At 63.5% G+C, this 56,773-nt stretch carries 53 protein-coding genes and 1 tRNA gene (2 of these 54 only partly in view); 23 read left to right on the top strand and 31 right to left on the bottom strand.

Annotation, left to right across the window (positions count from 1 at the left end; genetic code table 11):
* Positions 1–138, bottom strand: the beginning of a protein-coding gene (locus EI545_RS11385) for a 3-hydroxyacyl-CoA dehydrogenase (RefSeq protein WP_125325586.1). The gene continues 975 nt to the left of window position 1, outside the view; only the first 138 of its 1,113 coding nucleotides appear in the window; the start codon lies at positions 136–138; its stop codon lies beyond the left edge, outside the window.
* Positions 135–890 carry an enoyl-CoA hydratase-related protein gene (locus EI545_RS11380; protein ID WP_125325585.1) on the bottom strand — a complete coding sequence of 252 codons (756 nt, stop codon included), beginning with the start codon at positions 888–890 and terminating at the stop codon, positions 135–137. The genes EI545_RS11385 and EI545_RS11380 overlap by 4 nt, the downstream gene beginning before the upstream one ends.
* Before the next feature lie 119 nt (positions 891–1,009).
* Here EI545_RS11380 and EI545_RS11375 point away from each other — a divergent pair, with 119 nt between their 5' ends.
* Genes EI545_RS11375 through EI545_RS11345 form a run of 7 tightly spaced genes read left to right on the top strand, consistent with a single transcriptional unit; the run spans position 1,010 to position 7,280 of the window.
* Positions 1,010–3,295, top strand: coding sequence for a bifunctional salicylyl-CoA 5-hydroxylase/oxidoreductase (locus EI545_RS11375; RefSeq protein ID WP_125325584.1), 2,286 nt, complete (start codon positions 1,010–1,012; stop codon positions 3,293–3,295).
* Positions 3,292–4,035, top strand: a complete 744-nt coding sequence (locus EI545_RS11370) for an SDR family NAD(P)-dependent oxidoreductase (RefSeq protein ID WP_125325583.1) — start codon at positions 3,292–3,294, stop codon at positions 4,033–4,035. Before EI545_RS11375 ends, EI545_RS11370 begins: the two co-directional genes overlap by 4 nt.
* A complete protein-coding gene (locus EI545_RS11365; RefSeq protein WP_125325582.1) occupies positions 4,032–4,472 on the top strand; it encodes a MarR family winged helix-turn-helix transcriptional regulator in 441 nt (146 codons plus the stop codon). The genes EI545_RS11370 and EI545_RS11365 overlap by 4 nt, the downstream gene beginning before the upstream one ends.
* The gene (locus EI545_RS11360) at positions 4,472–5,284 is read left to right on the top strand and encodes an enoyl-CoA hydratase family protein (protein ID WP_125327415.1); all 813 of its coding nucleotides are present in this window, start codon (positions 4,472–4,474) and stop codon (positions 5,282–5,284) included. The genes EI545_RS11365 and EI545_RS11360 overlap by 1 nt, the downstream gene beginning before the upstream one ends.
* Before the next feature lie 51 nt (positions 5,285–5,335).
* Entirely contained in the window at positions 5,336–6,472 is a 1,137-nt protein-coding gene (locus EI545_RS11355; protein ID WP_125325581.1) for an acyl-CoA dehydrogenase family protein, read from the top strand.
* Positions 6,469–6,876, top strand: coding sequence for an acyl-CoA thioesterase (locus EI545_RS11350; RefSeq protein ID WP_125325580.1), 408 nt, complete (start codon positions 6,469–6,471; stop codon positions 6,874–6,876). The genes EI545_RS11355 and EI545_RS11350 overlap by 4 nt, the downstream gene beginning before the upstream one ends.
* A complete protein-coding gene (locus tag EI545_RS11345) occupies positions 6,873–7,280 on the top strand; it encodes a RidA family protein (RefSeq protein ID WP_125325579.1) in 408 nt (135 codons plus the stop codon). Before EI545_RS11350 ends, EI545_RS11345 begins: the two co-directional genes overlap by 4 nt.
* A 7-nt stretch (positions 7,281–7,287) precedes the next feature.
* Here EI545_RS11345 and EI545_RS11340 read toward each other — a convergent pair whose 3' ends face one another.
* The 10 genes from EI545_RS11340 to uxaC form a co-directional block, all read right to left on the bottom strand.
* Complete coding sequence (locus EI545_RS11340) at positions 7,288–8,919, bottom strand: AMP-binding protein (protein WP_125325578.1); 1,632 nt, start codon at positions 8,917–8,919, stop codon at positions 7,288–7,290.
* 96 nt (positions 8,920–9,015) lie between these two features.
* Positions 9,016–10,206 (bottom strand): mannonate dehydratase, encoded by a 1,191-nt coding sequence (uxuA, locus tag EI545_RS11335; RefSeq protein ID WP_125325577.1) that lies wholly within the window; start codon positions 10,204–10,206, stop codon positions 9,016–9,018.
* Positions 10,203–11,618, bottom strand: a complete 1,416-nt coding sequence (locus tag EI545_RS11330; protein ID WP_245989959.1) for a mannitol dehydrogenase family protein — start codon at positions 11,616–11,618, stop codon at positions 10,203–10,205. Before EI545_RS11330 ends, uxuA begins: the two co-directional genes overlap by 4 nt.
* Positions 11,619–11,625: 7 nt before the next feature.
* Complete coding sequence (kduD, locus tag EI545_RS11325) at positions 11,626–12,354, bottom strand: 2-dehydro-3-deoxy-D-gluconate 5-dehydrogenase KduD (RefSeq protein WP_125325576.1); 729 nt, start codon at positions 12,352–12,354, stop codon at positions 11,626–11,628.
* Positions 12,351–13,175: a 5-dehydro-4-deoxy-D-glucuronate isomerase gene (gene kduI, locus EI545_RS11320; protein ID WP_125325575.1), complete on the bottom strand. Its 825-nt coding sequence runs from the start codon at positions 13,173–13,175 to the stop codon at positions 12,351–12,353. Before kduI ends, kduD begins: the two co-directional genes overlap by 4 nt.
* A gap of 11 nt (positions 13,176–13,186) precedes the next feature.
* Complete coding sequence (locus EI545_RS11315) at positions 13,187–13,492, bottom strand: cupin domain-containing protein (RefSeq protein ID WP_125325574.1); 306 nt, start codon at positions 13,490–13,492, stop codon at positions 13,187–13,189.
* Between the two features lie 4 nt (positions 13,493–13,496).
* Positions 13,497–14,777, bottom strand: coding sequence for a TRAP transporter large permease (locus EI545_RS11310; RefSeq protein ID WP_125325573.1), 1,281 nt, complete (start codon positions 14,775–14,777; stop codon positions 13,497–13,499).
* Positions 14,778–14,780: 3 nt separating this feature from the next.
* Positions 14,781–15,302, bottom strand: coding sequence for a TRAP transporter small permease (locus EI545_RS11305; RefSeq protein WP_164517274.1), 522 nt, complete (start codon positions 15,300–15,302; stop codon positions 14,781–14,783).
* 54 nt (positions 15,303–15,356) lie between these two features.
* The gene (locus EI545_RS11300; protein WP_125325572.1) at positions 15,357–16,337 is read right to left on the bottom strand and encodes a TRAP transporter substrate-binding protein; all 981 of its coding nucleotides are present in this window, start codon (positions 16,335–16,337) and stop codon (positions 15,357–15,359) included.
* A 23-nt stretch (positions 16,338–16,360) separates the two neighbouring features.
* Complete coding sequence (uxaC, locus tag EI545_RS11295; RefSeq protein ID WP_125325571.1) at positions 16,361–17,767, bottom strand: glucuronate isomerase; 1,407 nt, start codon at positions 17,765–17,767, stop codon at positions 16,361–16,363.
* Positions 17,768–17,903: 136 nt separating this feature from the next.
* Between uxaC and EI545_RS11290 the strand changes: the two genes are divergently transcribed.
* A complete protein-coding gene (locus EI545_RS11290) occupies positions 17,904–18,602 on the top strand; it encodes a GntR family transcriptional regulator (RefSeq protein ID WP_125325570.1) in 699 nt (232 codons plus the stop codon).
* On the top strand, positions 18,592–19,515 hold the full coding sequence (locus EI545_RS11285) for a sugar kinase (RefSeq protein WP_125325569.1): 924 nt from the start codon (positions 18,592–18,594) through the stop codon (positions 19,513–19,515). The genes EI545_RS11290 and EI545_RS11285 overlap by 11 nt, the downstream gene beginning before the upstream one ends.
* A 14-nt stretch (positions 19,516–19,529) precedes the next feature.
* Here EI545_RS11285 and EI545_RS11280 read toward each other — a convergent pair whose 3' ends face one another.
* A complete protein-coding gene (locus EI545_RS11280; RefSeq protein WP_164517273.1) occupies positions 19,530–20,453 on the bottom strand; it encodes a LysR family transcriptional regulator in 924 nt (307 codons plus the stop codon).
* A gap of 273 nt (positions 20,454–20,726) precedes the next feature.
* Here EI545_RS11280 and EI545_RS11275 point away from each other — a divergent pair, with 273 nt between their 5' ends.
* The 4 genes from EI545_RS11275 (at position 20,727) to EI545_RS11260 (ending at position 24,728) form a co-directional block, all read left to right on the top strand.
* Positions 20,727–21,713: an ABC transporter substrate-binding protein gene (locus EI545_RS11275; RefSeq protein ID WP_125325567.1), complete on the top strand. Its 987-nt coding sequence runs from the start codon at positions 20,727–20,729 to the stop codon at positions 21,711–21,713.
* A gap of 62 nt (positions 21,714–21,775) precedes the next feature.
* The gene (locus EI545_RS11270; protein WP_216842439.1) at positions 21,776–22,747 is read left to right on the top strand and encodes a Bug family tripartite tricarboxylate transporter substrate binding protein; all 972 of its coding nucleotides are present in this window, start codon (positions 21,776–21,778) and stop codon (positions 22,745–22,747) included.
* Positions 22,748–22,774: 27 nt separating this feature from the next.
* Positions 22,775–23,227: a tripartite tricarboxylate transporter TctB family protein gene (locus tag EI545_RS11265; protein WP_216842438.1), complete on the top strand. Its 453-nt coding sequence runs from the start codon at positions 22,775–22,777 to the stop codon at positions 23,225–23,227.
* A 25-nt stretch (positions 23,228–23,252) separates the two neighbouring features.
* Positions 23,253–24,728 (top strand): tripartite tricarboxylate transporter permease, encoded by a 1,476-nt coding sequence (locus EI545_RS11260; protein ID WP_125325566.1) that lies wholly within the window; start codon positions 23,253–23,255, stop codon positions 24,726–24,728.
* Between the two features lie 40 nt (positions 24,729–24,768).
* On the opposite strand, the gene EI545_RS11255 is transcribed toward EI545_RS11260, so the two are convergent.
* Positions 24,769–26,991 carry an NADP-dependent isocitrate dehydrogenase gene (locus EI545_RS11255; protein ID WP_125325565.1) on the bottom strand — a complete coding sequence of 741 codons (2,223 nt, stop codon included), beginning with the start codon at positions 26,989–26,991 and terminating at the stop codon, positions 24,769–24,771.
* A 116-nt stretch (positions 26,992–27,107) separates the two neighbouring features.
* Positions 27,108–27,836, bottom strand: coding sequence for a FadR/GntR family transcriptional regulator (locus EI545_RS11250; protein ID WP_174258177.1), 729 nt, complete (start codon positions 27,834–27,836; stop codon positions 27,108–27,110).
* Between the two features lie 107 nt (positions 27,837–27,943).
* Here EI545_RS11250 and EI545_RS11245 point away from each other — a divergent pair, with 107 nt between their 5' ends.
* On the top strand, positions 27,944–28,630 hold the full coding sequence (locus EI545_RS11245) for a fumarylacetoacetate hydrolase family protein (RefSeq protein WP_125325564.1): 687 nt from the start codon (positions 27,944–27,946) through the stop codon (positions 28,628–28,630).
* A gap of 12 nt (positions 28,631–28,642) precedes the next feature.
* Here EI545_RS11245 and EI545_RS11240 read toward each other — a convergent pair whose 3' ends face one another.
* Positions 28,643–29,320, bottom strand: a complete 678-nt coding sequence (locus EI545_RS11240) for a FadR/GntR family transcriptional regulator (protein WP_125325563.1) — start codon at positions 29,318–29,320, stop codon at positions 28,643–28,645.
* Between the two features lie 191 nt (positions 29,321–29,511).
* Between EI545_RS11240 and EI545_RS11235 the strand changes: the two genes are divergently transcribed.
* The 7 genes from EI545_RS11235 to EI545_RS11205 all read left to right on the top strand — a co-directional run bounded on the left by EI545_RS11235 (position 29,512) and on the right by EI545_RS11205 (position 36,800).
* Positions 29,512–30,438 carry a fumarylacetoacetate hydrolase family protein gene (locus EI545_RS11235; RefSeq protein WP_125325562.1) on the top strand — a complete coding sequence of 309 codons (927 nt, stop codon included), beginning with the start codon at positions 29,512–29,514 and terminating at the stop codon, positions 30,436–30,438.
* 66 nt (positions 30,439–30,504) lie between these two features.
* On the top strand, positions 30,505–31,524 hold the full coding sequence (locus tag EI545_RS11230) for an ABC transporter substrate-binding protein (RefSeq protein WP_125325561.1): 1,020 nt from the start codon (positions 30,505–30,507) through the stop codon (positions 31,522–31,524).
* The gene (locus tag EI545_RS11225) at positions 31,524–32,333 is read left to right on the top strand and encodes an ABC transporter ATP-binding protein (RefSeq protein ID WP_125325560.1); all 810 of its coding nucleotides are present in this window, start codon (positions 31,524–31,526) and stop codon (positions 32,331–32,333) included. The genes EI545_RS11230 and EI545_RS11225 overlap by 1 nt, the downstream gene beginning before the upstream one ends.
* Positions 32,330–33,193, top strand: a complete 864-nt coding sequence (locus EI545_RS11220) for an ABC transporter permease (RefSeq protein WP_125325559.1) — start codon at positions 32,330–32,332, stop codon at positions 33,191–33,193. The genes EI545_RS11225 and EI545_RS11220 overlap by 4 nt, the downstream gene beginning before the upstream one ends.
* Positions 33,194–33,196: 3 nt before the next feature.
* A complete protein-coding gene (locus EI545_RS11215) occupies positions 33,197–34,264 on the top strand; it encodes an Ldh family oxidoreductase (protein WP_125325558.1) in 1,068 nt (355 codons plus the stop codon).
* Positions 34,265–34,299: 35 nt separating this feature from the next.
* The gene (locus EI545_RS11210; RefSeq protein ID WP_125325557.1) at positions 34,300–35,829 is read left to right on the top strand and encodes an acyl--CoA ligase; all 1,530 of its coding nucleotides are present in this window, start codon (positions 34,300–34,302) and stop codon (positions 35,827–35,829) included.
* Positions 35,826–36,800 carry a 2-dehydropantoate 2-reductase gene (locus EI545_RS11205; RefSeq protein WP_125325556.1) on the top strand — a complete coding sequence of 325 codons (975 nt, stop codon included), beginning with the start codon at positions 35,826–35,828 and terminating at the stop codon, positions 36,798–36,800. Before EI545_RS11210 ends, EI545_RS11205 begins: the two co-directional genes overlap by 4 nt.
* A 93-nt stretch (positions 36,801–36,893) precedes the next feature.
* Here the strand turns inward: EI545_RS11205 and mtgA are convergent, their stop codons facing one another.
* From mtgA to EI545_RS11170, 7 genes are all read right to left on the bottom strand, one after another.
* Entirely contained in the window at positions 36,894–37,661 is a 768-nt protein-coding gene (gene mtgA, locus EI545_RS11200) for a monofunctional biosynthetic peptidoglycan transglycosylase (RefSeq protein ID WP_125325555.1), read from the bottom strand.
* Positions 37,662–37,706: 45 nt separating this feature from the next.
* The gene (locus EI545_RS11195; RefSeq protein ID WP_125325554.1) at positions 37,707–38,243 is read right to left on the bottom strand and encodes a DUF1269 domain-containing protein; all 537 of its coding nucleotides are present in this window, start codon (positions 38,241–38,243) and stop codon (positions 37,707–37,709) included.
* Positions 38,244–38,322: 79 nt separating this feature from the next.
* A complete protein-coding gene (gene gltB / locus EI545_RS11190) occupies positions 38,323–42,861 on the bottom strand; it encodes a glutamate synthase large subunit (protein WP_125325553.1) in 4,539 nt (1,512 codons plus the stop codon).
* A gap of 3 nt (positions 42,862–42,864) precedes the next feature.
* A complete protein-coding gene (locus EI545_RS11185; protein WP_125325552.1) occupies positions 42,865–43,584 on the bottom strand; it encodes a hypothetical protein in 720 nt (239 codons plus the stop codon).
* Positions 43,585–43,657: 73 nt separating this feature from the next.
* Positions 43,658–45,094, bottom strand: a complete 1,437-nt coding sequence (locus EI545_RS11180) for an NAD(P)-dependent oxidoreductase (RefSeq protein WP_125325551.1) — start codon at positions 45,092–45,094, stop codon at positions 43,658–43,660.
* 160 nt (positions 45,095–45,254) lie between these two features.
* Positions 45,255–46,058 (bottom strand): undecaprenyl-diphosphate phosphatase, encoded by an 804-nt coding sequence (locus tag EI545_RS11175; RefSeq protein ID WP_125325550.1) that lies wholly within the window; start codon positions 46,056–46,058, stop codon positions 45,255–45,257.
* Between the two features lie 180 nt (positions 46,059–46,238).
* Positions 46,239–47,225 (bottom strand): complex I NDUFA9 subunit family protein, encoded by a 987-nt coding sequence (locus tag EI545_RS11170; RefSeq protein WP_125325549.1) that lies wholly within the window; start codon positions 47,223–47,225, stop codon positions 46,239–46,241.
* A 145-nt stretch (positions 47,226–47,370) separates the two neighbouring features.
* On the opposite strand from EI545_RS11170, the gene EI545_RS11165 reads away from it, so the two are divergent.
* Together EI545_RS11165 and EI545_RS11160 are read left to right on the top strand one after the other, a co-directional pair.
* Positions 47,371–47,455: transfer RNA gene (locus EI545_RS11165), tRNA-Leu, on the top strand.
* Between the two features lie 222 nt (positions 47,456–47,677).
* The gene (locus EI545_RS11160) at positions 47,678–48,463 is read left to right on the top strand and encodes an FkbM family methyltransferase (protein ID WP_125325548.1); all 786 of its coding nucleotides are present in this window, start codon (positions 47,678–47,680) and stop codon (positions 48,461–48,463) included.
* Between the two features lie 99 nt (positions 48,464–48,562).
* Here EI545_RS11160 and EI545_RS11155 read toward each other — a convergent pair whose 3' ends face one another.
* From EI545_RS11155 to EI545_RS11120, 8 genes are all read right to left on the bottom strand, one after another.
* Positions 48,563–49,867 carry a flavin monoamine oxidase family protein gene (locus EI545_RS11155; RefSeq protein WP_125325547.1) on the bottom strand — a complete coding sequence of 435 codons (1,305 nt, stop codon included), beginning with the start codon at positions 49,865–49,867 and terminating at the stop codon, positions 48,563–48,565.
* A 21-nt stretch (positions 49,868–49,888) separates the two neighbouring features.
* Positions 49,889–50,452, bottom strand: a complete 564-nt coding sequence (locus EI545_RS11150; protein WP_125325546.1) for an MOSC domain-containing protein — start codon at positions 50,450–50,452, stop codon at positions 49,889–49,891.
* A gap of 175 nt (positions 50,453–50,627) precedes the next feature.
* Positions 50,628–52,718, bottom strand: a complete 2,091-nt coding sequence (locus EI545_RS11145) for an oxidoreductase (protein ID WP_125325545.1) — start codon at positions 52,716–52,718, stop codon at positions 50,628–50,630.
* A 3-nt stretch (positions 52,719–52,721) separates the two neighbouring features.
* The gene (locus EI545_RS11140; protein ID WP_164517272.1) at positions 52,722–53,417 is read right to left on the bottom strand and encodes a TetR family transcriptional regulator C-terminal domain-containing protein; all 696 of its coding nucleotides are present in this window, start codon (positions 53,415–53,417) and stop codon (positions 52,722–52,724) included.
* Positions 53,418–53,463: 46 nt separating this feature from the next.
* On the bottom strand, positions 53,464–54,549 hold the full coding sequence (locus EI545_RS11135; protein WP_125325543.1) for an ABC transporter ATP-binding protein: 1,086 nt from the start codon (positions 54,547–54,549) through the stop codon (positions 53,464–53,466).
* Positions 54,546–55,367, bottom strand: coding sequence for an ABC transporter permease (locus EI545_RS11130; protein WP_245989957.1), 822 nt, complete (start codon positions 55,365–55,367; stop codon positions 54,546–54,548). Before EI545_RS11130 ends, EI545_RS11135 begins: the two co-directional genes overlap by 4 nt.
* The gene (locus EI545_RS11125) at positions 55,368–56,276 is read right to left on the bottom strand and encodes an ABC transporter permease (protein ID WP_245989955.1); all 909 of its coding nucleotides are present in this window, start codon (positions 56,274–56,276) and stop codon (positions 55,368–55,370) included.
* Positions 56,277–56,314: 38 nt separating this feature from the next.
* Positions 56,315–56,773: the 3' end of an ABC transporter substrate-binding protein gene (locus EI545_RS11120; RefSeq protein WP_125325542.1), read on the bottom strand. 663 nt of this gene lie beyond the right edge of the window; 459 of the gene's 1,122 nt are visible here — the last part of the coding sequence; the start codon falls outside the window, past its right edge; the stop codon is at positions 56,315–56,317.

The following is a 56,773-nucleotide window of genomic DNA, read 5'->3' as shown; positions in this document are numbered from 1 at the left end:
CGACTGCGCCAGACGCGCGCCGGCACTGTCGCGCGCGGCAGGATCGGCATCGGTGGCAAGCACCTCTTGCCCCGCCTGCGCATAGACCTGCGCGATGCCAAGACCCATCGCGCCAAGGCCAATGATCCCGATGGTCATTTGCCCTGAAACTCCGGTTTACGCCGCTCGCGGAAGGCGCGTATGCCTTCCGCCTTGTCCTCGGTATCCAGCAGCGCCTCGAACGCTTCGCGCTCGGCCCCCAGTGCCAGCGCGCTTTCCTCCCCCGCCAGCAGCGCCGCTTTGGCCGCCATCAGTGCCAAGGGGGCACGCCCGGCAAGGCGCTGGGCCAGCGGCTCGGCAAGATCCAGCGCCGGGCCTTCGGCCAGATAGGCCGCAATGCCCCAGTCGATGGCTGTCTCGGCGTCGATCACTTCACCCGTCAGCACCATCCGCATCGCCCGCGCTCGCCCGGCCAGCGCCATCAGCCGCTGCCCCCCGCCCGCGCCGGGGATCAGCCCAAGGTTGGTCTCCGGCAGACCCACCCGCGCTGTCGGTCCAAGGATCATGACGTCAGCCATCAGCGCCAGTTCAAACCCACCGCCCAGCGCAAAGCCATCCACTGCTGCGATCAGCGGTTTCGGAAAGGCGCGGATCGCGGCCCAATGGGCCTTGCGAGGGTCGACAGCGCCTTCGGCTGCCGTCTTGGTCTCGATCTCGGCAATGTCAGCCCCGGCGGCAAAGTTGCCATCGGCCCCGGTCAGCACCACAGCGCGCAGGGCCGGGTCAGAGGCACAGGTGGCGAGTGCCTCGGCCAGCGCGGCAAGCAGCGCCGTGTTCAACGCATTTTTCTGCGCCGGTCGGTTCAGGGTCAGCCTAGCCCATCCCTGCATGTGGTCGACAATCAATTCCATGCTGCCGATCTTCACACCCGGCCAAGAAATTTCAAGCCAGAAAATTTCAAGCTTGAAATTGTTTCCAACCGGTATAGCCTTCCTCAAGGGCGCATTCCGCGCCATCCGGGATCTGGGCCATGAAAATCCTCTGTCTGGGCGGCGGCCCCGCCGGCCTTTACTTCGCAATCTCGATGAAGCTGCGCGATCCGTCGCATCAGATCACCGTGCTGGAACGCAACCGCGCCAATGATACCTTCGGTTGGGGGGTGGTGCTGTCGGATGACGCGCTCATGCGGATGGAGCGGAACGATCCTGTCTCAACCCAGTCAATCAAGGACCATTTCGCCTATTGGGACGATATCGCCGTGGTACATGACGGCGTGCGAACGGTGTCGGGCGGGCATGGCTTTGCCGGGATCGGCAGGAAGCAGATGCTGATCCTGCTGCAGGCCCGCGCGCGGGAACTTGGCGTCGATCTGCAGTTTGAGACCGAGTTCGGGCCGGCCGAAAGCTACCGCAAGGATTACGACGTTGTCGTCGCCTCGGACGGAATCAATTCTGCCGTGCGGCGCGAATATGAATCGGTGTTCCAGCCCGATATCGACCTGCGCCTGTGCAAGTTCGTCTGGCTGGGAACGCATCAGAAGTTCGACGACGCCTTCACCTTCATCTTCGAGAAGACCGAACACGGCTGGCTTTGGGCGCATGCCTACCAGTTTGACGACAACACCGCGACCTTCATTGTCGAATGCACGCAAGAGACCTGGGACAATGTCGGCTTTGCCGACATGTCCAAGGAGGACACGGTTGAAACCTGCCGCAAGATCTTTGAACCCCACCTTGGCGGGCATGAGCTGATCTCGAACGCCGCACACCTGCGCGGCTCGGCGGTCTGGATGAACTTCCCCCGGGTGGTCTGCGGGAAGTGGTATCATGAGAATGTGGTGCTGATGGGCGATGCTGCGGCGACGGGGCATTTCTCCATCGGTTCGGGCACCCGGCTGGCCTTTGACAGCGCGATTGCGCTCGCCGAATACCTGCACAGCGAACCGACGCTGGAGGGCGCCTTTGCCCGCTATCAGGATGAACGCCGGGTCGAGGTGCTGCGCCTGCAATCGGCGGCCCGCAACAGCCTTGAATGGTTCGAGCAGGTGGAGCGTTACCTTGACCTGCCGCCCGAACAGTTCGCCTATTCGCTTTTGACCCGCAGCCAACGGATCGGCCACGAAAACCTGCGCCTGCGCGATCCGGACTGGCTGGGTCAGACCGAAGACTGGTTCCAGCGTCAGGCGGGCGGTCAGCCGGGCCGCAAGCCGATGTTCGCGCCGTTCCGGCTGCGGGACATGGCGCTGAAGAACCGCGTCGTCGTGTCACCGATGGCGCAGTACAAGGCGGTGGACGGCTGCCCGACCGATTGGCATCTGGTCCATTACGGCGAACGCGCCAAGGGGGGCGCGGGGCTGGTCTATACGGAAATGACCTGCACCTCGGCCCAAGGGCGTATCACCCCCGGCTGCCCGGGCCTTTACGCGCCTGAACATGAGGCCGCATGGAAACGGGTGGTCGATTTCGTTCATGCCGAAACGGACGCGAAGATCTGCTGCCAGATCGGCCACGCCGGGCGCAAGGCCAGCACTCAGGTCGGCTGGGGGGAGGGCGACGCCCCGCTGCCATCGGGCAACTGGGACATCATCGGCCCCTCCGACCTGCCATGGTCGCCGAAGAACGCCACGCCACACGCCATGACCCGGGCGGATATGGCGAGCGTGACAGCGGAATTCATCGCCTCAACCCGGATGGCCCGGCGGGCGGGCTTTGACATGGTCGAGCTTCATGCCGCCCATGGCTATCTGATCTCGTCCTTCATCAGCCCGGTCTCGAACATCCGCACGGATGAGTTTGGCGGCAGCCTGGAAAACCGGATGCGCTGGCCGCTGGAGGTCTTGCAGGCCATGCGGGCCGAGTGGGGCGAGGACAAGCCAATCTCGGTCCGGATCAGCGCGACCGACTGGGTCGGCGATGAAGGCGTGACCCCGGATGAAGCGGTGCTGATCGCAAAGATGTTTGCCGCCAATGGCGCGGACATCATCGACGTCTCGGCCGGGCAGACCTCGATCGACGCGAAGCCCGTCTATGGCCGGATGTTCCAGACCCCGTTCAGCGACCGCATCCGCAATGAGGCGGGCATTGCGACCATGGCTGTCGGCAACATCACCGAGCCGGACCATGTGAATTCGATCATCCTTGCCGGTCGGGCCGATCTGGTCTGCCTTGCGCGGCCACATCTGGCCAACCCCTACTGGACCCTTCACGCCGCCGTGGCGATGGGCGATGCTGCCACCGAATGGCCGCTGCCGTATCTGGCAGGGCGTGACCAGATGCGGCGGCTGGCGCAGAAAACGGTTGAGGTGATCCGGGCATGACCATCGCGGGGCGGCGGGTTCTGGTGACAGGCGGGGGGTCGGGCGTAGGCGCAGACCTTGCGCTGGGCTTTGCCCGGGCCGGTGCCGCCGAAGTGGTGATCTGCGGCCGCCGGATGCAGGCGTTGCAGGCGACCGCCGCACGGCACCCCGCGATCCGTGCGCTGACCTGTGATGTGACCGACGAAGCCTCGGTCCAGGACCTGTTCACTCAGGCAGGGCGGGTGGACATCGTGATCGCCAACGCGGGTCAGGCTGACAGCGCGCCATTCGCCAAGACCACGCTGGACCAGTGGAACGCGATGCTGGCCGTGAACCTGACCGGCGTCTTCCTGACCTTCCGCGAGGGCCTGCGGCAGTTTGACGGCTGGGGGCGGCTTGTGGCCATCTCCTCCACCGCCGGGCTGAAAGGCTATGCCAAGGTCGCGCCCTATGCTGCAGCCAAGCATGGCGTCATGGGGATCGTGCGGTCGCTGGCGCTCGAGGTGGCGCGCGGGCCGGTGACGGTGAACGCGATCTGCCCGGGGTTTCTGGACACCGAGATGACCGACCACTCCGTCAAGGTGATCGCGGAAAAGACCGGCCGCAGTCTGGACGAGGCCCGCGCGGCACTCATGGCGATCAGCCCGCAGAACCGGCTTTACCGCCCGGATGAAGTCACCGCCGCTGCGCTATGGCTGTGCTCTGCCGGGGCCGAGGGCGTTAACGGACAGGGGATCAATATCTCCGGCGGCGAGGCATGACGGACACTGACCCCCTTTCCAAGCGCCGGCTCAAGATGTGGGTCCGGTTGCTGGCTGTGACACGGCTGGCCGAAAGCCACCTGCGCGAAGTCCTGCGCGTGCAGCACGAAACCACGTTGCCGCGCTTTGACGTGATGGCGGCCCTGTACCGCCGCCGCGACGGCGTGACGATGAGCGAGTTGTCACGGATGCTGCTGGTCTCAAACGGCAATGCGACGACAGTGGTGGACCGGCTGGAGCAGGACGGTCTGGTGCGCCGCACCCCGTCGGAAACCGACCGCCGCACGGTCTTTGTCGCCCTGACCGCAGCTGGGCTGGCCCGCTTTGAAACCCTTGCCGCCGGGCATGAGGCCGAAGTGTCGCAACTGTTCGCCACCCTGTCCGAAGCGGACCTGGAGGCGCTGACCGGCATCCTCAAACGCATGGGAGGCAGATGATGACCGAACTTGCCAGCCTGACGCCGCAGCACTTTCTGTGGGAGGTGACCGACCGCATCGCCACGATCCGCCTCAACCGGCCGGACCGCAAGAACCCCCTGACCTTCGACAGCTACGCCGAGCTGCGCGACACCTTCCGCGCGCTGGTCTATGCGTCGGATGTGGATGTGGTCATCCTGGGCTCCAACGGCGGTAATTTCTGCTCGGGCGGCGATGTGCATGACATCATCGGCCCGCTGGTGGGGATGGAGATGAAGGAGCTTCTCGCCTTCACCCGGATGACCGGCGATCTGGTCAAGGCGATGATCGGCTGCGGCAAGCCGATCATCGCGGCGGTGGATGGCGTCTGTGTGGGTGCGGGGGCGATCATGGCCATGGCCTCAGACCTGCGGCTGGCGACTCCGTCGGCGAAATGCGCCTTCCTGTTTACCCGAGTCGGCCTTGCTGGCTGTGACATGGGGGCCTGTGCCATGCTGCCCCGGATCATCGGGCAGGGCCGCGCGGCGGAACTCCTGTATACCGGGCGGGTGATGCGCGCCGAGGAGGGCGAGCGCTGGGGCTTCTGGAACAGCCTGCACGCGGCGGACGCACTGGAGGCGGCGGCGCTGACCCTTGCGAAGGCTTTGGCGGCGGGGCCGACCTTCGCGCATGGGATCACCAAGACCCAGATCAATCAGGAATGGAACATGGGGCTGGAACAGGCGATCGAGGCCGAGGCGCAGGCGCAGGCGATCTGCATGCAAACCCGCGATTTCGAACGCGCCTATCGCGCCTTTGTGGCGAAAGAAACGCCGGTGTTTCAGGGTGACTGAGGGCGGACCGGGGGCCAGCCCCCGGACCCCCGGGATATTTGAGGACAGAAAATGAGCGATACCAGTTTCCTGGACTGGCCCTTCTTCGAGCCCCGCCACCGTGATCTGGCGGCGGCGTTGGATAGCTGGTGCGCGGCGCATCTGCCGGTGGATCACGCGGACGTGGATGCCGCCTGCCGCAAGTTGGTGGCGATGCTGGGGCAGGGCGGTTGGCTGCATCATTCAGGCGCGGGTGGGGGGGAGCGGCTGGATGTCCGCACCCTGTGCCTGATCCGCGAGACCTTGGCCCGGCATGATGGCTTGGCTGATTTTGCCTTTGCGATGCAAGGGTTGGGGATGGGGCCGGTCAGCCTGTTCGGTACACCCGAACAGCGCGACTGGCTGACCCGGACCCGCGCGGGCACGGCGATTTCCGCCTTTGCGCTGACCGAACCGGGGTCGGGTTCAGACGTGGCCGCGACCGCTACCACAGCCAGCCGGGTTCAGGGTGGCTGGCTGATCGAGGGCGAGAAGACCTGGATCTCCAACGGCGGGATTGCCGATGTCTATGTGATCTTCGCCCGGACCGGTGAGGCACCGGGGGCGAGGGGTCTGTCGGCCTTCCTGATGCCCGCCGATGCACCTGGGCTGGAGATCGCCGAACGGCTGGAAGTGATCGCCCCGCACCCCCTTGCCCGGCTTCGTCTGAAAGGCGTGGTCCTGCCCGAAAGCGCCCTGATCGGCAAAGCTGGGGATGGCTTCAAGCTGGCGATGTCGGTGCTGGATGTGTTCCGGTCCACCGTGGGTGCGGCGGCGCTGGGGTTTGCCCGTCGGGCGCTGGATGAGGCGTTAGCGCGGGTGAAGGCGCGGCGGATTCAGGGGCAGGCGTTGGCCGAGTTGCAGCTGGTGCAGGGCCATCTGGCCGACATGGCGCTGAAGATCGACGCCGCCGCACTGCTGGTCTACCGCGCGGCCTGGGTGAAGGACAGTGGTGCGGCCCGTGTCACCCGCGAAGCCGCAATGGCCAAGCTCTACGCCACCGAAGCCGCGCAAGAGGTGATCGATATGGCCGTGCAACTGCATGGCGGGGATGGCGTGCGTCATGGGTCGGTGGTCGAAAGCCTGTACCGCGAAATCCGTGCCTTGCGGATCTATGAAGGGGCAAGCGATGTGCAGCGTGTGGTCATCGCAAGGGGTCTTCTGGCATGACCTACAGCCGCCAGATCCGCATCGAGTTCAACCATTGCGACCCGGCGGGGATCGTCTTTTACCCGCGTTATTTCGAGATGACCAATTCAGTCCTTGAGAACTTCTTCCGCGAGGACGTGGGCTATTCCTACCATGCCATGATGGCTGACGGCATCGGCGTGCCGACCGTACGGATCGAGACTGAGTTTCACGCGCCATCGCGGTTGGGCGATGTGCTCGACTGGGCGCTGGTGGTCGAACGGGTTGGCGGCAGTTCCGCCACTTTCCGGCTGGCGGCGCAATGCGACGCGCAGCTTCGGATGACCGCTCGGCTGACGCTTGTCTGGCTGTCGGCTGGAGGGCGCCCTGCCCGCTGGCCCGACCCCATCCGCGCCGCATTGGCCGCGCATCTGGAGGACGCATGACCGATACCGCCCTGCAATTTCTGCACCCGTCACATTGGAAACCCGCCAAGGGCTATTCCAACGGCGTCGCGGCGTCAGGCCGGATGGTCTTTACCGGCGGGATCATCGGCTGGAACGCGGATCAGGTCTTTGAGTCCGACGATTTCGTGGCCCAAGTCGAACAGGCGCTGAAAAGCATCGTCGAGGTGCTGGCCTGTGCCGGGGCGGGGCCGGAACACCTTGTCCGGCTGACGTGGTATGTCACCGACAAGCGGGAGTATCTGGACAGCCTGAAGGACCTTGGCCAGATCTACAAGGCGGTGATCGGGCGGCATTATCCGGCGATGGCGCTGGTGCAGGTCGTGGCGCTGGTCGAAGACCGCGCCAAGGTGGAGATCGAGGCGACGGCGGTGATCCCTGCCTGACTGACGCCTAACCCTGCCGCAAACGGAACCGCTGGATCTTGCCCGTCTGCGTCTTGGGCAGGCTGTCGCAGAACACCACCCGGCGCGGGTACTTGTAGGGCGCGATGACCTTTTTCACATGGTCCTGCAGCAGCTTGACCATCAGCGCATCCCCCACCTGACCTGCGGCCAGAACCACATGCGCCTCAACGATCTGGCCGCGATCCTCATCGGCGGCTCCCACTACGGCGCATTCCAGCACGGCAGGATGGGACAGCAGTGCCGCCTCTACCTCGGGCCCGGCGATGTTGTAGCCGGCGCTGATGATCATGTCATCGGACCGGGCGGCAAAATGGAACCGCCCCTCGTCGTCCTGCCAGAAGCTGTCGCCCGTCAGGTTCCAGCCGTCCCGTACATAGGCGCGCTGCCGGTCATCGGCCATATAGCGGCAGCCGGTCGGGCCGCGCACAGCCAGGCGGCCCACCTCACCCCGTGGCAGGTCGGCCATGTCCGGGCCGACGATCCGCGCCTCGTACCCGGTGACGGGGCGGCCCGTGCAGCCGGGGCGGTGGTCGTCAAAGCGGTTGGTCAGGAAGATGTGCAGCATCTCGGTCGCGCCGATGCCGTCCAGCATCGGCTTGCCGGTGCGGGCGATCCAGTCCTCATAGACCGGGGCGGGCAGGGTTTCGCCCGCGCTGACGGCGGCGCGCAGGCTGGACAGATCGGCCCCCTCCTCCATCGCCTTCAGCATCACCCGATAGGCGGTGGGCGCGGTAAAGCAGACTGTGGCGCGGTGGTCCTGAATGATTTCTATCATGTTGGCGGGGCTTGCCTGTTCCAAAAGCGCCGCTGCCGCGCCGAAGCGCAAGGGAAAGACCGCCAGACCACCCAGCCCAAAGGTGAAGGCGAGCGGCGGCGAGCCGACAAACACATCCTCGGGCGTCACGGCCAGCACTTCGCGCGCATAGCCGTCTGCGATGATCAGAAGGTCGCGGTGAAAATGCATCGTGGCCTTGGGTTCGCCCGTCGTGCCCGAAGTAAAGCCCAGCAGCGCCACATCATCCCGCCCGGTTGGCGGCGGAGTGAACCTGACCGGCTTGCGCAAGGCGATCCGGTCCAGTTCGGCGTCATGGTTCGCCGTGCCGTCAAAGCCGACCACGGTCTGCAGAAAGCGGCTGGACTTCTGGCAAGTGACCAACTCCTCCATCAGCCTTGTGTCGCACAGGGCATGGGTGACCCTTGCCTTGTCGACGATCTTGGCCAGTTCCCCGGCCCGCAGCATCGGCATGGTGTTGACCACTACCGCCCCCGCCTTGGTCGCCGCCAGCCAGCAGGCCACCATCGCCGGGTTGTTGGCTGACCGGATCAGCACCCGGTTGCCCGGCCTGACGCCATAATCCTCGACCAGCGCATGGGCGATGCGGTTCGACCAGTCGGTCAGTTCTTTGTAGGTCCGGCTGCGACCATTGCCGATCAGCGCGGTATGGTCGCCAAAGCCCCGATCCACCATGCGGTCGGTCAGTTCCACCCCGACATTCAGCCAGTCCGGATAAGCAAAGCCATCCAGCATCAGGTCGGGCCAATCGCCCTGTGGCGGAAGATTGTCCCGGGTGAAGCTGTCGACATGGCCGCTGGGGCCAAGCTGATCTGGTAGCATCATGATCTCGCCTCTGTGGTCTTGCGTCACAGATACACGGCGGCACAAGCAGTGTCGCCCGAAAGAGCGACATATATGACTTTGAAATCTGCCGGCTGGTCAGCCCCCGACAGGGCCGGACACAGCCGACAGGGCAGCGGCCACCCCGCGCAATTCGGCAAGGCCCCGTAGGCGACCGATCAGGGGATAGCCCGGGTGGGTGCCACGCCCGATGTCCATCAAAAGCTCATGCCCGTGGTCGGGGCGGAACGGGAAGGTGGCGTCCTCTCGCCCCTCGGCCCGGCGGCGGCGTTCTTCGGACAGCAGCGCGTCGATCAGGTCGACCATGTCGGTGTCGCCCTCCAGATGCGCGGCCTCTTCAAAACTGCCATCCGGGTCTTTGCGGACGTTGCGCAGATGGGCGAAATGGATGCGGTCAGCAAAGCGCCGGGCAATGGCGGGGACGTCATTGCCGGGGTTCGCCCCAAGCGAACCGGCACATAGCGTCAGGCCATTCGAGCGGGCGGGCACGGCATCCAGCGCAAAGGCGATGCCGGTTGCGTCCGACACGATGCGCGGCAGGCCCAGCAGATCACGCGGAGGATCGTCGGGGTGGACGCACAGCCGCATGCCAAGCTCTTCTGCGGTGGGGATCACCTCTTGCAGGAAGCGGCGATAGTTGGCGCGGAGGTCATCGCGGTTGATGCCTTCGTAGCCTTTCAGTGCCCGCTTCAGACCAGCGATATCATAGCGGTCATAGGCGCCGGGCAGGCCGGACATGATCGAATGGAGAAGTGTCTCGCGCTCTGCCTCGGTTGACTGCTGGAACCAGACTGCGGCGTCTTTGCGGACCGGTTCCGGGTAGTCATCCTCAGCTGCCTGACGGCCAAGCATTTGCAGTTCAAACGCCGCCATCTTCGGTGCCGAAAAGCGCAGGCAGGTGCCACCACGGGCGACAGGGGCGGCAAGGTCGGTTCGGGTCCAGTCGATCAGGGGCATGAAGTTGTAACAGATCGTGTGGATGCCATTGGCCGCTAGATTGGCCATGCTTTGACGGTAATTGGCAAACAGCGGCGCAAGATCGCCGTCGCCACGCTTGATGCGTTCGTGGATCGGCAGGCTTTCCACCACGACCCATTGGAAACCCGCGGCCTTGATTTCGGCCTTGCGGGTGGCGATCAGATCGCTGGGCCAGACCTCGCCATAGGGGATTTCGTGCAGCGATGTCACGATGCCCGAAGCCCCGGTCTGAGCGATCTCGGCCAGGGTGATCTTGTCGTAGGGACCGTACCAGCGCCAGCTTTCGATCATGTCAGTTCCTCAATCGTGCGGCGCGCGCCCTTGCTGATCAGGGCCTTGTACGCGGTGGTGATCTTGGGTGCGAGGGCGTGGGACAGGGCTTCAGGGAAGATCTCGCGGAACCCGAGAAGGGCCGCCACCAGACCTTCGAGCGTGTCGTGGCTGGCGTGGGCCGCGCGCAGGCGGGCAGACATCGGGTCGCGCACGTCAATCGGCTGCCCGCGTTCATCAAGCCCGCCGACATAGCGCATCCACGCAGCGACCGCGAGAATGAGGCCAGGGCTTTCCCGACCGGCAACCAAGTTCTCAGCCAGCGTACCAAGGATGCGCTGGGGCAGTTTCTGGCTGCCATCCATGGCGATCTGCCAGGTCCGGTGGCGGATGCCGGGATTGCGGTAGCGTTCGAGCAGGCGGTCGGCATAGCTGTGCAGGTTCACACCGGTCGGCGCTGTAATGGCGGGAATGATTTCCCGTGTCCAAAGGTTGGACACGATGCGGGCAAAGACTGGGTCGGCCACGGTATCGGCAATGGTTTCGTGCCCGGCAAGATAGCCAAGATAGGCAAGCGCGGAATGGGTGCCGTTCAGCATCCGCAGTTTCATGTTTTCATGGGCGGTAACGTCAGCAACCAGTTCCACCCCGACAGCGGCCAGATCGGGGCGATGGCCATCAACGAAACTGTCTTCGACAACCCACTGACGGAACGGTTCGTGCTGCACCGGGGCGCGGTCTGCCAGCCCCGTCAGGGTGGCAACGCGGGCAATCACCTCCGGCGTGGTGGCAGGGACGATGCGGTCAACCATGGTTGCCGGGAAGCGGACCTCAGCCTCGATCCAGCGGGCAAGCACCGGATCGACCCGGCATGCAAAGTCAAGCGCAAGGCCACGCAGCAGGTGGCCATTGCCGGGAAGATTGTCACAGGTCAGGACGGTAAAGGGCGGAAGGCCAGCCAGGCGCCGCCGATCGAGCGCACGGACGAGGAAACCAATGGCCGACCGGGGCAGCGGGTTTGTCAGGTCATGGGTGATATCGGGATGGCTGGCATCCAACCGGCCCGTGGCGGGTTCGTGGCAATAGCCCTTTTCGGTGACCGTCAACGAAACGATCCTGACGCCCGGGTCGGCCATGGCATCCAGCACGGCTTGCGGATTTTCAGGTGCCACAAGAACGCCCGTGACGGATGTGACGATCCGGGCGGTTTCGCCCTGCGGCCCCAGTTCAAGCGCGGTATACAGGCCGTCCTGCGGCTGAAGCGCATCGCGGATGTCGGGGCGTTGCAGTGACACGCCAAGAATACCCCAATCACCGCCCGAGGCTGCCATCGCCTCTTCAATGTAGATCGCGCCATGGGCACGGAAGAACGCCCCAAGGCCAAGGTGGACGATGCCAATGGCTGGGGCGGGTTCGGTCCGTCGAAGGGTCATCTGCGGCTCAGCGGGCAAGCCAGCCTCCATCGACGTTGAGGATTGCGCCATGGATGTAGGCGGCGGCGGGCGAGGCAAGGAAGACGGCAGCACCCGCGATATCCTCAGGGCGACCCCAGCGCCCGGCGGGGATGCGGTCCAGGATCGCGCTGTTGCGGTCAGGATCGGCGCGAAGGGCCTCAGTGTTGTTCGTCTCGATATAGCCCGGGGCGATGGCGTTGACGTTGATGCCCTTTGCCGCCCATTCGTTGGCCAGCAATTTGGTAAGCCCCGCCACCCCGTGCTTTGCAGCCGTGTAGGACGGCACCCGGATGCCGCCCTGAAACGACAGAAGCGAGGCGATATTGATGATCTTGCCGGGCGCGTTGCGCTGAACAAGGGCCTTCGCGAAGGCCTGAGCGGTGAAGAACACTGCCTTGAGGTTGACATCCATCACTGCGTCCCAATCGGCTTCGGTGAAGTCCAGACTGTCGGCGCGGCGGATGGTGCCAGCGTTGTTGATCAGGATGTCGTAGTCCTGACCGTCAAAGAGAGAACTTGCCGCGAGCGGGTCGGTGAAATCCAGCCTGATGGCCGTCGCGCCGGGGATCAGGGAAAGCGTTTCCCCACAATCACGGCGGGCGGCGACCGTGACCCTTGCCCCGGACCCGGCCAATGCCACGGCGATGGCTTGACCGATCCCGGTGTTCGCGCCAGTCACGAGGGCATTGCGGCCTTTCAGGGAAAAGGCGGTCACCGAAGCGTCTCCATCCCGACCATATCGACATCGCGGTAGTCGACATTGTCGCCCGCCATGGCCCAGACGAAGGTATAGCTTCCGGTTCCCGCGCCACAGTGGATGGACCAAGGCGGCGAGACGACGGCCTGTTCATTGGCCACGACAAGGTGGCGGGTTTCCTGCGGTTCGCCCATCATGTGGAAAACGCGGGCGTCAGGGGCGAGGTCGAAGTAGAAGTATGCCTCCATCCGGCGGTCGTGCAGGTGGGCGGGCATGGTGTTCCAGACCGAGCCGCCATGGAACTGCGTATAGCCAAGGACAAGCTGACAGCTTTCCATCACTTCGGGGTGGATGAACTGATAGATGGTGCGGTGGTTGGCCGTTTCCGGCGCACCTGTCGTGAAGGATTTTGCATCCCCAATCCGCACCAGCCGCGCGGCAAGGCTGGCATGGGCGGGGGCAGAGGTGATGTAGAACCGCGCATCGCCGGCGAAGGTGACCGGGCCAAGCCCGCGACCAAGGTAAAGGACATCGCCTTTCTCCATCGCGTAGGTCTGGCCTGCCGCCGATACGGTGCCGGGTCCGCCGACATTGACGATCCCCATTTCCCGGCGATCAAGGATGCTGGGGGTGCCACATTCCTTGACCGCGTCAAGGACAAGGGCTTTGCCGCCGGGGACGACCCCGCCAACAATCATCCGGTCATAATGGGTGTAGATCAGTCGCAGTTCACCCGTGGCAAAAAGGCCCTCGCCAAGGAAGGCGGCGCGCAGAGCGGTAGTGTCCATGCCCTTCGCCTCGGACGGTGAGATGGCGGGCCGGGTTTCAACGGTAAGCATGGCAGGGCCTTTCAAAGAAAATCGTCACGGCGGGGGGTGAAGCTGTCGATCAGCTCTCCAGCCGCAAGGCAGCGGCAGCCGTGGACGGCACCGCTGGGGATCACGAAACTGTCGCCCGGGCCAACCTCGCGGTCCTGCCCGTCCACGGTGAAGGCAAAGCGGCCTGATGCGACGTAGGTGGCCTGCACATGAGGGTGGCTGTGCAAGGCCCCTTCGGCCCCTTTGGTGAAACGGAAGGCGACGACCATCAAGTCCGGGTGGTCGGACAAGACCTTGCGGGTGACGCCGGGGCCGGTGGTGACAATGGGATAGGGCATGGGACTACCGGAACAGTGAGGGCAGCCAAAGCGACAGCCCGGGGATGTAGGTGACAAGCATCAACGTGGCGAAGGCGGCACCGTAGAAGGGCCAGATCGTCTTGAGCACCTGCCCGACCCCGATCCTGCCAACTGCGCAGCCGACGAAGAGCACCGCGCCCACGGGCGGCGTGCACAGCCCGATGCCAAGGTTCAGCACCATGATTACCCCGAAATGCACCGGGTCGACGCCAAAGGCGGTGGCGACGGGCAGGAAGATCGGGGTGGTGATCACGATCAGGGGCGACATGTCCATGAAAGTGCCAAGGAACAGCAGCAGGAGGTTGATGAGAAGGAGGATCACGATGGGGTTGTCAGAGACGCCCTTCATGACCTCGATCATCGTGGTCGGGACCTTGAGGATCGCCAGAAGCCAGCCGAAGGCCGCAGCGCAGCCGATGACCATCAGCACCATCGCTGTGGTGCGGACAGCGGCGAAGGTGGCAGCGACGAAGTTCTTCCAATCCATCGTGCGGTAGGCGAGCACTGTCACCAGCAAGGCATAGACAGCGGCGACGCAGCTGGATTCAGAGGCGGTGAACACACCGGAGCGGACGCCGACAAAGATGATCGCGATCAGCAGGATGCCGGGGATGGCGTTCAGGAACAACCCGCCAACAGCGCCCCAGCCGGGGAAGCGATCTGTCGGATAGCCCCGCTTGGCCGCCACCAGCCATGCGGCCACCATAAGCGACAGGGCAAGCACCAACCCGGGCAGGATTCCGGCGGTGAACAGGTCAGCGATGGAGATCCGCCCACCCCCGGCGATGGAGTAGATGATCATGTTGTGGCTGGGCGGGATCATCAGCGCGATGATCGACGACACGACGGTCACGTTGACCGCATAGTCCACTCCATAACCGCGCTCCTTCATCTGCGGGATCATCAACCCGCCGATGGCCGAAGCGTCAGCGGCAGCAGACCCCGAAATGCCGCCAAACAGCACCGAGGCCGAGATGTTTACCTGACCAAGGCCACCGCGCATATGGCCGACGAGTCCCCCGGCGAGGGCGACCAGACGGCGGGCGATGTCCCCCCGGACCATCAACTCACCCGCGAAGATGAAGAACGGGATCGCCATCAGCGCAAAGACTGACACGCCGGAGTTCAGGCGCTGGAAGACGACGATGGGCGGAAGCTCCATGTAAAGGACGGTCGCGAAGGACGCGATGCCAAGGCAGAAGGCGACTGGTGTGCCGATCAGCAGAAGCGTGGCGAAGGTGCCGAAGAGGATCCAGAGTTCCATCCCTTACACCTCGGCCGGGGCATCGCCGAAGCGCTGGGTTGGCAAACCCGCCGCCCGTCGCGCCAACCGTTCCAGCGAGAACAGGACGATCAGGACACCTCCGCCCACGATGGGGGCAAAGTCGATGGCGCCGCTGATGCCAATCGACGGCAGCTTGATGTCCCAGGCTGACCCGGCCAACTGGCTGCCGAACCAGACCATGCCAACACCAAAGCCGGTGACCGCAATGTCCGAGATGGAAAACAGCCAAAGCTTTGCCCGTGGTGGCAAGAGGATGATCAGGATGTCAAAGGACAGGTGATATCCTTCCCGAATCCCCACGGCGGCGCCAAGAAAGATGAACCAGCCCATCAGGATGACGGCAAACGGCTCGCTCCAGATGAGCGAGGAGTTGAGGCCATAGCGAAAGACCACTTGCGCGGCGATCACACCGGTCATCAGGACCAGCGCCGTCCCGGCAACCCATAGGGCAGCGGTCGCCACATGGCCCAGAACGCGGGCCACCCGTTCCATCACGTCCTGCACGACTTCCCCCCTTCAGATCGCGGGCGGCCTGCGGCGGCCGCCCGAAATGTCAGATCACTCGACCGCTTGAATGCGGGTCACGAGGTCTTGCAGTTTCGGCGTGTTGGCGTGCTTTTCGTAGACCGGCACCATCGCCTCGATGAACGGGGTCTTGTCGATGTTGTCGATGACCTGAACACCGGCAGCACGAACCTTGTCTTCCGACTCTTTCTCGCGCGCGGCCCAAAGCTCGCGGTTGATCGGCATCGACTCCCGGGCGGCGGCGCGGACAAGTTCCTGATCTTCAGGCGAAAGCTTGTCCCAGCTGACTTTGGACATGACCAGCACTTCTGGCACGATCAGATGTTCGTTCAGCGTGTAGTACCCCGCAACCTCGTAATGACCCGAGGATTCGAACGATGGCCAGTTGTTTTCCGCCCCGTCGATGACCCCGGTCTGGATGCCGGAGTAAACCTCGCCATAAGGCATCGGGGTGGCGTTGGCACCAAGGGCAGTCATCATGTCGACGAAGACGTCGGATTGCATGACGCGCACCTTCATCCCCGCCAGATCCTCAATCGAGGTGATGGGCTTCTTGGAGTTGTAGAAGCTGCGGCTGCCGCCATCATAGAAGGCCAGCGCGACAAAGCCGTGCGGTTCGAAAGCGGCCGCGATCTCGGCCCCGATGTCGCCGTCCATCACCTTGTGCATGTGATCGACCGACCGGAAGATGAAGGGCAAGGAAACAACCTTGGTCTCTTCAATTTCGTTGTTGAACGGGCCCATGGACACACGGTTCAGGTCGATGACGCCGAACTTGGTCTGCTCGATGGTGTCCTTTTCCTCGCCCAGCTGCGCCGAGTGGAACACGTCGATGCAGATCCGCCCGCCCGAGCGTTCCTTGAGCATCTCGCCCATCTTTTGCACGGCGGCGACCGTCGGGTAGCCGTCTGGGTGGGTGTCGGACGATTTCAGCGTCAACTCGCATTCGGCAAAGGCCGCGCTGGACAGGGCGGCGGTGGCCAGCAGGGCGGCCAGAGTGGTTCTGAGTTTCATTGGTCTTCTCCTCCTCTTGTTGGTCAAAGTCTGTAGGCGGCCTTGGCAAGGCCATAGGCCAGGTCAGGGGCCAGCTCGAACGCCTCCTCGCGGTCAAGCCGGCCGGTCGTCACAAGATCTGCAAGCCAGGCGCAATCCACCCGCCGAGCCATGTCGTGCCGGGCGGGAATGGACAGGAAGGCGCGGGTGTCGTCGTTGAAGCCCACGGTGTTGTAAAATCCCGCCGTTTCAGTGGTCATCTCACGGAAGCGGCGCATGCCTTCAGGGCTGTCATGGAACCACCAGGGTGGCCCAAGCTTCAGCGCGGGGTAAGCACCCGCCAGCGGCGCCAGTTCGCGGGCATATGCGGTTTCATCCAAGGTGAAGAGGATGATGGTCAGCGACGGCTCCATCCCGACGGCGTTCAGGAGCGGGCGAAGCGCTGTGACATAGTCGGTGCGGCCAGGAATATCGAAACCCTTGTCGCGGCCGAACTGGGCCATGACGGTGGCGCTGTGGTTGCGTCGGCTGCCGGGGTGAAGCTGCAGGACCAGGCCGTCATCCAGGCTCATCCTTGCCGTCTCAGTCAGCATCTGGCCGCGGAAGGCATCGGCTTCATCGGCGGTGGCGTGGCCGGTCAGGATGCGGGCGAAAAGAGCAGCGGCATCTGCGGGGGGCAGGTCCTCGGTCCGGGCCGTGGCGTGGCCGTGGTCGGTGGCGGTGGCTCCCATGCTCTTGAAGAATGCGCGACGGCTGCGGTGGGCGTTCAGATAGCCGGTCCAGCTTTGCGTATCTTCGCCCGTCAGCGCGCCCAGTTGGGCGACGTTGGCGGCAAAGCCCGGGAAGTCGGGGTCAACCACGGAATCGGGTCGGTAAGTCGGGACCACCCGACCCTTCCAGCCCGAAGCGCGGATGGTCTGGTGATGCGCAAGATCATCCAGCGCGGAATCGGTGGTGGCGATCACCTCGATGTTGAACCGCTTGAACAGAGCGCGGGGGCGGAAGGCGGAGGTTTGCAGCGCTTCGGCAATCCGGTCGTAGTAGTCGTCGGCGTTGGCCGATGACAGGCGCTGGTCAAAGCCAAAGATCGTCTCGAACGCATGATCCAGCCATAGGCGGGACGGTGTGCCCCGGAACAGGTGGTAGTGTGCGGCGAACAGCCGCCATATCTTGCGGCCATCGGTTTCAGTCGGGCCGCCGTCGGCGCGCGGGACGCCCAGCGCCGTCAGCGGCACACCTTGCGACGCAAGCATGCGGAAGACGTAATGGTCAGGCGTCACGAACAGCTGCGCCGGGTCCGGGAAAGCCGCGTCGGTCGCATACCACGCCGGATCGGTGTGGCCGTGCGGGCTGATGATCGGCAGGCCCTGCACGGCGCCGTACAGCGCGCGGGCAAGGTCACGCGACACCGGGTAAGCCGGAAACAGGCGGTCAGGATGAAGAAGGCCCACTGTCGCCCTCCCCCGGCGCAGAAGCATTGGTTGGTCGTCACATTGCGAAAAGAATTTATGCTAGTCAACTAATATTCCAGTTGCCGCCCAAGCGGGCCGCGACTACGGTGACGGCAGGCACAGGGGAGGTTCGGGAATGCCGGGCAACGGGGCGCTAAGCATGTTGGAGCCGATCCAGCGGTCTTCGATCGCGGATTCGGTCTTTGAAGAGCTGCACCGCCAGATCCTGCGGCTTGAACTTCCCCCCGGCACCAAGCTTTCAGAGTTCGACGTTGCCCGCGCCCTTGGCGTATCACGCCAGCCCGTGCGCGATGCCTTCTACCGCCTGTCAAAGCTGGGCTTCATTTCCATCCGCCCGCAACGCGCCACCACCGTTTCGGCGATTTCCGAACGTGCGGTGATGCAGGCCCGGTTCATCCGCCTTTCGATCGAGGCGGAAACGGCACGGGTCGCCTGCAAGACGCTGACGGAAGATGACTTTGCCGCCATCGAGGCGATCATAGATCAACAGGCCCGTGCGGTAGCGGCGCGCGATCCGGCGGCATTTCATGACCTGGACGACCTATTCCATCGGGAAATCTGCGAACGGTCGGGAACAGGCTTTGCCTGGGAAACCGCACGCGAGATGAAGTCGCATATGGACCGCGTCCGGTTCCTGTCGCTGTCCTTTGCCTCGGAACGCGCGTTTCAGGAACACAAGGACATTCTGGCTGCGATCCGATCACGCAACGAAGAACGGGCGGCGGAAATGGTGCGGGTCCACCTGTCGCGCATCCTTGACCAGATTGTCCGCATCCGCGCCGAGAACGCCGCCTACTTTGCGGATGAGGGGTAAGGTGCGGGTCGTCTCCATCGGGGAATGCATGGTGGAGTTTGCCCCAACCTCAAACGGTCAGTTTGCCATGGGTTTTGCCGGCGACACTTTCAACACCGCCTGGTACTTGCGCCGCCTTCTGCCGGCGACAGCAACGGTTTCCTACCTTTCGGCGGTGGGAACGGATGGCATGTCCGACCAGATGGTTGGCTTCATGACGGCCGAGGGCATCTTGACCGACACGGTCCAGCGGGTGCCGGGGCGCAGCGTGGGCCTGTATGTGATCCAACTGACCAATGGCGAACGCAGCTTTGCCTACTGGCGGTCCACTTCTGCAGCGCGCCTTCTGGCGGAAGATGCGGATCGGCTGTGGTCAGCCCTTGACGGGGCGGACCTGATCTATCTGTCCGGGATCACCTTGGCGATCCTCTCGGCCGAGGCGAGGGTGCGGCTGATGGCATCTTTGGCCCGCGCGCGGGCGGCGGGCAGCAAGGTGGCGTTCGATCCGAACATTCGCCCCGGGCTTTGGAGCGACGCCCCGACGATGCTGCAATCAATCTCTGCCATGGCGGCGGCTGCCGACATCGTGCTGCCGTCCCACGAAGACGAGGCGCGCCACTTTGGCGATCCCGATCCCGTGGCCACGGCGCATCGCTATGCGGGGTCCGGGTCAACGCTTGTCGTGGTCAAGGATGGTCCGATGCCCGTTGTGACCCTGCATGCTGGCCATGCCGAACGTCATCCGGTGCCAGTCCCTAGCGCCCCCGTGGTGGACACCACGGCAGCCGGAGACAGCTTTAACGCTGGCTTCCTTGCCAGCTTTCTGACCAACGCAAACCTGTCCGAAGCGGTTGCTGCCGGAACCTCTCTGGCCGCTCGAGTGATTGCTGGACCGGGCGCTTTGGTCCGAACCGCCGTAGGGGCAGTGCCCTGACCAAAGGCTGCGGCCTACCCCGCTGCTTCCATCGGACGGCCTGTCGGGCTGGCCTGAAACTCTTCGACAAGGGTCGCAAGAAAACGCTCGGCCGATGGCCCGAGACTACGTGACTTGCGACGGCAAAGGCACATGCGAGTCGACGTGCCATCAAGCCCCAGGATCTCGATCGGCAGCAGATCACCGTCACGGTCTTCGTCCCAGATCGCGACCTCGGGCATGACGGCGATGCCGATGCCTGACCGGGCATAGGCCTTGAGAGCGGGGATTGAATTCGCCGTCATCTGGGGCTGCCCGTCCCGATGCTCTGAGGGGACGATCGTGTCAAAGGCCACCCGGCTGGTATAGCTGGCCGGCATCGCGGCGAAGGGCATCGCCAGCAGGTCGGCGGCAGTGATCGTTGTGGTGCCCGCCAGCGGATGCCCGGGGCTGACGACGGCGACGATGCGGTTGGGACGTTCGGCCACAATTTCGATATCGGGGTGATTGGGGGCGGTGACGACCAGCGCGAAGTCGGCAAGATCATGGACCAACGCGCGCTCGGCCTGCCGGCCGGCTGCGATGTGCAGGTAGGTCTTCATGTGGGGATATGTCCGTGCCGTCCGGATCAGGCAGGGCATCAGGAACCGTTCGACCAGCGATTGCGACACATGGATCCGGACCGACCCCTGGCCTACGGATTCCACCTCGTCGATATCGGCGGCGAGTCTTTCCATGCGTTGCAGCATCTGGCGCGCGGCATCGGCCACCAGATTGCCCGTGAGTGTCAGCCGCATCCCCCGCGAATGGCGTTCAAAGAGGGTGACGCCAAGTTCATGTTCCAGAAGCGCGATCTTCCGGCTTAGGCTTGACGCGGTCAGGTTCACGATATGCGCGGCTGCAAGCGACGACCCGTGTTCCGCAATAAGCACGACATAGCGCAAGACTTCCAAGGGCATGCGCGGCAAAGCCCCAACAATCTTTGATCGTCCCATGGTGCTCCCCCCATCTAGTGGCTGCTCTGGTGTGCAGGATATGCAAAGCTGCTGTCAACATTCACCGATTGTCCAAGCCTTGATGCTGACCCATCTTCGTTGCCTGCATCGGCGTCGACAGAGATGCCCGCAGTTGCACAGGTTTGGGTAAGGCGAAACAATTCATGGCATCCGATCAGGTCACTTTGAGCGCAACCGTGGTCGTTTGCATGTGCCGCATGTCGGAGGCCTGCTGACATGCCCCGGCTGACACTTGCCTCATGGGACCATGACAGGGCGCTGCCGGTCCTGAACAAGGAAGTCCCGGTCCAGGGGTTCGAGGTCGAATCGCATGTCCTGCCGACCACCCAACTGTTCCCCATAGCAGTGAACGAGGCGCGGTTTGACGTGACCGAGCTGTCGCTGTCCAGCTACCTGCTGCAGGTGTCGCGGGGGACCAGTGCCTACACCGCGATCCCGGTGTTTCTGGCGCGGGCGTTCCGCCACAACGGTTTCTTCGCGCGGGCGGACAGTGGCATCCGTTCGTTGGCCGACCTGAAGGGTCGCATCGTCGGGGTGCCGGAATATCAGATGACTGCCGCCCTATGGATGCGGGGTATCCTGAAGGATGACCACGGGATCGACGCATCCGATGTCATCTGGCGGACCGGAGCCCTGGACAAGGGCGTGCGACACGAGCGTCTGGAACTGGATGCCCCCCCGTCGCTGTCGATCACCCCGATTGTCGCAGGTGAGACGTTGCAGGACCTGCTGCTTGCCGGGCAGATCGACGCGCTGATGGCCCCCAGCCCGCCGCGCGCCTTTCTGGACGGGGACCCGCGGATCGTGCGCATCCTGCCGGATTTCGCCGCGGCCGAAGAAGACTATCACCGCCGCACCGGGTTCTTTCCGATCATGCACCTGCTAGCGGTGCGAAAGACACTGGTCGAAGCGCACCCCACCCTGCCCCGCGCCCTGTTCGATGCCTTCAGCACGGCCCGCGACATGGCATTGGCGCGGTTGGAAGAAGTATGGCTTGGGTCGGCAAATCGGCTAAGCCTGCCGTGGCTGAATGAAGCGATGGAGCGGACGCGGGGGGCCATGGGGCGGAACTACTGGCCTTATGGCTATCGCGCTGCTGTGCCCGAGCTTCAGACCGCCTGCAGATATTCGATCGAACAGCACCTTTCGCGCCGTGCAGTCACGCCGGACGAGCTGTTCTGTCCAGACCTTCTGGACACATGACCGGCAGCCCTCGGGGTGCCAAACGCAACTGAAACCACCGCAGTCTTTGGGAGGAGATGGCAATGAACATGAAGCTGACACTAGGTGCCGTGGTCGCGCTGGGGCTTTCCTGCGCCGCCGCGACGGCACAAGACATGCGCGCCCCGGAAGGCCCTATCGAATTCACCGTGGGGGCGGGGGCCGGCGGATCGCCCGACGTGATCATGCGCACTATCGCGCAGATCATGAATGAGGAAGGCATCGTGGAAAACCCGATCGTCATCCAGAACCGCAGCGGCGCGGGGCATTCCAACGCCTACAACCATGTGCTTGGCCTGCCGGGCGATGAGAATACGCTGCTGACGCTGGCCTCACCCGTATTCACGACGCCCATCGTGCAGGGAACGCCCTCGGTCATCGACCAGATCACGCCGATTGCGGGCTTCATCCAGTCGGAACTGATGCTTCTGACCACGCCGACCAGCGAATGGACCGGCCTGCAGGACATGGTGGCCCATGCCACGGCCAACCCCGGCGCTGTGCGCGTGGCAGGCGGTGCTTCGGGCGGCAATGACCATGTGGCGACCGGGCTGGTGGAAAAGGCTGCCGGGATCACCATGACCTACATCCCACACGAAAGCGGCGGTGCGGCACGGGCAACCTTCCTTGGCGGCAACGTCGAGCTGCACTTCGCCACGCTGTCCGAAGGGATGGAGCAGATTGCAGCGGGTACGGCCAAGCCGCTGGCAATCCTGTCGGCCGAACGTCGGCCCGAACCGGCCTTGGCGGATATTCCGACAGCCACCGAACAGGGTGTCGATGTCGTCTATACCCAGTTCTGGGGCGTTGGCGGCCCGCCCGGCCTTGATCCGGCGGTGGCTGCGTGGTGGGCTGACAAGTTCCGCCAGGCGACAGAAACGCAGCGCTGGAAGGATGGGCTTGCGGCCAACGTGCAGCTTGGCAACTTCTACGCTCTTGACGACGCCAAGACCTATTTCGCGGCCGAGCAGGAAACCTTCCGCGAAGTGCTGAAACAGATCGGCCTGGCGAATTAAGGCCAATACGACGGAGGCGAGGCAGTCATGATGCGGTTTCTGCAAGCGGTTCCCGCGATTTTCATGATCTGCCTCGCCGCAGGCGTGATGCTTGGAACGACGGGACTTCGGTTCTGGGACGGCTTCACCCCCGGTGCGCGCTTCTTTCCGGGCTGGCTGGCTGGGGCGGCGGTGATCCTGTCACTTGCCCTGCTGCTGACGCAGTGGCGGGGCACCGATGCGGGTGCGCCGGACCTGCCAGATGCCCGGGGCACGCGCCGGGTGCTTGCAGCGATGGCCGGTCTGGTTGTGATGGCGCTGCTTGTCCCGACGCTGGGCATGGTTCCGGCAGCGGCTCTGTTCATGCCATTTCTGCTGCTGGTCGTGCTGCGGGCTGCGCTTCTGCCCTCTCTCATGACCACTGTGATCGTGGTCGTGGGCATCGAAGGTGTCTTTGCGCGCTGGCTTGGCGTGCCCCTGCCGGCACCGTTCTTCCAATGACTGTCGAATTCGGGGACGCTGGCGAATGATTGACGCGCTGCTGCAAGGGTTTTCTGTCGCACTACAGGCCGAGAACCTGCTGTTCATCTTTGTTGGCGTGCTGGTCGGTCAGATCGTCGGTGCTCTTCCGGGTGTCGGCCCGGCTGCCGGGATGGCGCTGCTTCTGCCGCTGACCTTCGGGCTGGAGCCGGTGACGGCAATCATGATGCTGGCTGGCATCATGTATGGCGGCCAATACGGCGGTACTCTGACATCCGTTCTCATCAACGTCCCGGGTGAGGCGTCTGGCGTGATGACGGCGATGGACGGTCATGCCATGGCGCGCAAGGGCCGGGCGGGGGCAGCGCTTGCGATTGCCGCCATCGGGTCGTTCATCGCCGGCCTTGGTGCGGTGATGGCGGTGGCCGTCATCACCCCGCCCCTTGCCAGCATCGGGCTGAAGTTCAACGCGCCGGAGTATTTCCTGCTAGCGGCCCTTGGCGTCATTGCGGTTGGCAGCCTTGGCGAAGTGCCGATCCGGTCGCTTCTGGCCGGGGTGCTTGGCCTGACCATCGCATTGATCGGGGTGGATCCCCTGACCGGGGCGCCCAGACTGAATTTCGGGATTCCGGCGTTGTATCAAGGGATCGACTTCATCCCCGTTGCCATCGGCGTTTTCGGCATCGCCGAGGTCCTGACTTCGCTGGAGCGCAGTGACAAGATCGAGCCGATCCGGACACGGCTGAAAGACATGTGGTTGACCGCCGAAGATTGGGCGACCTGCCGGTTTTCCATCCTGCGCGGCGGGTTCATCGGGCTCTTCGTCGGGATCATGCCCGGGGCGGGGGCATCGGTTGCCTCGCTTCTGTCCTACCTGACCGAGCGCAAGTTTTCCAAAAACCCGGAACGCTTTGGCACGGGTGCCATTGACGGGCTGGCCGCGGCGGAATCGGCCAACAACGCCGCTGCCCATGGTGCGCTGATCCCGATGCTGTCGCTGGGGATTCCGGGGTCGGCCAGCTCAGCGGTGCTGCTGGCCGCGCTGATCCTGCACGGGATCAAGCCGGGGCCCATGCTGATGACGCAGGAAAGCGCGCTGGTCTGGGGGCTGATCGCCTCGATGGTGCTGGGCAACATCTTCCTCCTGGTCCTGAACCTGCCGATGGCCCCGCTTTTCGCGGCACTGCTGCGCATCCCTTACGTCTACCTTGCACCGGGGATCCTCGTGATCTCGCTGGTCGGGGCCTACGCCGCGACGCTGAGCATGGCGACGGTCTGGATGTGCATCGTCTTCGGCCTCTTGGGCTGGCTGATGATGAAGCTGGACATTCCCCGCGCGCCGCTGGTGCTGGCGTTGGTGCTGGCACCGCTGATGGAAACCTCGCTCCGCCAGTCGCTGCTGCTGTCGCTGGGCAGCCCGATGATCTTTGTGGAACGTCCGATTGCAGCCATGCTGCTGGTGGCGGTTCTTTTCGCCCTGATCGCGCCGATTGTGCGGGTGATGCGCAAACGCGCAGCGTAGGCGGTCGGCAAGGCCCGGGGGCCCTGCCGACCGGTCAGTGTCAGCCGATGATCTTCGCGAAGGTGGCCGAGGGGCGCATGACCGCCGCAACCTTGGCATCATCGGTGTGGTAGTAGCCGCCCAGATCCGCGGGCTTGCCCTGTCCTGCCGCAAGTTCGGCAAGGATAGTCGCCTCGTTTTCGGTCAGGGCCTTGGCGACGGGGGCGAAATGCCCGGCAAGATCGGCATCCACCGTCTGTGCGGCAAGCGCGCGCGCCCAGTAAAGCGCAAAGTAGAAGTGGCTGTCGCGGTTGTCGGTCTGCCCGACCTTGGGCAGCGGTGAGTGGTTGTTGTCCAACACCCCTTGGGTCGCCACATCGACGGCATCACCAAGCACGCGGGCCTTGGGGTTGCCCTTGGCTTCGGCCAGGAACTTCAGGCTTTCCCCCAGCGCACAGAATTCGCCCAGCGAATCCCAGCGCAGGTGGTTTTCCTCAACCAGCTGCTGAACGTGCTTCGGCGCTGACCCGCCGGCGCCGGTTTCGAACATGCCGCCGCCGTTCATCAGCTTGACGATCGACAGCATCTTGGCAGACGTCCCAAGCTCCAGGATCGGGAACAGGTCGGTCAGATAGTCGCGCAGCACGTTACCGCTGATGGCGATAGAGTTTTCGCCCCTGCGGATGGTTTCCAGCGAAAGCCGCGTCGCCTCACGCGGGGCGAGGATTATGAACTTGTCCGCCACACCTGCCGCAGCCAGCATCGGTTTGACATAGGCGATCAGCTGCGCGTCATGGGCGCGGGTTTCGTCCAGCCAGAAGACCGCCTGACAGCCTTCCGCCTTCTGCCGCGAGATCGCCAGTTTGACCCAGTCTTCGATGGCAGCTTGCCGGGTAGATGCGGCACGCCAGATGTCGCCCGCCTGCACGGTGTGCCGGTGCAGCACGTCGCCATTGGCCAGCACCATGCGCACCGTGCCATCGGCCGGGATCAGGAATGTGGTGGGGTGCGACCCGTATTCTTCGGCCTTCTGGGCCATCAGCCCGACGTTCTGCACCGTGCCTGCAGTGGAAGGGTCCAGCGCGCCGGTGGCCTTGAAGTAACGGATCGCCTCGTCATAAACGCTGGCATAGCTGCTGTCGGGGATGACGCAGTTGGTATCGGCGGCCTTGCCATCCGGGCCATAGCCCTTGCCACCCGCCCGGATCAGTGCCGGGATCGAGGCGTCGATGATCACATCCGACGGCACATGCAGGTTGGTCAGCCCGCGGTCGGAGTTTACCATATACATCGGCGGACGATCTGCCATCGCATCCGCGATGTCCTTGGCGATGGCGGCACCATTCGGCATCTCGGCCACCCGGTCCATCAGCGCACCAAGGCCGGAGTTCGGATCAACCCCTGCGGCCGCCAGCGCGGCGCCGTGCTTGTCGAACACCGGCTTCAGGAACTGCCGCACGGCGTGGCCGAAGATGATCGGGTCCGAGACCTTCATCATCGTGGCCTTCAGATGGATCGAGAACAGCACACCCATGCGCTTGGACGCCTCGATCTGCTCAGCCAGAAAGGTTTCCAGTGCGGTGGCCGACATGAAAGTGGCGTCCACCACGGTTCCCGCGGGATAGGACAGCTTGTCCTTCAGGACCGTCACCGTGCCATCCTTGGCCACATGCTCGATCCGCGCGGCACCGGCCTGCGCGGCTGTCAGGGTGGCCGACGTCTCATTCGACCGGAAATCACCCGAAGCCATGGTGGTCACACAGGTCTTGCTGTCAGGCGACCACTTCCCCATCGAATGCGGGTTCGCCTTGGCGTAGTTCTTGACGGCAATCGCCGCGCGCCGGTCCGAGTTGCCTTCGCGGAGGACGGGGTTCACGGCTGACCCCTTGATCGCGTCAAACCGCGCGCGGATCGCCTTTTCTTCGTCGCTTTGCGGGTCCTCAGGGTAGTCGGGGATGTCATAGCCCTGCGACTGCAGTTCCTTCAATGCAGCCACCAACTGCGGGACCGAGGCCGAGATGTTCGGCAGCTTGATCACGTTGGCAACCGGGGTCTTCACCAGCTCGCCCAGTTCGGCCAGATCGTCGGGCTGGCGCTGTGCGGCGGTCAGCTTTTCGGGAAAGGCCGCGATGATCCGGCCTGCCAGAGAAATGTCCTTCGTGCCGACCGAAACGCCTGCGGCCGACGCAAAATGCCGGATGATCGGCAGAAGCGAGGCCGAGGCGATCTGAGGTGCTTCGTCCACCTTGGTGTAGATGATGTCGGGTACGGGCGGATTTGCCATGGCGGAAACCTGTCTGGTTGAGGTGATGGTTTGGAAACTTTCGGTGTACCTTAGCATACCGAAGCACGCGCGTCAGTCCCCCGCCTTCGGTGTAGAGGCGGATTCCCTAGGAAGTATTACCCCAAAAGCCGGTTTTCGACCGAACGGATATGGGCGCGCATGGCAATCTGCGCGGCCTCGGGGTCGCGAACGGAAATCTGGTCGACGATGCGCGCATGTTCGGCAAAACTTGAATGTTCGGCCGGGGGGCGTGCGCCCGTGCGCACCATCCGACCCCAGGACACCATTCGGCGCAACAGATTAAGCTGGTCAAACAGCGCCAGCAGCGTCGTTGACCCGCTGCTTTCGGCAATCTGGCGATGAAATTCGTTGTCCAGCGCCTCATACTCGCGCCAGGTGGCAGCCTGCACCGCGCGGTCCACGTTCAGCCGTAGCTTCGCGATAGCCGAAGCCGAGGCATGCAACGCCGCCTCGCGGGCGATGGCGGGTTCCAGCGCCGCCCTTGCGCGCAGCACATCGGCCGGGCTGACCTGCTGGGCAAGCTGGCCAAACGCGTCCGCCTGCGCCGCGCCGGGATCGACGTCGGTCAGGAACGTGCCCTTGCCGACATGCCGCCACAGGCGGTTCTCGCTTTCCAATACCTGAAGCGCACGTCGCAGTTCGGCACGGTTCAGGCCAAGGTCGAGGCAAAGCACCCGCTCCGGCGGCAATCGCTCGCCCGGTTTGAACGCACGGTCCGCGATATAGGCCCGCAACTGCGCCAGTGCCGCACTGCCAGACACCCCATGATCTGCCATGGCGGCAGTGCCAGAAGTATCAGTCGGCGGGTTCATGTCATCTGGCATGTCAATTCAATACTCGGATTGGTTTGATCCGTCCAGAATGATTTGAATTGATTTGGGCCCAGAAGTCTGTGATGGAGAATTGCCCGAGATTGAGGAGTGCCCAGCCAATGCCGAACTATGTGATCAGCCCGCCGCCCGTCGTGACCCTGCCAATCGAAGGATCCGATGCGCTTTTCCCTGTCCGGCGCGTCTACTGCATCGGGCGCAACTACGCCGCCCATGCGATTGAGATGGGCCATGATCCCAATCGCGAACCGCCGTTCTTTTTTCAGAAAAACCCCAACAATCTGACCACCGGCGACAGCTTTCCCTACCCGCCGCAGACCAAGGACGTGCACCACGAGATCGAGATGATCGTTGCGCTGAAGTCGGGCGGAAAGAACATCCCACTTGATAAGGCGCTTGATCACGTCTGGGGCTACGGCCTTGGCCTCGACATGACCCGGCGCGATCTGCAGGGCCAAGCCAAAGAGATGGGCCGCCCGTGGGAGATCGGCAAAGCGTTTGAAGACTCGGCCCCGGTCAGCGCGCTGCGCCCGGTGTCTGATGTTGGCCATCCCGCGTCGGGGCTGGTGCAGCTGAAGGTCAACGGCACGCCAAAGCAGACAGGCGATCTGAACCAGATGATCTGGAAAGTGCCTGAGATGATCTCGTATCTATCTGATTTCTTTGAACTTGCGGCAGGTGATGTCATCATGACGGGGACGCCGTCCGGTGTGGCATCGGTCGTGCGCGGCGATGTGATGGTATGCCATGTCGAAGGCGTGGGTGACCTGACGGTCAAAGTGGTCTGAACCAATCTGCTGTCAGCCCGACAGGGCTGGCAGCACCCGGTCGCGCACGGACACCAGATGGTCGCGCATCCTTAGGGAAGCAGTCGCGCCGTCCCGCACAACAATGGCCGCGCAGATGGCGTCATGCTCGGCAAAGCTGGCATGATCGCGCGGGGGCATCTTGGTTGTCCTGGGCTGGCCCCAGACTGTCGAGCGTCTGACTACATTCAGAATATCAAAGAGATAGACCAGCAGCTTGTTGTGGGTCGCCTTGGCAATGGCATAGTGCAGGTTGTTGTCCCAGGCCTCATAGCTCCGCCAATCCGACGCAGCGCGGCAGCGGCTGTTGCACGACTGAATCTCATCAAAATCAGACCGGGTGGCGTAAGTTGCGGCCAGGCGTGCCAATTCCGGCTCGATCACCAGCCGCGCGGCGATCACCTGGGCAGGGCTGGCCAACTCCCCCAGATAGGCGGCGTCGGCCAGATTCAGCACTGGCCGCGCGCCGATGAAGGTGCCGCGCCCGACATGCCGCCAGATCAGGCCGTCCTGTTCAAGCTCGGCCAAAGCCTTGCGCAGCTCGCCCCGGGTGACGCCGAAGTGCTGGCTCAGCACCCGCTCGGGCGGGAGGCGGTCGTTGTGATTGAACCGTTCGGCAGCGACATACTGTTTGATCTGCTCGGCAAGCAGGACTGCGCCGGTAGCGTCCATTCTTGGCCAATCCTCGTATTGGTTACGCCAAAATTCTATGCACAGCTTAGAAACATGGCTAGCATCTAGCAATGCTGATGCGAATCCGACGCGGCCAACACGCGATGGCACCGCCAGGAACGCCGGAATGGTTTGTTGGGACGCCGTGATCGCATCCGCAGTTTACACCTAGTCAAAGGAAGTTCGGCCCCATGCGCTTTGCGACGATTTCCACTTCGGCCGGCCCGATCGCCGCGGTGCAACTGGCCGACGGACGGTTCCTTCCCATCGCCGCTGCGTGTGAGACTGAAGGCGTGGCCCATGCAGCCTTGCGGCAGGGCAGCCTGCAGGCCGTGATCGAAGGCGGCGCAGCAGCCCTGAACGCCCTTGCACCCTTGCTGGCCAAGGCGAACGCCGGTGACTCCGGTCTTGCCGCACTGGCGGTCACGGATGCCGTAATGCTTGCGCCTTTGCCGATGCCAAGGAAGAACGTCTTCTGCGTCGGGCGCAACTATGCCGAACACATCGCCGAAGGCGCGCGGGCCCAGAACACGACGGTCGCCGTGACCGAGGTTCCGGTCTACTTCACCAAGCCCAGCACGGCGGTCATCGGACCCGGGGCGACGGTGCCGATCTTCCCCCATGTCTCAACCCAGATCGACTATGAGGTTGAACTGGCGATCATCATCGGGACCGCCGGGCGCGACATTCCGAAGGATCGCGCCTATGACCACGTCTGGGGCTACACCGTCCTGAATGACGTCACCGCGCGGGACGTTCAGCGCCGCCACGGCGGCCAGTATTTCAAGGGCAAGGGCCTGGATGGATCCTGCCCCATGGGCCCGGTCGTCGTGACGCGTGACGAACTGGCAGATCCGCAGAACCTTGCGCTGCGCTGCCTTGTGAATGGCGAAGTGCGCCAGAACAGCACCACCGCGCAGATGATCTTCGACATTCCCACCCTGATCGCCTCGCTGTCCGAGGGTCTGACGCTGGAGCCGGGCGACATCCTAGCCACCGGCACGCCATCGGGCGTGGGCTATGCGATGACGCCGCCGAACTTCCTGAAGGACGGGGACACGGTGACCTGCGAAGTCGAAGGAATTGGGCAGCTGACCAATCCGGTCCGCACCGTCTGAAAAGACAAACCGGTCGTCAGAACCGGGCAAAAGTGACTGCTGAACAAACAATCGGGAGGAAATGACATGCTGAACAGACGTATCTTCAATGCCTTGATGGCCAGCGCTCTGGCGCTTGGGCTGACGGGTCCGGCCACGGCACAAGAGATGACCAAGGTCGTCTTCGTGCAGCCAAGCCCGTCCGCGATCAACTCGTTCAACGTCTTTGTCGCCATCGGCGAGGGCTTCTTTGCTGAAGAGGGCCTTGAGGTCTCGGTCGAGGCGATCAACGGCTCGGGCGCGGTGCTGCAGGCGCTCTCTTCGGGTCAGGCGATGTTCGGGCGCCCGGGCCCCGGCCCGGTGCTGGCCGCGCGTGGCCGTGATGTGGATGTGGTCTTCATCTACAACTTCGCCGCCAAGTCGAACTTTGGCGTGGTCGTCCCCGCAGACAGCCCGATCCAGACCCCGGCTGACCTGAAGGGCAAGGTCATCGGAACCGGAACCGCCGACGGCGCGGAAGTGGGCTTTGCCCGCAATGTGATGTCGGGCGCGGGCCTGACAGACGGCACCGACTATACCTTCCTGACCGTGGGTGATGGCGGCCCGGCCACGGCGGCCTTCTCCTCGGGTGAGATTGACGCCTATTCCGCCTCGACCGCCGACGCGGCGATCCTCAACCAGCGCGGCGTCGCGGTGCGGGAAATCACCCCGCCGGAATACATGCGCTTCTTCGGCAACGGCTTTGTCACGATGGGCGACACCATCCGCAACAATCCGGAGCTGGTGGAAAAGTTCGTGCGCGCCATCCACAAGGGCCATGTCTTTGCGCTTGACCCGGCAAACCGCGAAAAGGTGCTTGCGCATATGGCAGCAGGCAACCCGCAGGAAAGCGAAGACGCGGCCTTTGCAGCGGCCCTGTTCGATGCGGTGAAGGACAAGACCATTCCCGTCGACATGACCAACGGCCTTGGCTACCAGCCACCGGAAGTCTGGGAAGAATGGCAGGCCACGCAGATCGCCGGTGGTGAACTTGCCGGTCCCCTGCCGGACCTGACCGCCGCCTACACGAACGAGTTCACGCTCAAAGTCAACGGGAGCGCGAATTGATGTCGGCTGCCGCAGCCAAAACCCAGCCGGACGCCCTTCACGGGGCGCCGGTCTACCAGCTCAGCAATGTTGGCAAGACCTATGCCCGCAACGCGATCAAGGCGCTTGAAGGGGTCAACATGACCCTGACCAAGGGCAGCTTTTCGGCTGTCATCGGGTCAAGCGGCTGCGGCAAGTCTACCCTTCTCAAGATCATGTCTGGATTGATCCCGCCCTCCACCGGGCGGGTCGTCCTGCAGGGTAAGCCGGTTACCGGACCGCGCCGGGATATCGGCATGATGTTCCAGCAAGCCACGCTGTTTCCGTGGCGCACGACGCTGGAAAACATCGTCCTGCCGATCGAGATCCGCGATGGCAAGGCCGCCGCCAAGGCCGCGCAAACCCAAGCCCGCGCCTTGCTGGAACTTGTCGGCCTGAAAGGGTTCGAAAATACCTACCCATCCGAACTTTCCGGCGGCATGGCCCAGCGCGCGTCGATCTGCCGGATGCTGATCACCGAACCGGCTGTCCTTTTGCTGGATGAACCCTTCTCGGCCTTGGATGAATTGACCCGTGATTTCATGAACATGGAACTGCAGCGCATCTGCACGCAGCGTGAGGCGACCGCCTTCCTTGTGACCCATTCGATCCCCGAGGCGGTCATCCTGTCGGACGTGGTCTATGTGATGAAACCCCGCCCCGGCCGGATTGCCGAGGTGGTCGAGATCGATCTGCCCCGCCCCCGCACGCTCGACATGATGACCACACCCAAGTTCGGGGCCATGGTCGAACACATCCGTGGGCGGCTCGACAAGGAGGCGTTCATATGAGCAACCTTGAAAGAATTGCCGACAGCGCCGACGACGGTGGCGAAACCATCTGGACCGAAAAGACCGGCTGGCTTGATCGCGTGCCACGTTCGTTCAAGATGGCGCTGGTCTTTGTGATCTTCGTCCTGCTATGGGACATGGTCACCCGCTTCGGCTTTGTCAGCCCCATCATCCTGCCGACCCCGGCAGAAACACTGAAAGACCTGATCTTTGTCGGGCAGAACCTCCTCTCTGGCGATTACATGCTGGCCGCCCTGTGGATCACCCTGCTTGAGGTGTTCTACGGCTTCATCCTTGCCACCGCGATCGGGTTCTCCCTTGGCGTGATCGTCGGCGAAACCGCCTTTGGGGAAGAGGCGATCATGCCTTACCTCGTGGCCATCGACACCATGCCAAAGGTCGCCTTTGCACCCCTGTTCGTCGCGTGGCTGGGCTTTGACATCGACAGCAAGGTGGCGCTAGCGGCCTTCATCGCCACCTTCCCGATTGTCGTGGGAACAGCGGCAGGGCTTCACGCCGCGGACACCAACAGCCGCAACCTGTTCAAGACGATGGGTGCCAGCCGCTGGCAGACGCTGACCAAGATGAAGCTTCCCATGGCACTGCCGCAAATCTTCACCGGTCTCAAGATCGCTTCGGTCGGCGTCATGGCTGGCGCGATTACGGGTGAGTTTCTGGGCGGCGGCAAAGGCTTTGGCGAGTTGATCCGCACCGCCGCGTCGCAGCTGAACACACCTCGGGTGTTTTCGCTGATCCTGTATCTGTCCCTTGTCGGGATGGCGCTGTTCTCTTTCGTGTCCTGGATGCAGCGCCGTGTCGTCTTCTGGCAGAAGGACCGCGTGTCGGCAGGAAGCGAGTAGCCGATGAGCGGCCCAAGTACTGGCCCAAGCACCGGCGCTGTCGCGGCTGACCGCCTGGCACAGTTTGCAACCCGCGCCCTTGGCAGTCTTGGTGTCCCTGACAGGGACGCCAGCGCCGTCGCCGCCCTGATGGTCGAAGCTGACCTTCTGGGCTACGACACGCACGGCCTGTTCCGTCTGCGCCAGTATGTGAACCGCCTGCGCGACGGGGGGTGCAACCCCGTCGCCGAGCCACGGATCTTGCGTGAGACCGCGGCAACCGCCTTGGTTGATGGCGACAACGGGCTGGGCCATCTGGCACTGGCGATGGCGCGTGACCTTGCCATGGCCAAGGCCAGGACGGCGGGCATTGGCTGGGTCGGCGTACGGGGCGGTAACCATGCCGGCCCGGCTGCGCTGTATGTCCGCCCACAGGCCGCGGCGGGCATGATCGGCATTTGCGCGGCGGTCGGCAGCGCCAACCACGTGGCCCCCTATGGCGGGACTGATCTTCTGCTTGGAACCAACCCCATCGCCATCGCCACACCCGGCGGGGCAGACCCGTTCGTGCTGGACATGGCCACCACCGTCGCCGCTGTCGGCAAGATCAAGACCCTCGCCCAGCGGGGTGAGCCGATGCCGGAGGGCTGGATGGTCGGCCGCGATGGCAAACCACTCACTGACCCTAACCGCCGTGACGAGGGGTTCCTCCTGCCGATCGGCGGGGCCAAGGGCTATGGTCTGGCGATGGCGATCGGCCTTATGGCAGGGGTTCTGAACGGGGCCGCCTTCGGGTCGGATGTGGTGGATTTCACCACCGACACCACCAGCCCGACCAACACCGGACAGTTTGTTGCCGCCATCGACATCGCTGCGTTTGGCGATCCGGACCTCTTCACTAAGGCCGCATCCCGCATCTTTGCCGAGATGCGGGCCTCGACCCCGCTCCCCGGCCATGATCCGGTCCGCGTGCCCGGCGATGGGCGCGAGGCGGCGCGTGCGGCACGACTGGCGGATGGCATCGCCCTGCACCCCGCCCTTCTTGCCGAACTGGACCGCATCGCAAACGACCTTGCCATTGCGCCCCTTTAGGCCCGACAGTTCCTCCACCCAAGGCAGGTGACCCAATGACCCAAACGCTTTCCGCCCTTCTGGCCGCCGCCAACCCGGAAGCCCCCGCAATTGGCGCGCCTGACCGGCCGTGGCTGACCTATGCAGGCCTTGCCGCGCAATCGACCGTTACCCGCGCAGCCCTGCACGGCGCGGGCGTGGGACGTGGCGACAGGGTGGCAATTGTCCTGCCGAACGGCCCAGAGATGGCCTCGGCCTTCGTATGCATCGCGCAGGGTGCCGTCACCGCGCCGCTGAACCCGGCCTACAAGCTGGATGAATTCGACTTCTATCTGTCCGACCTGAAAGCCAAGGCCATCGTCCTGCCTGCCAGTTATGACGGGCCCGCGCTGGAGGCTGCGGAGAAGCATGGCCTTGTGGTCCTGCGCCTTGACTTCGCGTCGACCGACCCCGCCGGTTCCTTCACCTTGACGGCAGAAGGGACAACTGCAGCCTCTGCCGATACCGCCATGCCCGATGCCGACGACATCGCGTTGATCCTGCACACCTCGGGCACCACGTCGCGCCCCAAGATCGTGCCGCTGTTGCAGCGCAACGTCGCGGCCTCGGCCTTGCATATCCAGCAATCGCTGGCGCTGGAAGCGGGTGACCGCTGCCTGAACATGATGCCGCTGTTTCACATCCACGGCCTGATCGCCGCCGTTTCGGCCAGCCTTGCCGCCGGGGCCAGCGTCTGGTGCGCGCCGGGGTTTGATGCGGTGCGCTTCTTCGGCTGGCTCGATACCGCGCGGCCTTCTTGGTATACGGCGGTGCCGACGATGCACCAGACCATCCTGCAGCGCGCACCCCGCAACGCTGATATCATCGCCCGCGCGCCCTTGCGGTTTCTGCGCTCCTCCTCGGCCAGCCTGCCTGCGCAGGTGATGCTGGAACTTGCCGCCACCTTCAACGCCCCGGTGATCGAAGCCTATGGCATGACCGAGGCTGCGCATCAGATGGCCTCGAACCCGCTGCCACCCCGCGCCCAGAAGCCCGGTGCCGTGGGTATTGCCGCCGGTCCGCAGCTGCGGATTGCCCATGAGGTTGAGAACCATCTTCTGGACAGCGGCATTGGCGAGGTCGTGATTTCCGGCCCGAACGTGACCCCCGGCTATGAGGGCAACCCGGACGCTAACGCCAAGTCGTTCTTCATGGCAGAGGGCCTGCGCTGGTTCCGCACCGGCGATCAGGGCTCGCTGGACGATGAAGGGTATCTGACCCTGACGGGCCGCCTGAAGGAGATCATCAACCGCGGCGGCGAAAAGATCAGCCCGCTTGAGGTGGATGGCGTCCTGATGGACCACCCGGCGGTGCAGCAGGTTGTGACCTTTGCGATGCCGCATGACAAGTTGGGCGAAGAGGTTGCCGCCGCCGTGGTCCTACGCGATGGCCAGACTGCGGATGAGGCGGCCATTCGCGCCTTTGCCGCCACCCGGCTTGCCGCCTTCAAGGTGCCGCGCCGGATCGTGATCCTGCCGGAAATCCCGAAAGGTGCCACGGGCAAGCTGCAACGCATCGGCCTTGCGCAGAAGCTGGGGCTGGCATGAAGATCTGCATCTTTGGCGCCGGGGCCATCGGCGGCTATATGGGGGCGAAACTTGCCGCCGTGGGGGCCGATGTGTCACTGGTCGCGCGGGGGCCACATCTGGCTGCGCTGCAATCCAAGGGCCTGACCCTGATCGAGGAGGGCAAGGCCACGACCCTCAAGGTCCGCGCGACGGACGATGCCCGCACGCTTGGCCCGCAAGACTATGTGATCCTGACGCTCAAGGCCCATTCGGTTCCCGCGGTCGTTGGCCAGATCACCCCGCTTCTGGGCGACGACAGCACGCTGGTCAGCGGCGTCAACGGCGTGCCGTGGTGGTACTTCCACCGCCTTGGCGGGCCACTGGAAGGCACACGCCTGCAATCGGTCGACCCCGGCAATGCGCAGTGGGACGGGTTCGGCCCCGACCGCGTGCTGGGCTGCGTCGTGTACCCGGCGGCTGAGGTGTCGGAGCCCGGCACCATCACCCATGTCGAAGGCAACCGCTTTTCGCTGGGGGAACCTTCGGGCGAAAAATCCGCCCGCGCCCTGCGCCTGTCCGAAGCCCTCACTGCCGCTGGCCTCAAGGCCCCCGTCCGCCCGCGCCTGCGCGACGAGATCTGGGTGAAGCTTTGGGGCAACCTGTCCTTCAACCCGATCTCGGCCCTGACCCATGCCACGCTGGACGTGCTTTGCACTGACCCCGGTACCCGATCTGTCGCGCGTGCGATGATGGTCGAGGCGCAGGTGGTCGCCGAAAAGCTTGGCGTGACCTTCCCGATTGACGTTGACCGGCGGATTGACGGTGGGGCTGCCGTCGGGGCCCATCGCACGTCGATGCTGCAAGACCTGCTGGCCGCCCGCCCGATGGAGATTGAGGCGCTGGTCGGTTCGGTGGCCGAGCTTGGCAGGCTGACCGACACGCCAACCCCGACCATCGACACGGTTCTGGCCCTGATCCGACTGCGGGCCAAAGTGGCGGCGCAGAGCTAGCGACCTTCGCCCTTGGTCCCAAGCTCCGGAGCCTGCGAGCAGAGCCACATCCGTCTTCGGGTGAGTGCAGGCACGTCCACTGGCGCTGTACCGTCAGCCCTCGAAACAGGCGGAGCGTCCGTCAGCCGCGATGGTTTCCGCGCCCGAGATGATGCTGCGCGTCCGGCTGCGGACAAAGCTTGACGGCTCGGATGCGCTTCGGCCCTTGGGGTCGGGCAAGACGGCGGCAAGGCGGGCAGCTTGCAGGGCGCTGAGGTCGCGGGCATCCACGCCGAAATGGTGCTGCGCTGCCGCCTGCACACCAAAGACGCCCTCATCAAACTCGGCCACGTTCAGATAGACCTCAAGGATACGCTCTTTCGACCAGACAAGTTCGACCATGGGCGTCAGGATCGCTTCCATTGCCTTTCGGGCATAGCTGCGTCCGTGCCAAAGGAAGACGTTCTTCACGACTTGCTGGCTGATCGTCGAAGCGCCCCGGTTGCTGCCTGCTTCGATCGCCTCGCGGATTGCGGCCATGTCGAAGCCCCAGTGGTTGCAGAAATTCGCATCCTCTGCCGCCACGGCCGAACGACCCATAACCGGGGCAATTTCTTCCCAGCTGACCCAATCCTTGTCGATTGCGCCCAAGCGCCAAACCTCACCCAATTGGTAAAAGTTGATCGGCGGCGGGACAAAGCTGAACAGCAGGATCAGAACGGCATAGACAGCGGCGACACCGCCCAGAAACCGCGAAACCCATTTCGCCAGCACCCGCCAGAGGCGCGGCTTTGGCACAGCTGCAGCCTCGGCCTTTGGCTTGCGTTTCCGCTTTGCGGGGCCCTGCTTTTCAGAGGGGGTCGGGTCGCTTTTTTCGCTCATGCGGGACGTTAGACGCGGGCGGCTGCGCCCCGTCAAGAGCAAGGCCTACTTCCGCCCGCCGCCAAGCTGATCCTGTGGCCACTGCATCGGCGGCACCTTTTCAAGGAATTTCTTCAATCCGGCCTCTGCCTCATGGCTAAGCGAGGTGTGGATCACGCGGCCCTTTTCACGGAAGGGTTCCAGCCGTTCCAGAACCTTGTCCGTCGTGATCTTGCGGATCAGCATTCCGACCGCAGCGCCACCCTTGTCCAGGCTGCTGCCCACGTCGCGCAGGAATTTGTCGTCAATGCCGATGTCGCTGAACTTGCCCGCCAGCGCCCCGGCCCCTGCCCCCACTGCCGCGCCCACGAGGGGGTTGAGGAACAGGATACCGATCAGCGTCCCCCAGATCCCGCCGCCAATCGCCCCGCCGGTGGTCAGGTTGATCGACTGGTTCAGCGTCACCTTGCCTGCTTCGTCCCGGGTGACAACGACGACGTCCTCCATCTCGATGAGATACTGCTTTTGCAACAGAACCAGTGCTTCGGCCGCGGCAAAGGCGGTCGCCTCATCCGGGAAGGCAACGATGATCAGGTCAGACATGGCTTCCTCCTGAAATGGGGCCGCCGCACATGGCGACGACCCCGTTTATCACACCCAAAGCGGTTTGAGCAGCCGATTCCTACTCAGCCGGCACTTTCGCCACTTCGTCGCTGAGAGGATAGGCCAAGCGGCTGAGCATCTCTTTCGGGCAGACTTGGATGAAATTCAGCCGCTCGATGTCCCAATTGGCAAGGATGCGTTCGGCAAGCCGCGATCCGGTTTCCTCAACATGGCGGGTGATCAGGCCTTTCAGCTGCATTTCCCAATGCGGGTGGCCGACAGCGCAGGTCAGGATCGTTTCCTGGTTCATGAAATCCTCGGCCACGCCCTTCGGGTCGTAGACATAGGCCATGCCCCCGGTCATCCCGGCACCAAAGTTGGCCCCGATCCGGCCAAGGATCACCGCCACGCCGCCGGTCATGTATTCACACCCGTTCGACCCGCAGCCCTCGACAACCACGCTGGCGCCGGAGTTCCGCACGGCAAACCGTTCCCCCGCCCGCCCGCTGGCGAACAGGAAGCCATCGGTCGCACCATAGAGCACGGTATTGCCGATGATCGTGTTCTCTTCTGCCTTCAGGGGTGAGGACATCAGCGGCCGCACGGTGATCGTGCCACCCGACAGGCCCTTGCCAACGTAGTCGTTGGCATCGCCCTGCACTTCCAGCTTAAGGCCGCGCACCGAGAATGCGCCCAAAGACTGCCCGCAAGACCCGGTCAGCTTGACCGTCAGGTGGTCAGGCTGCAGCGCGTTGCGCATCCCGAACTTCTTGACGATATGGCTGCTGGCCCGCGTCCCGATGGTCCGCAGCGTGTTCCGCACCGCGTAGGACAGCTGCATCTTTTCGCCATCCTCGAAGAAGCGATGCCCGTCGCGGATGATGTCGGCGTCCAGCGTGTCCGGCACGGCGTTCCGGGGTTTGGAGCGGTCATAGGTGATCCGCTGCGCGCCATCGACGCTGATCAGCATCGGGTTCAGGTCAAGGTCATCAAGGTTGGCAGCGCCGCGCGAAACCTGGGTCAGCAAGTCCGCCCGACCGATGATTTCATCCATCGACCGCGCGCCTATGCTGGCAAGGATCTCCCGCACTTCCTGGGCATAGAAGGTGATGAGGTTCACCACCTTGTCCGCCGACCCCGTGAACTTGGCCCGCAGCGCCTCGTTCTGCGTACACACACCCACCGGGCAGGTGTTGCTTTGGCACTGGCGCACCATGATGCAGCCCATGGCGATCAGCGCGGCGGTCCCGATGCCGTACTCCTCGGCCCCGAGCATCGCCGCCATCACGATGTCCCGCCCGGTCCGCAGACCGCCATCGGTCCGCAGCGTCACCCGCTCGCGCAGGTTGTTCATCGACAGCACCTGATGCGCCTCGGTCAGGCCCATTTCCCACGGCAGGCCCGCATACTTGATGCTGGTCGCCGGGCTCGCGCCCGTGCCGCCGTTATGTCCGGAAATCAGGATCACGTCGGCTTTGGCCTTCGCCACGCCCGCCGCGATGGTCCCGACGCCCGAAGACGACACCAATTTCACCGTCACCTTGGCACGTGGGTTGATCTGCTTCAGGTCGTAGATCAGCTGGGCGAGGTCTTCGATCGAATAGATGTCGTGGTGCGGCGGTGGGCTGATCAGCGTCACTCCCGGGGTGCTGTGCCGCAGCCGGGCAATCAGCGCCGTGACCTTCATCCCCGGCAGTTGCCCACCCTCACCGGGCTTCGCCCCTTGCGCGACCTTGATCTCAAGCTCTTCACAGGCGTTCAGGTACTCTGCCGTAACGCCAAAGCGCCCGGACGCCACCTGCTTGATCTTGGCGCTTGGGTTGTCGCCGTTCGGTTCCGGCACGAAATGGGCCGGGTCCTCGCCGCCCTCACCAGAGTCGCTCTTTGCACCAATCCGGTTCATCGCCACGTTCAGCGTCTTGTGCGCCTCAGGGCTCAACGCCCCCAAGGACATGCCCGGCGTCACGAAGCGTTTGCGGATCGAGGTGATCGACTCCACCTCCTCAATCGGCACCGGCTTGCCCAGCGTCTTGATGTCCAAGAGATCCCGCAGGTGGATCGGCGGATTGGCCCGCATTGCAGCCGAGTACTGCTTCCACAGATCATAGCTGGCCCGGTCGCAGGCCGATTGCAGCATATGCATCGTCTGCGCTTCCCAGGCATGCTTTTCGCCCGACCGCCGCGCCTTGTAGAAGCCGCCAATCGGCAACACATCCGCCCCACCGCGCCAACCGCGCGCGTGGACCTCTTCCAGTTTCTGCTCCACCCCGGTCAGGCCGATGCCGGAGATACGGCTTTGCATGCCGGGGAAGTATTCCGCCACCATCGCGCGGCTAAGCCCCACCGCTTCAAAGTTCAGCCCGCCGCGGTAGCTGGAAACGACCGAGATCCCCATCTTCGACATGATCTTCAGCAAACCCGCGTCGATGGCATCGCGGTAGCGCCGCATGGCATCGGTCAGGCTGCCTTCCAGCAGGCCCCGCTCAATCCGGTCAGCAATCGAATCCTGCGCGAGATAGGGGTTTACCGTCGTCGCCCCCGACCCGATCAGCACGGCGAAGTAGTGCGGATCAATGCATTCAGCCGACCGCACGTTGATGCTGCAGAATGTCCGCAGACCCTTGCGCGTCAGCCAGCTGTGCACGGCTGAGGTGGCAAGGATCATCGGCATCCCCACCTTCTCTGGCCCCTGATGTTCGTCGGTCAGGACCAGCTGCCCGGCACCCGACCGGACGGCATCCTCCGCCTCGGCCCGAATACGTTCAAGCCCGACGCGCAGGTCATCCAGGGAAGGCCCGACCGGGAAAGTGCAGTCGATGAAGGCCACCTGATCACCGAAGCGGTCCACCATCACCTCAAACTCGCGGTTCGCAAGGAAGGGGCTTTCCAGCACCAGAATTTCCGTCTGGCTGGAGGATTCATCCAGCACGTTCTTCAGGTTGCCGAACCGGGTCTTCAGGCTCATCACCCGGCCCTCACGAAGGCTGTCGATGGGCGGGTTCGTCACCTGGCTGAAGTTCTGGCGGAAGTAGTGGCTGAGCGGCCGGTAGACGTTGGACAGCACCGCAGGCGGGGTGTCGTCGCCCATCGACGCGACCATTTCCTTGCCGTCCTCGGCCATCGGGGCCAGAACCTGTTCCAGTTCCTCTACCGTGAACCCTGCCGCGATCTGCCGCTTGCGTAGTTCTGATCCGGCAAACACTTGCGTTTCGGGGACGTCCTTCAGCAGCGCGTTCAGATCGACAATCTTGCCCACCCAATCCGCATAGGGTTGTGCGGCGGCCAGTTTGTTCTTCATCTCGACGTCGTGGTAAAGTTTGCCCTCGGTCATATCGACGGCGATCATCTGCCCCGGCCCAAGCGCGCCTTTTTCCCGAACGGTGCTTTCGTCGACCGGCACCATCCCGGCTTCAGACCCGGCAATCAGCATCCCGTCGCCTGTCACCACATAGCGCATGGGGCGCAGGCCATTCCGGTCCAGCCCGCCGCAGACCCAGCGGCCGTCGGTCATTGCCAGTGCGGCCGGGCCGTCCCAAGGCTCGATCACCGAGTTGCAGTAGGAATACATGTCCGCCCAGGCCTGCGGCATGTCGGTCGTGGCCTTAGACCACGCCTCAGGCACCAACATGGTCTTGGCCAAGGGCGCCGAGCGCCCCGACCGCACCAGCACCTCAAACACCGCGTCCAGCGCACCCGAGTCGGACGTCCCTGACGGGATGATTGGCTTGATATCCTCAGCCGCCTCGCCAAAGTTGTTGGAGGCCATGCGGATTTCGTGGGACTTCATCCAGTTGACGTTGCCCTTCAGCGTGTTGATCTCGCCGTTATGGGCCAGCATGCGGAATGGCTGGGCCAGCCACCACTGCGGGAAGGTGTTGGTGCTGTAACGCTGGTGGTAGATCGCGAAGGCGCTCTCAAACCGTTCGTCCATCAGGTCGGGGTAGAACACCGCCACCTGTTCAGCCAGCATCATGCCCTTGTAGATGATGCTGCGGCAGGACAGGCTGCACAGATACATCCCCTGGATATGCGCGGCCAACGCCGCCTTCTCGATCCGGCGGCGGATGATGTACAGTTCGCGCTCAAACGCCTCGGCGTCGATGTCCTTGTCGCAGCGGATCAGGATCTGTTCAATCTCGGGCCGCGTTGCATTGGCCTTGTCACCAAGGACCGAGGTGTTCACCGGCACATGCCGCCAGCCGTAGATGTAATGCCCCATCCGCAGCACTTCGGCCTCAACGATGGTGCGGCAGCGTTCCTGCGCGCCAAAGTCGGTGCGCGGCAGGAAGACCTGACCAACGGCGATCAGTTTGCCCATGTCGGGCTCATGGCCGGTGCGGCGGACCTGGTCGTAGAAGAACTTGACCGGGATCTGCACATGGATGCCCGCGCCGTCGCCGGTCTTGCCATCGGCATCGACTGCGCCCCGGTGCCAGACCGCCTTCAGGGCGTTGATCCCGTTCTCCACAACCTTGCGGCTGGGCTTGCCAGAGATGGACACCACCAGCCCCACGCCACAGGAGGAATGTTCATCCTCGGCCTTGTAAAGTCCGTTCGCATCCAGCCAGGCGCGCTTTTCTTCTTCGGCCTTTACCCAGGCGGCATCATACTTGGTCATGGCTCACTCCTTAAGGCTGGCTGGCAGAATGGGGGTTTGGGCGGGCATTGCCCCGGCGGACAACACGTCACAATCATACTTTGGCTGGGTCTCAAGAAACCCTTCCTCGCCCGGAAAGATGAACTCTACCGGGCTGCCGTCAATCGGCCGCCACTGGCCATCGCCAAGGTCGGTTTCCCCCGGTCCAGCAAAGAACAGGCGCCAATCAGGGTGGATATACTCATTCCCACGCGCCCGGCGGAGGGTGTTACCCATCACGTCGGTCTCGATGAAATCGACTTCGGTTTCCTGCAAAGTGATGCCGTCGATTGTCACGGTCTTGCCGGTCAGCCGGTCATAGCCCTTGGCCCCGCTGGCCGAGCCATCATCGCGCGTCATTCCGAAATCCCAAGTGTCGATACCGCTGGCCAGAAGCTCGGAAAAGCTGGCGCTGTCCGCGCGTACCGGGTCCAGCACCTGCCGGACCGTAGGGTTGAGGGTGTAGCTTTCGACCCACTGCCCCTCACTGTCGATGCGGGAATAGAAGAACACGCCTTCCTGATCGAAATCCGCGCGCCATTGGTCACCCGCAGGGTCGGCGGCACAGCGATAGTGGTTCGAGACCCGGCACGCCTTGGCCTGTACGGTCATGAACACCTCGCACCCCTCTGGCGCGGTCCAGTTGCCGGCAAGGATGGGGGACGCCGGGGCGATCATCAGGGTCAGGATCAGTAGTTTCCGCATCACCGTTTCACCTTGGGTCGGGGACCCATCCGTAAGATTGAGTTCTTCTGTGTCTTCCGTTCGCCGATTTCGGCTACTCCGCTGCCACTGCCCCGGTCTGATTCAGATACCCAAGGATCGCATCGGCAGCCTCACGCCCGTCGCGGATGGCCCAGACCACAAGCGATGCGCCCCGCACGATGTCGCCTGCCGCATAGACGCCCGGCAGGCTGGTTTCGTGGGTACGGAAGTCAGCCTTGATCGTGCCCCAGCGGGTGACCTTCAGTTCTGGCACGCCCCAGAGGGTCGGCAGCGCCTCCGGCTCGAACCCAAGGGCCTGAATGACCAGATCGGCGGGTTCGACATAGTCGGCGCCTTCGATGATCTCTGGGGTTTGGCGACCTGTGGCGTCCGGTGCGCCAAGGCGCATTTTCTGGACCATCACGCCGTCAACCTCAATCCCGCCGGTGAAGCCTTTGGGGGCAGAAAGCCACACGAATTCAACGCCTTCTTCCTCGGCATTCTGCACTTCGCGCTGGGACCCCGGCATGTTCGCCCGGTCACGGCGGTACAGGCATTTGACTGACAACGCCCCCTGCCGGATCGCCGTACGCACGCAGTCCATCGCGGTATCGCCGCCGCCGATCACTACCACGCGCTTGCCTAGGGCGTTCAGCTCACCGCTGTCGTACTCGGGCACGTCATCGCCAAAGCCGTGACGGTTGGATGCGGTCAGATAGTCCAGCGCCTTGACCACGCCCCGCGCGCCCACACCTGGCGCTTCGATGTCGCGCGATTTGTAGACGCCGGTGGCGATCAGGACCGCGTCATGCTGGCCACGGATCGCATCAAAGGTGATGTCATCGCCCACATTGCAATTGGCCACAAACTGCACGCCGCCCTGCGCAAGTTGGTCAATGCGTTGCATCACAACGGGTTTTTCCAGCTTGAACCCCGGGATGCCATAGGTCAGCAGGCCCCCCGCGCGGTCATAACGGTCATAGACGGTGACCTGCACGCCCTGCCGCCGGAGCACATCTGCCGCCGCAAGGCCCCCCGGCCCCGCGCCGATGATACCCACGCTTTCGGGGCGTTCGGCATGTGGGCGGATCGGCTTGACCCAGCCTTCTTCCCAAGCGGTGTCGGTGATGTATTTCTCGACCGCGCCGATGGTGACGGTGCCGTGGCCGGATTGTTCGATCACGCAATTGCCTTCGCACAGACGGTCCTGCGGGCAGATGCGGCCGCAGATTTCCGGGAAGGTATTGGTGGCCTGCGAAATCTCATAGGCCTCTTGCAGGCGGCCCTCGGCGGTCAGCTTCAGCCAGTCGGGGATGTTGTTGTGCAGCGGGCAATGCGACTGGCAGTAGGGCACGCCACACTGGCTGCAGCGCCCGGCCTGTTCCGCAGCTTTCTGGTCGGCGTATTCGCGGTAAATCTCATGGAAATCCTGCGCGCGCGCCGACGGGTCACGCTTTTCGGGCATTTCCTTGCCCAGAGTGACGAACTTCAGCATCTTCTGCGTGGCCACGGCTGCGCCTCCCAAGCGGACTATCGGGAGCGCCTTCCTACAGCCCTTCAGAAAACAATAAAAGTCAGTACAGTTGACCTAATTGTAGGTTTTTTACTGAGTATGACAGGAAAGCTGACATTTCTGAGCCACAATAGGTCAGCATTGGTTCCAGACTTCATCAGAACCCAAAGGAAAGCGCCACGAGGGCGGCTGTTCCCACGATGATTCGCCACCAACCGAACAGGGAATAACCGTTGCGGCTGATGTAGCTTAGCACCCAACGCACCACGAGAAGCGCTGTCACGAAGGCCACGGCGAAGCCGACGGCGATTTCCCAGATCGCGCCGAAGTCCAGCAGGTCACGGGACTTGTACAGATCGTAGGCGACCGCCGCCCCCATGGTGGGCAAGGACAGCAGAAACGAAAACTCGGCCGCCGCGCGCTTTTCGACGCCCATCAGCAAGGCCCCGACAATGGTTGCGCCAGATCGCGAGACCCCGGGGACCATCGCAAGGCATTGGCAAACGCCAATGGCCAGCGACTTGCCAAGCGGCAAGGCAAGCGCATCGTGGTGGACCGGTGCGGGGGCAATCCGGTCGATGACAAGCAGGACGACCCCCCCAAGGATCAGCATGACGGCTATCAGCTTCGGCGTTTCGAAAAGCACGGTCTTGATGAAATCATGCGCAAGAAGGCCCACCACCACTGCGGGCAGAAACGCAAGGATCACCGACAGGATGGACCGCCGTGCCGCCGCATCATGGAGCGCGCGCAGAAGCAACCGCATCACCAGTGCCGCATAAACCGAGGTAAGCGCCAGGATCGCGCCAAGCTGGATCACCACCTCAAATGTATTGCCCTTGGAGTCAAACCCAAGGAAATGCCCCGCCAGCAGCAAGTGCCCGGTCGAGGAGACAGGAAGGAATTCCGTCAGACCTTCGAGAAGGCCAAGAAACGCAGCGATGAGGGTGGTGTTTTCCATGTTCTACCTGTCACGCAGCCGTTCGGCATGCAGCTTGCCATCGGGTAGCACCACGCCCCGCATCTCGGCCTGATCGACGATTAACGTGGCGCCGTAGATTTTGGCATCTGCAGTGAATGAAAGATATGCCGACCATCGCCGGCCCGGCCAGCAGTCCCAGCGCAAGGACGGCGCGGAGCATCACGTCTTCTTCAGGTTCTTCGCCGAATCCTTGATCGCGGCATACTGGCCCGACGGGCGATAACGCCAGAGATATTCCGGCAAAACCGCCTCCATTGCGGTGGGGCTGATGCCCAGGTCGGCAAATCCCTTCGCACCCGGCGACACCACATTGTCGCGCGCAAGGTTCTTGACCTGGTCACGGGTAATCATCTTGTTTTCGATCAGCCCCAGCGTCACCGCCTGCAGCATGTCAAAGCCAGAGCCCATGATCCGCGCCACGAAGAACGGCACATTCACGATGGCGCGGCGGCGTTGGATCACCCTCAGCATCCGCTCCATCAGCCCACGGAACGTATCGACCTCGGGCCCGCCGAGTTCGTATATGCCCGGCGCGGCCTGACCAAGCACAGCCTTGACGGCGGCCTGCGCCACGTCATCGACGTAGACGGGCTGAAACCGGGACTCCGCCCCTACCACGGGCAGAACCGGACCCATGCGCGTCATTGCGGCAAAGCGGTTGAAGAAGCCATCCTCGGTGCCAAAGATGATCGACGGGCGCAGGATCACCGCAGAGGGGAAGGCAGCCAGAACGGCGGCCTCTCCCTCGGCCTTGGTGCGGGCGTAGTCGCTGTCGGACGCGGCATCCGCCCCGATGGCCGAGATCTGGACCAGCTGCCCCACACCTTCGGCTGCAGCCATGCGGGCAATGCGCCCCGGGCCTTCGGTTTGCACGGCGTCAAACGTGTTCTTGCCGGACCGGTTCAGAATCCCGACACAGTTCACCACTGCATCCGCCCCGTGGATCATGGCACGAACGCTGGCGTCGTCGCGGATGTTGCAGACCAGCGGTTCCACTTGACCGGGTGTGCCATAGGGCTTGACGAACAACGCCTCATTCGGGCGACGGACGGCCACGCGGACGCGCCACCCCTCTTTCGCCATGCGGCGGGCGATGTAGCGGCCGACAAAACCCGAACCGCCGAAGATGGTGACAAGCTTGCTCATCGCAAAAACCCCTGCCCGCAGGCGCCGGAAACTGCGCGGATGAATACCCCCCACGCCTTGGCCCGGCAAGGCAAAACCGGAGCGGCGAATTTTGCAGCGCGGGCCGTTGACTTCGCCAGACGGGGTCGTTACATCGCCCATCAGTGCCCAGATGGCGGAATTGGTAGACGCACTGGTTTCAGGTACCAGCGCTGCAAGGCGTGGAGGTTCGAGTCCTCTTCTGGGCACCATAACTACCAGAAAAACCCCGCAACCAGCAATGGTTGCGGGGTTTTTGCTTTGGTGTCAGCCTCTCCCACAGCGTGGCACTGACCGGGGTCCCGCATCGCAAGGGCGACCAGCGCAAGCCGACACGCCCCGGACGGATAGGGGGTCAAATTTGGGGACCTTGCTATCAGGGCGCTTGCTGGCCGATAGTCTGGTGAAGTCCTTCTGACAGGGGAGCCAGCGGCTTGCCCAGAACCATTACGGTTGGGAACATTACCTATCTTGTCGAAATTGGTGCGCACAGGCGCTTTTGGGAACGCATGCTTCGCAGTGACTGGGAACCTGAAACCTTTGCGATTTTCGACAAGCACATTGGGAGCCGAAGTCTGTTTTTGGATGTCGGAGCATGGATCGGCCCCACAGCGCTTTATGGGGCCCAACTTGCAGACCGCTGCATCGCCTTCGAACCGGACCCTGTAGCGTTCGCCGAACTCCGTGCAAACGTCGCAGCCAATGCGGATCAGGAATGGGCGCATCGGTTGGAGATTCATGAATGTGCCATCAACAAGGATGGCGCATCCTTCACCTTGGGGGGGAGTGCTGAGGGCGCAGATTCGACGTCCAGCGCGCTGCTTCCGGATCGTGAAAGCCAGTGGACCGTGCGCGCGACGCGGCTTCAGGACGTGTTGGCACTCCATCGAAAGCCGGGCCAGCCAGTCTTCATCAAGATTGATATCGAAGGCGGTGAGTATGACCTGTTGCCAACAATCCGAGACGTGTTTGCAGATCCACTTGTGACGGCCTACATCTCGTTCCACCCCTCCATTCTTTCCGAGTCCGCGACCCTGCGGAATGAAGCCGGGCATGCGCAGGAAATTTTCGTCGATCAGCATATGGCAGCCATCGAAAGCCTGCCTTGGACGCGCAGCATCACAGCGCGAGACGGTTCAGTGATTGACAGGGCGGCCCTCGAAGACGGGGTCGAGGGGCGAGCCTGGTTCCCAAGGGAGATCCTGATCAGCGCGCCCTGAGCTACACGAGCGGTAGAGGCCGGGCCGCAGCGATACCGGCAATCTGCACCGGGGTGTGATGCTGCGGGACCTGTCTGCAGGCGGATCTGGTGGGTCGCATCACGCCACCGACGAGCTGCCGTGCAGAATCAGCTTGGCGGCGCGGCGGCCTGTCATCAGCGCGCCATGCACAGTGGCTGCATGATCCTGCGAGGTGGCCTCCCCGGCGAAAATCAGTCGCCCGCCCCAGTCGGTGCCGAACAGGGCCTTCCTGTCACGCCAACTGGTGCCAACCGACTGGAAGGAATAGGACCCTTGGGCATAAGGATCTTGTCGCCAGCGACTGATCTGGCTGCCCAGCGGTGCCGGGATGGACGTGCCGAACATCGCCCGAAGTGCCTCCATCGCCGAGGCGGTGGTGGCGCGGTCGTCCAGAAGTTCGATCTCTTCCGCCATGGCTGCGGCGTTGAAGCCGACCAGAAGTGGCTGGCCGGTCGCTGTCAGATAGCTTGTCCAGTCGGCCCAAAGGGTTTGGACGCTGCCGAGGAAGTGAATCCAGTCTGTGCCATTTGGCCAGAAGGCCCGGTCAAATCGCAGCACACATTTGTTCAACAGACCCATTCCAAGGCTGTCGATGGCACGCTGGCGCTTTCGCTTCAGGGGTTCGGCAAAGCGAATACTGCCGGACTGCAACACGCCAAGCGGCACCGTGACAACAGCACGATCCGCGCGATGGGTGCCACGAGTGGTCGTGATCTGTACCCCAGCGCCCTTCGGCGCGATGTCCGTGACAGGTTCGGACAGCCGCAGATCAAGCCCCCGCGCCAGATGCCCCACGATCGGGCCGTATCCGGGGGTCAGAATTGCCTCCGGCCCGGGGAAATCCTTGCCGTCATCGTAGTGCCACGCTGACAGCCGATCCCAGTCGCCAGAATATTCGTGTTCGATCCGCGAGTTGATCGCCAGCCGTAGGCCATGCCGCGCATCTGAGGACAACGCCTGCCAGTGTGGGTGTGACTCGACCGCCTGGCGAAGCGAGACATCATTCTCCAGATCCTCGACTCCCGCGCGCGCCGCCTGCACGATGGATTGCGCCTGCTTGACCATTGGCAAGAGATCGACCCGCTGGCCTGCCTGATCAATCGCCATGGACCGCTTGTAGCTGGTCTTTGTCAGCGCAACGCCCGTCTTGTCAGCCAAAACTGTCAGCGGATTTCCTTTGGTGCCATGCACCCAGGCGGCACCCATGTCGGCCGGCAAATCGCTCCACAGCGAACTGGTGTAGGTGCGCCCGCCGATGCGATCCCGGGCTTCGATGACGGCCACATCAACGCCCGCTGCACGCAGGGCCCGGGCCGCGCCAAGGCCTGCGATCCCGGCACCAAGAACCAGAACCTTCCCCGGATGGCCCTGTGTCTTAGCCATGGGCAAGGTCCCTTTTCAGCATCAAAGGCGCCTGACGCGGTCGCCAAGGCGCACAACGCCGTCCTGTTCGACCGAGCAGAACAGCCCGCGCAACCGCAACGGTGCGGCTGCGGGGGCGGTGATCCAGTTATATGCGGCCCGGCCGTGGCGGACCTTCCATTTCACGCAGCCATCGTTCGGAACGTCGCTGATCCGCAGGATCGCGGTGCCGACGGACAAGAGAGTGCCCTCCGGCAGGTTCTCTTCGGTCAGGGTCATGTCGACCACGATATTGTCACCGGGGTGGGCGATCTGGTCCCGCTCGCGCCAGACAAGTTCCAGCACACGCCAGGGCAGGATCGACACCTGAATGCGGGGGTCGGGGCTGCCGTCGGCCAGTTCCAGCCACGGACGCGCCATTTCAAAGTCACCCACGACGCCAGCGGCCCGCGTCAGGGCAAGGCTTTCGGGGAAGGTGCGCGCATTGGGCTTCGGCCTTGCACACAGAAGTCGCACGGGTCCGGCATCGCGCGGTGCCGATAGCACATCTGGAAGGGCGGCCGCCAACTCCTCCGCGGTGACCGGGTTCACCGGGGTCTTGCTCATGGCTGATCCCCTTGAAGCAGGCGCTGGTGGCGCGCAGTGCAACTGGCACAGGTCGCGGCTTCGGTGCCAGAGGCCGCTGCGGAACGCGGCCCCGGCCACCGTTCCGACAGGACTATCCCCGCCAGAAGGAAAAGGCCACCCATCGCGACAAGGGCTGCACTGCGTTGGGGCAAGGTCATTCCGCGGCCCGCGCCCAATGCGGCGGCGGGATATGCCCGACGTCGATCTTGTCGTGCCGCAGGGGAAGGTCGACATCCACGCTGCGGTCCAGGTTCTGCGCATAGCGATGCCCGGCATATGTAGCCGCTGCGATGATCGCAGGCGCTTCGCAGTCGCCGATCCGTGTCAGAGTGAAGGGCAGCGTGGCATGGCTGCCATCGGGGGCATAGCGCAGGGACGTGTAAAGATCGTCGACCGGCGCGCGCTGACCAACAAGCACAAGACTGACGGCGGACAGAACGGTTTCGCGGCCTGAATACTCGCAGGCAAGGGTTACGTCCCGGCCATCAAACCATGACAGACCCTGCGACGTGACCAACCGGATGCCTTTCGCCATCAGATGCGCCGGAACCCGCCACCCCTCGCCGGTGTTCTGCGCCCATGGCGACACGCGATCTGACGGGGTGACCAATGTCACGTCGATCCCGGCTGCCTGCAATCGTTCCGCAATGACGCCGCCCATGTAGTACCCATCGGCATCGAAAACGACCGTGGGGCCCAAAGGCAGGCGCCCTTCCATGATGTCATCCGGAGTCAACACCGTGGTGCTGTCTTCCGCAATCGCCGTGAACCGCTTGCCCGAGAACAGGTCGCGCCGCCAGCGCGCGCCCGTGGCAAGGCAGACGTGATCCGCCCCGAAAGCAAGCACATCCTCGGCGGTCAGTCGGCTTTCGCGAAACACCTCGACATTGGGCATCCTGGCGATCTGCCCTTCGCGGTAGTCGCGTACCCGGATGTATTCCCGCATCCCCGGCAGTTCGGACTCACGCAGCACACGGCCCCCCAGCACGCGGCCGGCCTCTGCCAGCGTCACCCGGTAGCCGCGCAGCCCAAGCGCGCGCGCCGCCTCAAGCCCGGCAGGCCCGGCCCCCACGATCAGCACCTGCCCGTCCGACCCCTTGGTGCGGATCGTCTCGGGGTGCCAGCCCTGCCGCCATTCTTCGCCCATCGTGGGGTTCTGCGTGCAGCGGATCGGCAAAGCCAGACTGTCGCCCGAGTAGCAGACATTGCAGCCGATGCATTCGCGAATATCCTCAACCCGGCCCTCTTCGATCTTCCGTGGCAGGAAGGGATCGGCAATCGACGGGCGGGCCGCGCCGATCAGGTCGGTGATGCCGGACCGGACCATCCGCACCATCGTGTCGGGTGAGGTGAAGCGGCCAACCGTGACTACCGGCTTTGTCGTTACGGACCGGACAAAGGACATGTAAGGTTCAAGTGCACCTTCCTTGGCAAAGCGCGACGGACCCATTTCCAGCGAATAGTCGGCAATGTTGATATCCCAAAGATCGGGCATTTCCGCCATCAAGGTCAGCATCTCGCGCCGTTCGCCGGTGACGGGTTGACCGTCCTCCTCGGCCCGCTCGTCGGCAGCAAAGCGCACGGCGACGGCGCAGCGGTCGCCCACCGCCTCCTTCGTTTCCTCGATCAGTTCGCGCACCAGACGGGTCCGGTTGAACAGGCTGCCGCCATATTCGTCAGAACGCGTGTTCGTTTCTGGATCAAGGAAATGCGCCAGAAGGTAACCGTGCGTGGCATAGACGTACACGATGTCGAACTCGGCCGCCTTCGCCCGAAGGGCCGCGTTGCGGTGCCAGCGGCGAAAGTCGCGGATGTCCTGCTTGTCCATCGCCCGGGTCTGGAACGGATGCCCGACAGAATTCGGCATTTCAGCCACGTCAAAGGGCACTAGCCGCGTGGCAAGATTGGCCGAACGCGCGCCACCAAACCACAGCTCGCACCCGGCCAGCGCGCCATGCGCGTGGACCTTGTCCGTCATCAGCCGGTGCGCACGGACATCGCTGTCATCCCAGATCGTTGCCGAGATGTGGAGCTGGTCATCAGACGCCGGGTGGATGGAGCAGTATTCGGTGTTGACCACACCCCAGCCACCCTCGGCCTTGACACCCCGCATTTCGGCCAATGTGCGCGGACGCACCCAGCCCATGCCTGTGCAATGCGGCACCTGATAGAAGCGGTTCTTTGTCGTCACCGGCCCAAGTTTCACCGGTTCGAACAGGATGTCATAGCGAGGATCACGCGGCATCGGTCACACTCTGGGTTTGCTGGTCGTCGTGTCACGCGTGGCCACGGTCTGCGGGACCGCGATCTGCGATGGGAACAAGGCCGCCAGATGCTCGATCGCGCGTTGCCGACAGGCAAGGCGCTTGAAGTCATCGGGGTAAAGCAGAAGGTTCAGCCACAGGCCGTCGTAGAACGCCTCAAGTCCCAGGGCCGTCTGCCGGGCATCATGATGTGGCGCCCCGGAAGCCCGCCCAAGGCTTTCAATCATCGCAACCGTCGCCTCAAGCCGTTCTTCATCCATGCTGCCGACGATCCGCCGGTAAATGTCCCTCGCGCCTGCATCGCCCCAAAAGGCGAACCACACCGCCAGCTTCTCCCGGTCGCAACTGCGCGGGTGAAACCGCGCGTCGACAAGGGCAATCAGCCGTTCGGACGCGGTCAGCGTCGCATCGGCGTTCCGCGTCTGCCAAAGCGTCCGCTCCTCATCGGCCAGATGCTGCAAGACCGCTTCGAAAAGGCGCTCCTTGCTGTCGAAGTAGAAGTTCGCCAGCCCGATTGACGTGCCAGCGATTTCGGTGACGCGGGCCATGGTGGTCCCCGACAGCCCGAACTCGGCGATCGAGGTGATGGTCGCTTCGATCAGGGTTTGTCGCCGCTCGGCCTTGGCCAACGCACGCCGGGTTTTTGGGGCTTCGGGTTGCAGATTGTCGTCAGTCGTCATGGCTGGCTGTCCTGTTCGGGTTCTGCGTGTGATCCATCCGCGTGGGTCATTCAGGGTCAAGCACGGTGATTGCATCCGGTTCCCAGGTCAACCAAACCGGCATCCCTTCACCCATGGCCCAGGGATCGTCGGTGCGGCTGCGCCCGGCGGCAACAGCGACCGGGGCCGTTCTGCCTGCAACGTCGACATGCAGAAGTTGCCGCCCGCCCAGATACTGCCGCGCGACAAGCCTGCCCTGAACCCTAGCTTCGGGGGGCGCTTCGGGGGCTGAGGCATGCAGCACCAGATCTTCCGGCCGGATCGCAACAAGCAGACGGTCGCCTTCGCGCCGCGGCCGGTCTTGGGGCTTCAGCGTGTGGTTTCCCAACCCTTCGATCACGGCCGACATTGCGGTTCCCTGAACGTGAACAGTCGCGTCGAAGAAGTTCATCGTGCCTACGAACCCGGCGACCTGGCGGTTGCAGGGGTGGTCATACAGCCGCGCCGGCGTATCCACCTGGATCACGGAACCATTGGCCATCACGGCCACCCTGTCAGACAGGGTCAGCGCCTCTTCCTGATCATGGGTGACAAGGATGAAGGTGATCCCCATCCGCCGCTGCAAACGGCGCAACTCCAACTGCATCTGTTCGCGCAACTGCTTGTCCAGCGCGCCCAGCGGTTCGTCCAAGAGCAAGACCTTGGGCTTCAGGATCAAGGCGCGGGCCAATGCCACCCGCTGCATTTGCCCACCGGAAAGCTGGTTTGCGCGGCGGTCGCCGTAGCCGGGCAGTGCGATCAGGTCGAGCATTTCGTCTACCATCTCGACCTGCCGGGCCCGCGGAATCCGCAGGCGCTGCAGCCCGTAGGCGATGTTGTCACGCACGTTCAGGTGCGGGAAGATCGCGTAGTTCTGGAAGACCATGTTGATCGGACGAAGATGCGGCGGCAGATCCTGCATGGCCGTGCCGTCGATGATGATCTCGCCCGATGTCACACCCTCGAACCCGGCGATCATGCGCAGAAGCGTGGTCTTTCCAGACCCGGACGCCCCAAGCAGCGCGAAGAACTCGCCCGCTTTGATGTCCAGCGACACGTCGCGCACGGCCTGCACCCGGCCAAACGACTTGCTGACGTTGCGAACCTTGATCATCGCATTTCTCCGGCGCGCGCCGCTTGTCCGACCCGGCCAAGGCGCAAGCTGATGAAGACAAGCACAAAGCTGAACCCAAGGATCAGCGTCGAAAGCGCCAGAAGCGACGGGAAGTCCTGTGGAAAACGCAGCTGCCCCCAGATGTACATCGGCAGGGTCGTTTCCGTGCCGCTCAGGAAGAAGGCCATGAAAAACTCATCAAAAGAGATGGTGAAGGTCATCAGCAAGCAGGCCAGTATCGCCGGAAAGTTGCACGGAAAGGTCACACGCCAGAAGGTCCGCCACGGCGGCTCGCCCAGGTCGGCCGAGGCTTCTTCAAGCGACCGGTTGAAACCGATGAAGCGTGGCAGCAGCACGCTGATCGCGTAGGGCAGGCAGATGACCATATGCCCAAGCGCCACGGTGAACAGCGAAAGCGTGATCCCCAAGCGGTTCAGAAGCCCAAGCAAGGCAACGCCAAGGATCAAACCCGGCAGCACCAACGGCAGCATGAGAAAGCCGACAGCCGGCGCCTTTCCCGGCATCCGGTAGCGTACGATCGCAAGGGCTGCAGGCACCGCCAGCAGGGTCGACAGCAAGCTGACGACCGTCGCCACCTTGACGCTGTTGAAGAACGCCCGCTGCAGCGGTTCACGATGCCAAAGCTCGGCGTACCAGTCGAAGGTGAAGCCTTCGAGCGGGAACTTCACATAGACACCGGAATTGAAGGAGAAGATCGGAATGAACAGGATCGGCAGGTACAGGACAAACGCGAACAGTGCGGCATAAACGGCAAGCGGCCGGTTGGTGCGGTGAAAGCCCGTGTAGCGCGCCATCATCTACCTCCGGACCAAACGGTCAAGCAGCAGGAAGGCCAAGCCGGCCAACCCGATGGTCAGGATCATGACCACAGCAAGCGCTGCTCCGGCTGGCCAGTTGTTCATCGGGCCGAACATGGCCTGGATCAGATTGCCGATCAGCATTCCATCCGGTCCCCCCACCATTGCCGGGGTGATGTATTCGCCCACCGTAGGGACGAACATCATGATGCAGGCCGCCACGACGCCCGGCAATGACAGGGGAAACGTGATCCGCCAGAACCGTCGCGCCGGGCTGTCGCCAAGGTCCGCCGCGGCCTCAAGATAGGTGCGGTCGATCTTTTCTAGGCTGACGTAGATCGGCAAAATGGCGAAGGCCGCCCAGGAGTGGGCCAGAACGATAGTCACGGCGGTCTGACTGTACAGCAAGGCCGCAACCGGTTGCTCGACGACGCCCAAGCCCAGCAGCGCGGTGTTCAACACGCCCTCGTACCCCAGAACGACCTTCCACGCGAAAACGCGCAGAAGATAGCTTGTCCAGAAGGGCAGTGTCATCACGATAAGCCACAAGGCCTTGTGGCGGTAGGTGTGGAACGCCACGAAATAGGCCATCGGATAGCACAGGGCGACGGTGACAAGGGTGGCGGTTGTGGCAACGGCAAGCGACCGGCCGATCAACACCCCGAACATGGGATTCTCCACCATCGCGGTGTAATTGCCGATGCCGGGCGTTGTGACCATGTCATAGCCAGACAAGGACCATGTGCTCATCACCACGGTCATGCCCAGAGGAAACAGGATCGCCGCCGCCATCAACGTCAAGGCCGGCGCCAGAAGCAGATACCCCCGCCAAGCCTCGTGCCGGTGCAGAAAGCGGGTCAACGCACGCGGCGGTACGGCGGCCATGGCACTGTGATCGGCAAGGGTCATGCCGGGTCAACCACACAGCGATCGGGGGATTTCATTCCCTAGAACCCAAGCTTGATCTGTTCCCAAGTCTCGGTCATCCGCCGATCCCACTCAGCCGTCTGTGGAATGCCGAAATGGCCAGCCTGAAGGGTATCCACGGGGTTGCGGGACAGGCCAAGCACGGCAAGTTCCTCGTCCGAGAAGCCTGCAAACGCCTTGCGATTGACCCCGCCATAGCCGTAGTCACGCATGTTGAAGACAGCCGCCGCTTCGCTGATCAGCGAATCCAGAACGTCATAGGCGCTGTCGATCTTCGGCGCCTGCGCATGCAGCATCATTCCGCAAACCCAGGTCAGCGCCCCCTCTTTGGGCCGCGCAAACTTGACCGGCACGCCTTGGGCCGACAGGCTTACAACGGAACTGTTCCACGCCATTGATGCGACAATCTCGCCAGCCGCCAGCGCCGTATCCAGCGAGGTCGTGTCGTCGGTATACATCCGGATCAGGGGCCGTTGTTC

The organism is Tabrizicola piscis (genome assembly GCF_003940805.1).
GTDB lineage: Bacteria > Pseudomonadota > Alphaproteobacteria > Rhodobacterales > Rhodobacteraceae > Tabrizicola > Tabrizicola piscis.
Note: the sequence above shows the minus strand (reverse complement) of the source record. Positions and strands in the feature narration are given on the sequence as shown.

What these genes read in the sequence shown, in the direction of transcription:
- EI545_RS11290 (WP_125325570.1), top strand. Translation starts at nt 17,904, where the DNA reads ATGCCGGGCAACGGGGCGCTAAGCATGTTGGAGCCGATCCAGCGGTCT.
- EI545_RS11265 (WP_216842438.1), top strand. Translation starts at nt 22,775, where the DNA reads ATGATGCGGTTTCTGCAAGCGGTTCCCGCGATTTTCATGATCTGCCTC.
- EI545_RS11330 (WP_245989959.1), bottom strand. Translation starts at nt 11,618, where the DNA reads ATGACCCTTCGACGGACCGAACCCGCCCCAGCCATTGGCATCGTCCAC.
- EI545_RS11365 (WP_125325582.1), top strand. Translation starts at nt 4,032, where the DNA reads ATGACGGACACTGACCCCCTTTCCAAGCGCCGGCTCAAGATGTGGGTC.
- EI545_RS11205 (WP_125325556.1), top strand. Translation starts at nt 35,826, where the DNA reads ATGAAGATCTGCATCTTTGGCGCCGGGGCCATCGGCGGCTATATGGGG.
- EI545_RS11175 (WP_125325550.1), bottom strand. Translation starts at nt 46,058, where the DNA reads ATGGAAAACACCACCCTCATCGCTGCGTTTCTTGGCCTTCTCGAAGGT.
- mtgA (WP_125325555.1), bottom strand. Translation starts at nt 37,661, where the DNA reads ATGAGCGAAAAAAGCGACCCGACCCCCTCTGAAAAGCAGGGCCCCGCA.
- EI545_RS11380 (WP_125325585.1), bottom strand. Translation starts at nt 890, where the DNA reads ATGGAATTGATTGTCGACCACATGCAGGGATGGGCTAGGCTGACCCTG.
- EI545_RS11300 (WP_125325572.1), bottom strand. Translation starts at nt 16,337, where the DNA reads ATGAAACTCAGAACCACTCTGGCCGCCCTGCTGGCCACCGCCGCCCTG.
- EI545_RS11370 (WP_125325583.1), top strand. Translation starts at nt 3,292, where the DNA reads ATGACCATCGCGGGGCGGCGGGTTCTGGTGACAGGCGGGGGGTCGGGC.
- uxuA (WP_125325577.1), bottom strand. Translation starts at nt 10,206, where the DNA reads ATGATCGAAAGCTGGCGCTGGTACGGTCCCTACGACAAGATCACCCTG.
- EI545_RS11255 (WP_125325565.1), bottom strand. Translation starts at nt 26,991, where the DNA reads ATGGCAAATCCGCCCGTACCCGACATCATCTACACCAAGGTGGACGAA.
- EI545_RS11220 (WP_125325559.1), top strand. Translation starts at nt 32,330, where the DNA reads ATGAGCAACCTTGAAAGAATTGCCGACAGCGCCGACGACGGTGGCGAA.
- EI545_RS11130 (WP_245989957.1), bottom strand. Translation starts at nt 55,367, where the DNA reads ATGATGGCGCGCTACACGGGCTTTCACCGCACCAACCGGCCGCTTGCC.
- EI545_RS11195 (WP_125325554.1), bottom strand. Translation starts at nt 38,243, where the DNA reads ATGTCTGACCTGATCATCGTTGCCTTCCCGGATGAGGCGACCGCCTTT.
- EI545_RS11240 (WP_125325563.1), bottom strand. Translation starts at nt 29,320, where the DNA reads ATGGACGCTACCGGCGCAGTCCTGCTTGCCGAGCAGATCAAACAGTAT.
- EI545_RS11315 (WP_125325574.1), bottom strand. Translation starts at nt 13,492, where the DNA reads ATGCCCTATCCCATTGTCACCACCGGCCCCGGCGTCACCCGCAAGGTC.
- EI545_RS11280 (WP_164517273.1), bottom strand. Translation starts at nt 20,453, where the DNA reads ATGCCCTTGGAAGTCTTGCGCTATGTCGTGCTTATTGCGGAACACGGG.
- kduI (WP_125325575.1), bottom strand. Translation starts at nt 13,175, where the DNA reads ATGCTTACCGTTGAAACCCGGCCCGCCATCTCACCGTCCGAGGCGAAG.
- EI545_RS11215 (WP_125325558.1), top strand. Translation starts at nt 33,197, where the DNA reads ATGAGCGGCCCAAGTACTGGCCCAAGCACCGGCGCTGTCGCGGCTGAC.
- EI545_RS11230 (WP_125325561.1), top strand. Translation starts at nt 30,505, where the DNA reads ATGCTGAACAGACGTATCTTCAATGCCTTGATGGCCAGCGCTCTGGCG.
- gltB (WP_125325553.1), bottom strand. Translation starts at nt 42,861, where the DNA reads ATGACCAAGTATGATGCCGCCTGGGTAAAGGCCGAAGAAGAAAAGCGC.
- EI545_RS11245 (WP_125325564.1), top strand. Translation starts at nt 27,944, where the DNA reads ATGCCGAACTATGTGATCAGCCCGCCGCCCGTCGTGACCCTGCCAATC.
- EI545_RS11150 (WP_125325546.1), bottom strand. Translation starts at nt 50,452, where the DNA reads ATGAGCAAGACCCCGGTGAACCCGGTCACCGCGGAGGAGTTGGCGGCC.
- EI545_RS11170 (WP_125325549.1), bottom strand. Translation starts at nt 47,225, where the DNA reads ATGAGCAAGCTTGTCACCATCTTCGGCGGTTCGGGTTTTGTCGGCCGC.
- EI545_RS11125 (WP_245989955.1), bottom strand. Translation starts at nt 56,276, where the DNA reads ATGACCCTTGCCGATCACAGTGCCATGGCCGCCGTACCGCCGCGTGCG.
- EI545_RS11140 (WP_164517272.1), bottom strand. Translation starts at nt 53,417, where the DNA reads ATGACGACTGACGACAATCTGCAACCCGAAGCCCCAAAAACCCGGCGT.
- EI545_RS11350 (WP_125325580.1), top strand. Translation starts at nt 6,469, where the DNA reads ATGACCTACAGCCGCCAGATCCGCATCGAGTTCAACCATTGCGACCCG.
- EI545_RS11235 (WP_125325562.1), top strand. Translation starts at nt 29,512, where the DNA reads ATGCGCTTTGCGACGATTTCCACTTCGGCCGGCCCGATCGCCGCGGTG.
- EI545_RS11275 (WP_125325567.1), top strand. Translation starts at nt 20,727, where the DNA reads ATGCCCCGGCTGACACTTGCCTCATGGGACCATGACAGGGCGCTGCCG.
- EI545_RS11155 (WP_125325547.1), bottom strand. Translation starts at nt 49,867, where the DNA reads ATGGCTAAGACACAGGGCCATCCGGGGAAGGTTCTGGTTCTTGGTGCC.
- EI545_RS11135 (WP_125325543.1), bottom strand. Translation starts at nt 54,549, where the DNA reads ATGATCAAGGTTCGCAACGTCAGCAAGTCGTTTGGCCGGGTGCAGGCC.
- EI545_RS11310 (WP_125325573.1), bottom strand. Translation starts at nt 14,777, where the DNA reads ATGGAACTCTGGATCCTCTTCGGCACCTTCGCCACGCTTCTGCTGATC.
- EI545_RS11260 (WP_125325566.1), top strand. Translation starts at nt 23,253, where the DNA reads ATGATTGACGCGCTGCTGCAAGGGTTTTCTGTCGCACTACAGGCCGAG.
- EI545_RS11360 (WP_125327415.1), top strand. Translation starts at nt 4,472, where the DNA reads ATGACCGAACTTGCCAGCCTGACGCCGCAGCACTTTCTGTGGGAGGTG.
- EI545_RS11375 (WP_125325584.1), top strand. Translation starts at nt 1,010, where the DNA reads ATGAAAATCCTCTGTCTGGGCGGCGGCCCCGCCGGCCTTTACTTCGCA.
- EI545_RS11210 (WP_125325557.1), top strand. Translation starts at nt 34,300, where the DNA reads ATGACCCAAACGCTTTCCGCCCTTCTGGCCGCCGCCAACCCGGAAGCC.
- EI545_RS11355 (WP_125325581.1), top strand. Translation starts at nt 5,336, where the DNA reads ATGAGCGATACCAGTTTCCTGGACTGGCCCTTCTTCGAGCCCCGCCAC.
- EI545_RS11340 (WP_125325578.1), bottom strand. Translation starts at nt 8,919, where the DNA reads ATGATGCTACCAGATCAGCTTGGCCCCAGCGGCCATGTCGACAGCTTC.
- EI545_RS11185 (WP_125325552.1), bottom strand. Translation starts at nt 43,584, where the DNA reads ATGCGGAAACTACTGATCCTGACCCTGATGATCGCCCCGGCGTCCCCC.
- EI545_RS11270 (WP_216842439.1), top strand. Translation starts at nt 21,776, where the DNA reads ATGAACATGAAGCTGACACTAGGTGCCGTGGTCGCGCTGGGGCTTTCC.
- EI545_RS11345 (WP_125325579.1), top strand. Translation starts at nt 6,873, where the DNA reads ATGACCGATACCGCCCTGCAATTTCTGCACCCGTCACATTGGAAACCC.
- EI545_RS11145 (WP_125325545.1), bottom strand. Translation starts at nt 52,718, where the DNA reads ATGCCGCGTGATCCTCGCTATGACATCCTGTTCGAACCGGTGAAACTT.
- EI545_RS11250 (WP_174258177.1), bottom strand. Translation starts at nt 27,836, where the DNA reads ATGCCAGATGACATGAACCCGCCGACTGATACTTCTGGCACTGCCGCC.
- EI545_RS11285 (WP_125325569.1), top strand. Translation starts at nt 18,592, where the DNA reads ATGAGGGGTAAGGTGCGGGTCGTCTCCATCGGGGAATGCATGGTGGAG.
- EI545_RS11225 (WP_125325560.1), top strand. Translation starts at nt 31,524, where the DNA reads ATGTCGGCTGCCGCAGCCAAAACCCAGCCGGACGCCCTTCACGGGGCG.